Raw genomic sequence first — 45,342 nt, 5'->3', positions numbered from 1 at the left:
ATTAAGAAATGTCGCTTTCAGTGTCTTAATTTATGAGGCCATTATAAAGAAACGATATTTCAATTTGACAGTTGTATTGAATTTTATAAAAGGTATAAAAAAGAAATGCCAATAGCAACTGGTTTTATATTGTCAGTGAAGGAGAATTTGCAATCCAAAAATGAAAATGAAAAGTACGTAATTATTCAGGGATTAGTAGATGACCAAGATAAACCAATTAAGCAAGATGATGAAAATGCTATAGGCAGAAAGATATATGCAGCCAACATTGACGAAAAAACGGTTAAATATCTTGATGGAGATGATACAAAAATATTTATAGTAGACGAGAGAGGAAGGTGTTAATGATGGTGCATATAATAGCAGGAATAATAATAGCAATAATAGCAGGTGATATACTGGTAAAGCTGATTAAGGTTACCAAACCCTGGGTTATGGATCAGGTTAAAAAGAGAATGAGTAATTCAAATATATCGAAGGTTGCATTGCTTGACATTCAGTGTTTGATTGATAATTGTGACAATAAAATATCGTTAGATGAATTAGAAGGATATTCTCATGTTATGGTGAGTGTTGATAGTGAGAATAATACTATAACAGATACGGAACTTATTCAAGATCAGAATGTGGTTCCAGATTCTGAATTGAAGGAGCTTTTAGGAGAGAGAAAGATGATAATTGTGGAGAGATAATATGAAAGCTTATATATGTTTACCGGCAGATAAATATTATGCATGTGCGAATCAGTTTGATCACATTGCAAACGTCTTTTGTGTTGAATTAAAACGTTATTATGGAGCTATACAGGTAGAAATTATAGGTCAAGTGGAAAATGATAGTATAGATGTTTGCGTAATGGATTCAGCAAAATATGAGGGGTATGATGCAGAAATTAAACAGATAATTAAGGATTTAATTAAAAATGAGATAGGGGAAAAGAATGTCAACATTAAATTGAATTATGCAATCTTTAACCCCAACTATAATCCTAAAAATGAATGTCTGATGAAACAAAATGTTCAGACTGGTAGTGCATCAAAAAACCAGGAGAATAGTGAATATGATTATGAAAAATTGTCAATGAATTATTGCGCTGATGAACCGAAATATTCCTTTGAGCAGGTTGTATTACCAGAGTATACAAGGAAACAAATTGACGAGGCAATAGGAATAATTCAAGTTGAACATAAGGTGTTCGATGAATGGGGGCTACGTTCGATTATTCCTCAAGCATCGACAGCTTTAAGTTTTTATGGACCGCCAGGTACGGGAAAATCTATGTCTGCTGAGGCTGTAGCAAAAAAACTAAATAAGAAAATATTAAAAGCCACATATGCTGACATTGAAAGTAAATATCATGGTGAGGGACCTAAGATGGTCAAAGCTATTTTTAGAGCTGCAGAGAGGGAAAATGCAATATTATTTTTGGACGAGTCGGATTCCTTACTTTCAAAACGCTTGACTAATGTTTCTGATGGTTCGGCACAGGCTATAAATTCGATGAGAAGTCAATTATTGATATGTTTAGAGAATTTTACTGGAATAGTAATATTTGCAACGAATTTGGTAGTGAATTATGATAAAGCATTCTTGTCTCGCTTAATAAATGTCGAATTCACATATCCAACAGAAGAAGAGCGTGTTGCTATATGGAATATTCACTTAAAAGGGAAAAATATACATGTTCCATTATCTCAAAATGTAGATTTAGAAAAACTTGCGAAAGAATATGAGCTATGTGGTAGAGAAATCAAAAATATAGTCAAGAGCGCATGTGTTTCGGTTGCTTTGGAACAAAGAGAAGAAGTAGATTATAACGACTTAGATCAGGCCTGCATTAATGCTATAACTGAACGTAATAAGGTATATAATGCACAGGATCATACGATGTTGCAACGTCAATCGGGAAAGTCCATTGAGCAAAATAAAACTTTGATGGATGAGATTAAAAAAAATATTGATATATCTAAAAAAAAAGACACAAAATCAATATGAATTATAATGTAAGTTATTAAATGAACGGGAGTGTCCTAAAGTTTGTGCAAACCTTCAAACTGATGTAAGACAACATTACTCAGTTTGGAGGTTTTTTATTATGGCAAGAAGAAAAAGTGATTCACCACAAAAAGCAGCAATGCGTGAAATGATGCAGGGATATCTCAAGGAGAATGATATCAGTATCAAAAGCGGAAACGATGTTAATTTCATTATGCGGGACATGATGTGAATATTCTTGCTTCGGGAAACCTTAATTCCGGAAATGTGGAAACCGGTGTTCCGGAACACGGAAACCGTCTTGATTGGCTTAATGGATATTTATCGGGTACAACTCATTTGTCAAGCCCAGAGCCGCTTTGCGGTGCGAAGCAGGCTTTACGATTGAGTTGAAACTGATAAACTAGTATTGCTCCAATCACACACTTTTCTTGGTTCCCTTATGCCGGACAGCATGGACATGGTAGCCGGAATATTCATAATGTCTGTTTTATTGGAAGGGGCTCTTGACGAAGAGCTTAATGAGGAACTTGGGTATTCCAAATATGATTACCGCAACCAAGAGACCGATAACAGCCGGAATGGGCATTCCAAGAAAACATTGCAGCGGGTGCCAAAGGAATCCGCCTCGATGTGTATGTCGAGGCGGATGAAAAACACACAGTATTTAACCTGGAAATGCAGACAACCACTGCGAGAAATCTGCCCAAACGGATGCGATATTATCAGGGAATGATCGATCTGAATATTTTGGAAAAAGGTGATGATTATAATCACTTGAAGAAAAGCTATGTCATCTTCATCTGCACCTTTGATCCGTTTGGACTGGGACGGCATATTTATACCTTTGAAAACCGCTGCAGTGAAGATACAGCATTGACATTAAACGATGGCACCGTTAAGATAATCTTAAATACAAAAGGGACTTTGGATGATGTAAGTCCTGAAATGAAACGATTGTTGGATTATGTTGACGGAAAAGGCGTATCGGATACCTTCACAAGAGATTTGGAGGAGGCGGTACAGTCCGCCCGTCAAAATGAGAAATGGAGGTTGGATTATATGACATTACAGCAGGAATATAGAGAACGCTTCCAGGAGGGTAAGGTCGAAGGCATTAAAGAAGGTAAGATTGAAGGGAAAATTGAAACCTTATATGAGGAACTTCATATGACCGTGGTTGAGATCGCAGAGAAATTAGCGATTTCGGAAGAAGAGGTGCAAAGGATCTTAGATGCCTTGTAAGTCCTGCCTATATATAATGTACCCTATAAGGTGGACACAGTAAGAAAAAGGGATTGTCCAGAATGTTAATCATCGCTAGAGAAAATAATAAATAATTGCTAGGTCTGAAATTACTGAAAGGAGCCTTAATTGTGGATACTTTAACAAAGGGAGATATTCATAAAAATAGACATTATTTTTAAAAATTATAAGACCAGAGTGTGGACACGATGAAAAGGGGGATGCCCCTATTAAGTGGACATGTGAAAAAGGAATCAAATCCTATAAAGTAGACACTGGTTAAAGGCAATAAATTAATAAAAATGGATACATGAGTATTTCTAAGAACAAGGGCATCTGATACAATAAGATCAAGATTGGAGAGGATGCAATGAAAGAATATACTGCATAAGAAATGAAACTGTTAAAAGCAAATCCATATGCGTTCAAGGTAACTAAGAATAAATTGTATTTTACAATCGAATTTAAGGAAGCTTTTGGACTGCATATTATGATAAGAAAACGAAACAGCATGAATGTATGATAGAACCATATCATGCTAGAGTGTTCCGAAACGAGCAAAAGCATAAAACGGCACAAATGAATGATTATAAAACAAAACATATTGACAATTGACATATGAAATGATATATTTATACATATACAAATAATCTAACAAGTTCTTTTGCTCTTATGTTCTAAAACGAGAAGTGTGTATATGTTGGACAGATTTACTAGCATGGATTTGTACCCTTTATAGGTGCAGATTCCTGCCATAGGCGCGGCTTTGGTATAGTAAATCAAAGGTTGTATCCTTAAGAGAGGAAGAACTTGTTGCCAACAGGGAAAGGTAGGGAACATGGGAGAGAAAGACATTGCGGAGAAGGTACTGGAGGATTACAATGACGTTTTTGCGGATATAGTGAATGTGTTATTGTTTCAGGGAGAACAGATCGTAAGGCCGGAGCAATTGGAGGATAAAACATTACGGTCTTCTTATAAGGCAGATGGTAAATTACGTGAGATAGTGAGGGATGTCGGAAAGAATTGGAATCAGGACACCATACGTATCGCCTGTTTGGGGATTGAAAATCAGACAGATTCTGATGCGGATATGCCATTGAGAGTTATTTCGTATGATGGAGCAGAATATCGCGCTCAGTTAATTAGAGATATATCTTCACAGGATGGTGGAGATGGTGATATAATATCTACCAAGAAGAGGCGTGATATAAAGCGTTATCCGGTTGTGACATTGGTGCTGTATTTTGGCTATGAGAAACCTTGGAGTTCCTCGAAGAGTCTTTTGGATCGACTAACTGTTTCAGATGCATTGAAACCATATGTGCAGGACTATCGGATCAATGTATTTGAAATCGCATATCTTACGCCGGAACAGGTAAAACTATTTCAGAGTGATTTTCGCATTGTAGCGGATTATTTTGTGCAGAAACGGTTAAATCATGAATATAAACCATCGCCACAGAAAATGAAGCATGTGCATGCAGTTTTGCAAATGATGAGCATAATGACGGGCGATCATCGATTTGAGGATGCATATAATGATGCGATACGGAAGGAGGAGTTGAATATGTGTGAGGTATTGGATAGAGTAGAGAAAAAAGGATATGATGCTGGAAGAATTGCCGGCAAAATAGATGTGTTCTATCATGAACTAGGTATGTCCGTCTCTGAGATTGCAGAGAAACTGACTATGACAGAGAGCGAAGTGCAGAAAATTCTTGATGAATCGGAATAATTCAGAAGAAAACTTTGAAAGAACACTATACTAAAATCAAATGGGTGTATGATAGAATCATGCCCTGTAAGATAAACAGTCCTTTTATGATATTTCATAATAGGACTGTTTTTTTTCCCCAATTAAGCTTCTAATCGCATGTGACAATAAAATAAATTTTTTCAACCACCATGCAGTTATAATATTTATCGAAAAAAAGGATCATTGCATTTTATTTTGCAAATTCCTGAAAAATACAAGTTGTCAACAATGTAATCAGGTAGTGATTTGACACTACCTGGATTTGAAAGGAGAATACTATGGCGATGATTACATGCCCTAATTGTGGGGAACAGATTTCTGATAAGGCAAAGAGTTGTGTTCATTGTGGGGTATCTTTGCTACCAGAGGAGAAAGTGATTTGTGAAGAATGTGGAGCAGAATTAGAAGAAGGAATAGAAATATGTCCTTCCTGTGGATGCCCGGTTACATTAAGTGAAGACAGTAGCAAAGGTGGTTTGCAGCAGGTTGAAGTGGCCGGCGTACGAATGACAAATGTAACAAAGAAGAAGATGGCAATAGCTATAGGAATTATTTTATTGATGGCTGTTGTGATTTTGGTGGCTAGTCTGATTCAGAAAAAAATTGTAGCGGACAAGGCGCAGAAAACAGAAAAAGAATATGCGGTAAACTTGCAGACAATCACGAAAACTATGCTGGATAGTGCCGATGAAGCGGAATCATGTGGGAATTTGATCAAAAGCGTATGGTATAATGCAATCTATAATAAGAATGATGCTTCAACAGATAAATACACTATGAAAGATGAGCATTTTTTTGTATCTGATTTTAATGATGCATTACATAAGCTGTTCTCAGATTTGACATTTTCATCAAGAGTGGACAAGATTTCTGAACAACAAGACACTGTAAATGCTTTGATGAAAAAATTGAAAAATCCGCCAGAAAAATATAAAGAAGCCTATGAAAAAATGTCAAAACTCTATGATTCGTACATTAAACTTACAAATATGGTTACGGATCCAAATGGTAGTTTGCAGACATATTCAGATACATTTAACGAAACAGATACAGAAGTATTAAATAACTATAAAGCCCTAGGGGTATATCTGGAAGAATAGGAGAAGACGATATGGCGTTATTAATATGTCCGGAATGTGACAGTAAGGTAAGTGATAAAGCACAGTGTTGTCCTAACTGTGGCTTTCCGGTAAAAGATATCATAGAAATAGAGTGTAAAGCTTTACAAGAGAGCAAAAGAACAAAACAGAAAAAGATATTGGAAATAGTTCTGAGTGTTATAGTGTTATGTGTAGTTGTTGTCGGTGCAATGACAGCTATAAAGCGACCAGATACCAGTGGTCTATATAATAAGATTGCGTGGGGTAGCAGTGAGACTCAGATTAAAAAAGAATATCCCAAGGGAACGGAAGGGACAGATGATGATAAAGAAAATGAGACGTATTATTTATATAATATGAAGTCTTATATGGATGGTATTGATGCACTAACACATTTTTCTTTTAAGGATGGAAAATTGTATCAGATTACTTTTATGCTATCACCACAGGATAATAGCGATATTATTGATGAGGAAGTTCCTGGTAAGGTGGAAGAGTACCTTTGTGATTTGTATGGAAAATATAAAAAGGATAATGCCATCTACAAATGGGATACGAAAAAAAGTACCATTGAGATGTTTTCATATCGAAGCTTGGTAATAGTGACATATAACGAGAAAAAAAGATGAAAACTGGGGGGAATGAGGCAATAGTGTTTTGATAGTAGATGAAAAGAAGTAGTTTAAAATATTCCAAACGGAACATTTTAAACTGCTTCTTGATGTCTTGCGGCACTACATCAAAAGTGGTAATATTATTCAATATCATATGAACGAGATAAAGAATAGAAAAATTATGAAGATGTATAGAGCTGTGGGAGGTGAACCGATGAATCGCGGACAAATAACGGGAGCGTTGCCTAAGGGTACAATATTGAAAGGACAATACGAGATTAGGCAGGTGCTTGGACGTGGTGGCTTTGGGGTTATTTATCAGGCATTTGATAAAAATCTGCAGGTTATGGTAGCTGTCAAAGAAATTTATTCGAACAACACCGAAGAACGCAAACGGGCGATCCGCGAGGCGAGGATCACAGCATCTTTATACGAATTAGATGGAATTGTTACGGCACGTGATTTTTTTTGTGAGAATGAAACGACCTATATTGTGATGGAGTATGTGCAAGGTGTCAGCGTCAAGGGATATGTGATGACGCATGGTCATATGGATGGGCAGGAAGTGCTTCGCAAAATGAAACCACTGCTGTATTCCTTACAGCAAATTCATGATAAAGGAATTTTACATCGTGACATTAGTGTGGATAATATAATGTTGACGAAAAATGGCAGACTCAAATTGATTGATTTTGGAGCAGCAAGCAATTTAAATCCTGACAATGGCAACAATCACACGATTACGATCAAGCGTGGATTTACTGCGGTTGAGCAGCATCGTGCAAGTGAAAAGCTTGGCACGTGGACGGATGTTTATTCATTGTGTGCATCTATGTATTTTATGATTACGGGCATAGTGCCACAAGATGCGATGGAACGCTGGCTGAATGATCAACTGACGCCGCTGAATGAGATATATGGGACCGGACTTACACGGGCACAGTCGGAGGCGATTATGCAGGGAATGGCAGTTGATAAAGCAGACCGGCTGAAGTCTGTCAATGCACTGTCGAAGCTTCTTTATGACGAGGTGGAGTTGGAGAACAACCTGCTTCAACAGAAAACAGGAAGAGCATATGTCTGGACGCGGATCGGGCATACAAGAACAATGAGGCGCGAGATTGCGAATGTATTTAACACTAGCCGAAAGAATAGCCGACACAATATTAGACGTATGATTTGGATCATGCCATGTGCTATTGTCGTAGTAATCGGTGCTCTGGGATTATTTCATCGTGTATATCCGATGCAGACGGGGAGTGCTCCGGATGCTGCATTCAGGCAGGTAATTAGGACGGTATCAGATCAGGAAAGGGGTGCAACAGCAATACCATCGGCAATACCATCGGCAATACCATCGGCAATGCCATCGGCATTACCAAATAAGAAGTCGGTTCCTCCTACAGGTGTGAAAAATACATCGGAATCGACGATAGCCGTAGAAGCAGATAAGGACGCAAAAGCAAGTGAAGCACCGCAGAATGGCAAGGACGCAAAAGCAAGTAAACGATCTCAGGCTGATAAGAAGGGGACGACCCAAGCATCCGCTAAACCGAGTAAGAAGTCGTCGGCGCAAGTAAGTAGGAAAGCGGCTGCACCCGCGCGTGGAAAATCGAATGCAGTGACAAACAGAAAATCGTCTGACAAGGCGGTGTCATCGAAAAAGTCTGCAAAAGAGTCTGCAAAAGAGTCAAAGACTACTACGCAAAATAAAAAAGATTCCAGTGGTTCGACAACAAAGAAGAATCGATCCCCAAAAAAATATGAGGGAAATTTGGATGAACTGTTTGAGTAAACTATTTACAGCGCTTGATGTTGTGAAAAGTGACCACAGCTATGAGAGGAGAAGGTGAATGAAACGAAGAAAAACGGCACTTGTCTTGGTCATTATTATATCTTTGATAGTGGGAAATATGCCATCATTTTCTGTTAGAGGAGCGGAGACATCGGCTTCTATGTCTGCCGTAGATTATTTGGCATTTTGTAATAAAATAATGAGTGATTTTTCACGCTATAAGGAATTAAAAAAAGTAAAAGCTATTACAATTTCGAATAAAGAGGATTTCATCGCATTCCAAGAGTTTCTGAATTCTGGTTTGGCATGGTATATGGCAGAAACCAAGACTGCCTATATTCAGACAGCAGATATTACAGTAAGTAATTATACCTTTGGATATGATAAGAAAACAGCGTTTGCGCAGGTATATGAGAACGGAGAATTGAAGGCGCAGATCGCCCCGGATCAAAAAGTATATGCCCCGGATGACTTAACGGAGGAAATGACCTTTGAGAAGTGTGGTTTGTCAGAAAAATTTGCATTTTCGTCATCGAAAGATTCCGGAGCTAGATATTTATATTCGAAATATTGTGGTAATGATCATGTAATACGTGGTGCATTGTTTTATAATGGAGCTGGGGGTCTGTTTGATTGCGGAGGCGACATGACCGGACTGACGGTAGAGAACTGCATGGCATATGGAGTGAATACAGGGAGTTATCAGTTGGGGATCTTGTTTGGCGGTGGTGCGCCATCTGTTCAAAATTGTGAAGTGAAGAATTGCATTGTGGCAAATGGAGAACATATGGGGATTTTTATCGGTAATGCGGATACAATGAGCAACTTTCGAGTAGCACAGTGCACGGCATCAAATAACAAAGTGTTTTCAAACAAAACATATAATAACCATAATACAAGCAATGCAGGGGGATTGATTGGTTATTTAAAATATTATAGAAATGATATTACCATGATTGAAAACTGTGTGTTAGAGAATAATAAAATTGAGGGAACCAATGCAGGTGGTCTGATTGGTCAACTGTATGATTCAAGAGATTATTATAGAGGTAAGACGGATAATTGTAGATTAGAGATCGCACAGTGCAGGAGCGATGCAATTGTTCAGGGGACAAAGAGCGGTGGTATCATAGGATGTATTACAAATAACGATAATTATAATCCCTCTGATCAATCTCAACAATCACAATTTCATATAGAGCAGGTAAAATGCAGCGGACAGATTATGTCTAATGAATCGGACATCAGTGAGACGCAAGTACTAGGTGGAATAGTGGGGAATATTACAGATGGTGATGGTCAGATCAAATTACGTGATATGGTATTTACCGGAAGCTTTGTTTGCCCCAATAATATAAACGATACATATATTGGCGGTGTGTGTGGACAGAATAACAGATACAGGACGATCATTGAAAATGTGGGGTGTACAACATCAATTGATTACAATGGTAACACAGGACATATTGTAGCAGGCGGCATATTGGGAAGAGGGTATTGTACCCAGCAATCCTATATAGATAGTCCGTCAACGATTGCCAAAAAATATCCCTTTGTTAATTGTTTGAGTGTAATGAATGTGCCAAAGAAAAATGATATAGATGATGAATCAAAAATACAAATCGGAACATTAGCAGGTGCACAAAAGTTAAACGCATGGAAACATTGTTATGCATACACAGAGAATGGTGCGTTGCCGCTGATCGCTGAAGTGGGTGAAGGGGAGATGTCAGGCTGTTATTTGCTAACAAAGGAACAGCTGGAGGGGAAAGAAAGTCAAGATCCAATATCAAGTGAAGAGGGAACGTATGCCAATACAACAGCTGTATGTACTGCATTAAATAATTATATTGAGAAATGTGATACTTCTGATGAAATACATGCCAAATGGTATCAAGGAAAAGAGCAATATCCAACATTGCAGCTTATGGAGGACACAGAAGCTTTAGGTTATAAAAAAGGAAGAATAAAAGAAGTAACGGTTAAAGATTTTTTGGATAATACAGCATCGCCTACTCCGAAGGTGACGCCAAAAGTAACACAAAGACCCAAGGTTTCAACCAAGCCGAAGTCAAAATATTATCCGGCGCCGAAAGTAAAGGTTGTACCTAAGCGAACCAAGTCAGGGCAGCGTTATTTACGGGTGTCTTTACGGCGGCAGCAAAACTGTTATATCCAATTTTATGGAAAAACCAAAAAGGGATACGTGTTGTTAAAACTAAAAAATAATCACCTTACCAAAAGACACCGTAAGGTTGATATTAAATACAGCCGTAAGATAAAGAAAATAACATATAAAGTTCGCATCTACAAGAAAGTAAATGGACGGCGAAAATATAGTAAATTTACAAAGGCAAAAACATTACGCCTGAAATAGGATAGGAGAAAAATGGAAATAGAATATTACGAGCAGCTTTATCGACAGTTGATAGAGCATTTTTACCAACAATTTGATTATTTTATAACGAAAGAGTGGGGAGGGATTGCTGATCAAAATGAAATGAATGATGCAGTTCGACAAAAGGCATATGATACCTTTTACGCTAAGGTTAAGAAGGCCCGCATTGCCAATCGTCAAACGATCCGTAAATGGTTTGGGATGGGCGGACAGATTATGCCGAACAGGCAGCAGATTTTTAAGATAGCGTTGGCAGTAGGTTTATCAAGGGATGATACCAACCGATATTTGCAATATGGCATTTCGGAAACTGCTTTTCAGGAAAATGATTATCGAGAGTTTATTGTCATGTATTGTCTTGATCATGGAATCGGGCTGCAAAAGTGTGAAGAGATGATATCTTTTTATGAGAGTAAGTGTCATAACAGGGGGCAGTGGGAACAGAATACACACACAGATTGGCTGCGCAGACAATACGAGATTGTCAAACTGTATAAGGAACAGGATTTTCTCTTGTGGATGTACAAACATCAGAAGTATTTCAAAGGATATAGCTTGACGGTGTTGCATTGCTATCAGGAATTAATGACAAAATGTTTGCGGATTTTTCGTGAAAATATGCGACAATCACTTGTTGTATTATTAAAAGAAGTCGGATTTTTTAGCTGGGTTGCTAAGAAGCAGGGTGAACAAAAATACGACGAGAATGATATCGAGAGATTTGTGAAAAACCGACTTCGTTCGAGCAGTCATGCATTGGATTCGAATAAAGCAAAAGAAATTCGTAATTTGGTATCCATCGTCTATGCTTCCCATGATCGAATCTGTGATCTGATACAGGGAGTATATACGAAAATGCCTGCATGGCGGCAAGGTGGGACGCAGCGCCGGGTGTATCACACATTGCGAAATCATATGCAGCGAATTGATGAAAAATATCTATCAGAGCTTTTGAATATGGCACTGCATAAAGAGAGGCAAATGCGTTTGCAAATGCTTTTGGCGCAGGAAGACAATGAACAAAAGCGCAATGAACTGCAGAAACAATTGCGCAAAAATAAAGGAAGGCTGCATATGATCCAACGATCGGATCTGCTGATCCTGGCACAATATATCATATATGCTAAGTACGAGAATAATAGTTATGTAAGTTGTGATTATAGACCGGCTAGAGAGGAATTTCGGGTTTATGCAGATAGTATCATGGAGTTGTGTGGTATGCGCAAATTGGATGATAGCTATATGTTAGATTATGTGATGTTATCCTGCTTTTCAGAAGAGGAAATATATTTGTTTTCTGAAATCATCGAAGGGGTAGAGTAAAATTTCATATAGAGAAATAAGTACAATAAAGGATGCGCCAAAATAATAAAAAAATTCAGCCTCTGCGTTGTTATAATGCTTTTGTAATAGTAAAACAACGCAAAGGAGAGATGAAAATGGCTTTGATGAATTGTCCGGAATGTAACAGGGAAATATCAGACACAGTAGAACAATGTCCTCATTGTGGATATCAGTTGAAGAAAGGATATGCAGAAGAGGATTCTAAGACAACTGGGAGAAAATTTGAGGTGTTTAGACGTAATCGGAAGAAAATTATTATAGTAATTATTGCGCTCCTGTTTATTTGTGCAGGAAGTATAATATATTGTTATTATAATGCACCTGTACGTAAAATTACAGGTTATTTATCGGTTGGCAAGGTTACAGAAGCGCAAAGGATATATGATCAAAAAATTAAAACAGATAGTGATGCTGCATATCAATTGGAAGATAGTTTAGATGATCTTTTCAAGAAAATGGAAATGAATTATGGAGAGGGAAAACTTACTTACGATGAATACTGTGAGGTAAAAAAGTTTATTAGTAAGTATTATCAAAATTATGAAGTTGACAAGCTTGATTCCAGTATGAATCAATTAAAAAATTCTAAAGCAAGTTTTGAAAGGGCAAGACAGGAGGAAAAAAACAAAAAATATTCTAATGCTATTTTTTTGTATAATAAAATAGTGAAAAGCGATAAAGTTAATTATCGTGAGGCACAGAAACATTTAAAGGATTGCCAAGATAAGTACAAAACAGAGATAGACAAAAAAATTGAAAAACTAATGAAGGATTCCCAACCTTCGTATGATTCTATCGAAAAAGAATTTACCAAAAACAACTTTTTAAATGATGATAAAAAAATGACTGCGAAATACAGAAAATTAAAAATAAAAGTTCGAGATTATCAAATATCGCAGGCTAAAAATTATCAGAAACAAAATAAATATCAAGAGGCTATTGCCGCATTAGAAAAGATTCATAAGGATAACATTTATGATAGTGAGGTAAAAGAATGCAAAACATCGGTAGAAAAAGCAGCAGTAAATTGGGCGACTACTGAAGCTGCAAAGTATGCGAACAATAAGAAATACGGGAAAGCTATTGATGTATTAAAGTCATATCAAAAATATGATACGACAAATATGGTCGCTGACAAATTAAAACTCTATGAAGGAAGAGCCAAGAAAGCTGTTATTAAAGAATTTAAGCGGTTAAAATCAAAAATGACGATAAAATATGATTCAGTAGATCGCGAGTATACCGTAGTTGCTAAGGGGCGAGAAACGGGATACATAAATTTATCCAATAGTATTAACTTAGAAGCTCGGGCGCAAGTTAGTAAAAGAGATAAAGATACTACATTTCAATTAATAGCAGGCTTTCAACAGGAGGATTGGATTTTTACAGAGCAAGTGGCATTTGCAGTAGGAAATTATCGTGAAACATATATAATTGATTATAATGATAGATATACACAAATAATGAATGGCGGTATATGCGAGTGGATGTATTTGAATGATTTGGAATATGGAGATTTATTTGATCCAATAGACAAATTAGTTTCTAAAATTACGACATCTAAAAAAACAACAATCCGTTTCGGTGCAAAAGGAAACGGAACGAGAACGCACATATTGAGCACTTCCGAGAAAAGTAATGTGCGTAATATGTATAAGTTTTGTGTATTATTAAATCGTTATAAATATTTATATAAATACTTATGATTATGACATATTAAATTTATGTTATTGTGATCAATATCTAAATTAGCGAGAGATTGTTGCGTAGTATGTGGAGATATAAACAGTCCTTTTATGGTACTTCATAATAGGGCTGTTTGTTATTTGTTGCCTTATTATTCCGGATATTCCGGATAATGTAGCTATGAGGGTTGAGAAATGTTGAATATTTCTGTATAATGGATTTAAAATATGTACGTTATGTCGATCTCGTAAATTAGGAAACATGAATATCGTGCAATGCCTAGTGATTATTTCATTAACAAAGGAGAGGTGGGTAATATGAAGAAGAATACTAAGCAAACAAAAGATGACAAAATGAAAAAGCCAAAGCAGCATCCAAAGCAAAAGGGATTTCGAATGGGACTGCGAGCAAAGATATTGGGGATATCGTTGCCAATTACCATCATTATGGTTATTGCAATGATTGCCATTGCTTACAGTGTTTCGGAGAAAGACATCATGAAATCTTCACAGAGCTTGCTGCGAACATCAGCAAAAGATCAAGGAAATCAGATCGAGGCGTGGTTGAATCGTAAACTGGACGAAGTTAAAACAGTAAAGTACGACTTAGAACATTCCGGTGCAGTGAAGGATCAAAAGTTGTTACAGAAGAAATTAAACGATTATTATGCGTTGGATGATTCTTTTGTCGGTGGTTTTTATGTGACGGACACAGCAGGAACTGTCATGAAAGCTGATGACAATACGACACAGATCAATAATGCAAAAGATCAGATATGGTATCAAAAAGGGCTAACCAGAATGAATCCGGGTTATACGCCTGTTTTTGAAGATGCTGAGAATCATATGATGATCAGTGCATGTGGCATGTTGGACGATGCAACGAACATTCGTATATTGTCAACAAACTTGTCTCTTGATTCGGTGAATATTATTGTTAATTCCAGTGTATCTATGCAAGGGGCTGAGTCGTTGCTTGTAGACAAAAGTACAGGCGATATTCTTGCATCGCGTGAATCAGAATTGATCGCAACATCTATAAAAGATACATCCAATGGTTTTCTTAAAAATGTTGCAGATAAAATTAACAAAGACGACGAGTCGGTGACAACAATACGTGATAAAGTAGTTGTTACGCGCGAAATTGCAGGAACAGATTGGGTCCTTGTTTCCTATGTGCCAACCAGTTTAATTACTTCTGAAGTAGATAATTTGAGAACGATATTGATTGGAGTTGCAATTATTGGTCTGCTGGTATTTACGCTGCTTAATACAATAGGCGTGTCACTTACGGTGAAACCATTGCGAATACTTAGTCACAAGATCAAGGCGATGTCAAATGGTGATTTTACAATACAGATCGAAGTGAAAGGCACTGACGAGATTGCTCAGATTCAACAGAGTGTAAAGATATTTACAGAATATATGCGTGAAATGATCTGTAAAATTAATGCTGTATCAGATAGTATTAGAAACCAAGCTGATAGCAGCAGTGTTGTGTCAGTGAGTATGCAGGACGCTTCGAATGCGCAAGCAGCTTCTATGGCGGCTTTGAGTGAGACTGTTGAGCAGATTTCGGAGTCGATCAATGAAATCGCCGAGAGCGCAACAGATCTTAGCGGTGTTGTTTCTGATGTGTCTCGGGATAGCGAACAGGTGAAATCGCAGATCGATAGTACTGTCGGCATTGCACGTAAAGGTCGGAGTGATATGGAGTTGGTAGGTACTGCTATGGACGAGATACGTGATTCTATGTCGTTACTGGTAGATGCTATTCGTAAAGTGGGGGAAGCTTCCAAAGAGATTACAGGAATTACAAGCTTGATCGCAAATATTTCAGAAGAAACCTCGCTGTTGTCGTTAAATGCTTCTATTGAGGCTGCGAGAGCCGGAGAGGCTGGAAAGGGATTCTCTGTGGTAGCCACAGAGATCAGCAAACTTGCACAAAACACAGCCTCCTCCGTGGAAGAGATCTCACAGTTGATCAGTCAGGTGGATGGCCTTGTGGATGATGCTGTAAATCAAGCGAATGTCAGCGTACAAAATATTGGTGAGAGTGGTGGCCGTATACGTGTGGCACAAGAGACATTTGAGCAGATTTATACATGTATTGAGGATATGAAAAATGGTATCAATAATATGATCACACAGATTGCTGCTGTAAATAATGTTGCTATGGACGTATCAGCAATTTCAGAGGAGCAGGCTGCTTCGACTACCGTGATCAGTGAAACTTCGGATGCTATGGTTGATCAGGCTAACAATTTAGCAGGCCAGAGTGAACAGGTGGCAGACAGCTCGAAGGTTTTGACGAACACTTCAGAGCAGCTTGCAGAGCAGATGGGTAGATTTCAGATATAAGGAACGTTGTTTGGATACTATACTAGGTGATAAGTATAAACAAAAATGCAAATAAGTTTTTAGGGTAAGCATGACGGCACTGGTGTGGTGCTGTATGCGGAAATGGAGAGGATTATGACAAAAAAAATAGTATTATATTGTTTGGCTGTCATGTGCTGTGTATTGACAGTCGGCTGTTCGGGGAAAAAAGAAGATGGTCAGGGCTCCGGCAAAGACCTTAAGATCATGTTCACTGTATCTGATGGTTCTGACACATTTCGTGCCACACTCGCAGAGGCAGCCAAAAATGCAGCGGAAGAAGCCGGTTATACAATAGATATTCAGGATGCAGCGGGTTCTTCGGAGACACAGATGAACCAGATTAAGAATGCAAAGGACGCGGATGTGATCATATGTGCGTTGTGTGATGCCGGAACGGCACAGCAAATGGAGGCATTGGCGGGAGACAAACCGATTGTATTTATTAACAGTTGTCCGGAAGAAGAATACCTGCAAAAAAATAAATATGTCTATGTTGGATCTGACGAAGCGGTGGCCGGTAATCTTCAGGCAGAATATGTCCTTAATAAATATGCGTCCAAGGACTCCTTAAATATCGCACTTCTCAAGGGAGAGAGTACGCATTCAGCGACAAAGGGACGTACCAAAGCGAATAAAGCAACATTAGAGGCATCCGGTAAAACCATACATTATGTATATGAGGATTATGCGGATTGGAGTACTGAAACCGCAGCCAAAATGTTTCATCAGTTTTTACAGACCGGACAGCCGGTTGATGCCGTTATATGTAACAATGATTCGATGGCAGTAGGTGTTGCACAGGAAGTCCAGAAAGCTAAAATAGATACAAACACATTACCTATTCTTGGTGTCGATGCAACAACTGATGGATTAGACTTGATTTCGCAGGGTGCCATGGCATGTACAATTTTTCAGCCGGCGAAAGGGCAGGGAGAAGCAGCGGTCAAAGCAGCAGAAAAACTTGCTTCCGGACAATCTGTCGAGTCGCTTGATGGAGCGGAACATAATGGCCTGTTTGTGTGGGTGCCATTTGAACAGGTTACGGCAGAGAATTTATCGCAATATCAGTAACTCAAACGTTATGTCACGTTACTTATTCAAACGTTGCACGTTAAGATTATTGTGTCGTCACATACATTTTACATAAATTATACAGTTGTGTGCTCGTAGATTTTACGCACCTTGGTTACAATATTTGCAAACATATAAAGAAATGCAAATGATTGATAACAAGGGGATGAGATTATGAGTATGAGTACGGTATTATTGATATTTGGTGTTGTTATGGCAGCCATTGTGTCTATGCAGTGTGATCCGAATAATCCATTTACATTGCATAGACGCAGTACGAAAGATCTTGTGGAGGAGGTATTGGCAGATCCGATCCTGATCGTATTACATGCGTACCACACCTCAGATGAGCAGTTGAAGTTAGGATATGGACAGCTCTGCGAACAGCTTGGCAGTTTACGCGAATTAAATCGCCGCAAAGATGTTTGTCATTGTATTCATCTTGTGATGAGGGAACTGCGGGAGCGGTGTAAGGATGTGCAGACAAAGCAGGAAGTATTAGAAATGCAGTATCGCCAGACGATTGGCGAACTGCTATTGGAAGTCCTAGCTGATTGATCATGAGCAATATGAAATATATTTGAGTTACAATATAAACACATTCAGAAATATAAAAAAAAGCTCAGAAGAATTTCTTCTGAGCTTTTACAGTTAACAGGGGTGCCAGGAATCGAACCCGGCTCTGGAGTTTTGGAGACTCTTATTCTACCGATGAACTACACCCCTAAATGCAATGTGTCACTCGCAAGCGACTATAATAGTATACAAAATTCATCGGAGTTTGTCAATAGTTTTTTGAGAAAATCTACGCATATCTCAGCAAAAACTCAGCAAAGACAATATGCAAAATTTATGCAGAGTTTATGGTGAATAATTATTCATCCTCTTCCTCTGGTTGTTCTATGATCTGACGGAAATAAGCTAGTTTTTTGTCTGCCTCACGCTGCTTCATCCAAGCTTTTACATCTTTTGCAGGGAATAGCTTGCGCAGCAACTGATATGGATACCAAATGATTTTCATTCGTGTGACAGCATCGTAATGCATTTTGATATTTTCGCTGCGATCCTTTAACACAATGATACGCATTGCCTGGCGATGCATGCGGTTGCGTAGATTGCCGATCTTGCGGTGCAGGAAAAAAGTTTCGTTTGCCTTATTCTGTCGTTCGCGGTTCATCTGGTAAACCGTATAGTCCTTGGTGATACGCAGCAATGTATCAAAGTAAAAACTGTCAACTAACGTGTACTCAGTGCCGTTTTTGATTTCTTTGGAAAGCGGTTTGGTGTGACAATCGGAGTAAGCACTGCCGATCCCGTAATCGTGTGCGAGTACGCAGGTAGCGTAAACGCGGACGGTTTCGTTGTAGGCAGTGAGATATTTCTGCTTAAAGTTACATTCTAAGTCGTAAGAATAGGTGAGCTGATTTTTCTGCATCAGAATCTCACGCATTGCGATTGTCATGGCATCGTCTTGATCGATATGAGCCATAAAGACATCGAAGATCTCCTGCATAACAGGATGACCGGCAACAGCTGCGTATATGCGCTCTGTGATAGAAGTATCGTTTTGAAAACCAAACAGAGCTTGTGTGCGTAGTAATAACGGTGTGATATATTTGATGCCGCGTACCTGCTTGGAAAGAGCGATGCCGCCTTCTTCCATTAATTTTTTACATTTGAAATATTGTCCAACGACATGATAGCGTCCTTCGTTATACGCTTTTCGAATGGCAGGATGCTCATCGATATTACAGTTTTCTTCATCTAAACAAGTAATCTCTGCATCAAATTCGACCAAAGTGCCGACCAAAGTATCAAGGTTATTCTGCTCTTGTTCGGTCAATGTGGTTTTTCCAAAGTGATCGTAGTATATGTGTTTTGGAATTGCCTGAAAGGCATTGTAATAATAATCCAAGCGTACTTTTAGTCGTGGGTGCTCTTCAAAGTTTGTGTTGGAAAGGATAAAATCTTTGTTTTCCATCAGAAGATCTACATATCGGTCCGCAAAAGCCGGACGGCGTGTGCACATATACAAAGTAAGGCTTGCCGTGAATGGGGCAACCTCAGAGGCTGCTTCCGGATTGGCATTTTGTACGATAAAACGGATAGCATCCAGACTACCGAGAATCTGCTTGTTGGATGTGCTGGAGACGATAGAAGTATCATGACGCAAATAGTGGTAATAAGGCGTAGATACATAACTGATCTTCTTCGCATAAGACATAACGACCGGAAGCCACGCCACATCTTCAAACCAGTGTGCCGGGAAGGCAAATTGTTTGACAAATGCAGTACGGTATAATTTAGAACAAGTTGTTACGGTGTAATCAGATTGTCTTAGAAAATCTGTTCCGGTGTATACTTTATCCATATCGAAATCATAAGTTCCTTCAATCGTCACTTCCTGATACAGTCCATGACGAAAATACGGACAAAAGATAATGTCGCTTTCCAGTACAAAGGCAGACTCATATAGATCCGTCAACATTTCCGGATCTACAATATCATCCGAATCGACGAACATCAAATAGTCGCCCTTTGCTTTGGATATACCGAAGTTTCTGGCGAGCCCGGGACCGCCGTTTTCTTTGCGGTAATAACAGATCTGTTCAGAATGCGCATCGGCGTATTTTTGTGCAATGGCAGGACTGCCATCGGTCGAACCGTCATCAACTAAGATGACTTCAAAACTCTCAAATGTCTGCGCTAATATCGAATCCAGACAGTCAGCTAAATATGCTTCGACATTATACACCGGTATAATAATTGAAATGTTTGGTTTCATCTTCACTTCCCCCTCGTGATTACTGTCAAGTTGCTCCTCATGCCTCTAAACTTTTTGCAAATGCGTCCGTCAAAAACTTTGCGGATTTTTCGCGTTCTGCCTGTAGGTGTTTGTAAACATCATCGTAGTCGATTTCGGTTACGGCAGGCATTTCTTGATCGTTTTGCAAAAATCGGTCATCTAGGTGCAGCAAATGCAAAATACTGGTCACGCGGGAATCTTTCGTTCCACGTGCATAGGTATAAAAGCTTTTCTTATTGATAAGAGAAAAGCAGACCCCATGAAAAGCATTTGTTAATATAAAATCTGCATGCATGAAATATCCTAAAAATTCTTCAATACCAATGGATAATTTCACTTTGTTACGGAAAATATTTGTATAAAAAACGCTGATCTCAATGACTTCCAAACCGCGTTCTTTGGCAATTTTATGTGCATCCTCTAACATCTTTCGATTGTTTTTGAGGCAGTTATACACTAACAGATAATGTTTTTCTTTTGGTTTTACAGCGATCTTTGCATAGTCCTCAGCATCTAATAACAGGGTAGGATCTAACACATTTACGACCGGTTTATCCGTATATTCCTGCGTAAACTCGGTTCCCTGAATCTCACGTACCGAAATGGAATCAAAATTTTTAAGCAGTTCGCGGAAACGCGCCTGTCTCTTTTCTGAAAAGTTTGTATAACCGATGCAGGCGGCATAAGATATCTTATTTTTGCCTCGCATAGATGGGAGATTGCAGAAAAAGCCATTATCAAAGCCCTGTGTGCTGTGTGGACTCCAGATGACATCGCTTTCGCATACGATCGTATCAAAGTCGAACAATGCCTTGCTAAGCAGTGCCTCGTCATATTGACAATTGGTCATGCGGTACTGCGTATCAAAAAAGTTCATAAATTTTTTGTATCTGGTCAGATTCGGAAAGAAATATCCAAGCCAAAAAAAGAATCGTTTTACTTTCTCCTTAGGCTGTTCAGAAAGAAACGGATATTTCATATTGTAAGTTTTCATGAAACGGGGAAGGTAGTCGATGATGACGTTATCGATCCCCTGTTTATCCAAATACTGCTGAAATGCATAGGAATGCAATGCAGCACCGAAATTCAAGTGTTTTGAATATTTATTAATACTGATAATTCCAACTTTCATAGTTATCCTCATTTCTGGCATTCCTGCAGAATGCGTTTGGAAATTGTTTCGGTTGCGTTTCCGTTGTCAAAGCTGCCAAGATCGGTGTGATGTTTGTGAACATCTTTGAGATACTGTTCCTCGTCAAAGTGAGCAATATTGTCGACCAATGCGGCATTGTTTTTAGCAAGTGGGAATGGCCAGTCGCGCACATCCACGTAAAAGCCTTGTGTCTCTAAATATTCGTCCAAATCTGTGGTATACAGGAAACATGGACGTTTTAACAGGGAATAATCCCATACACTCGAAGAGTAGTCTGTGATCAAAATATCTGCGGCAAGAAGGAGATCCTGCATATCGCCATAATCTGTGACATCGATAATGTGCTGCCCCTTTGTGTCTGCCGGAAGACGTTTCTTAATAAAGTAATGCATGCGGTACAAGATAGTCCATTCTCCGCCAAAACGTTCTTTGGCAGCTTCTACGATACCGCGTACATCCAAATTGTAATCCGTTGCCTCGTTGCGTTTGCCCTTGCGGTAAGTAGGGGCATAGAGGATGATCTTATTATCAGCAGGAATATTGTAATATTTACGAATATATGCTGCCGTTTTGTTGTCGTGATTATTGACCAGTTCATCATTACGCGGCATTCCGCATTCCAAACATTCACCCTTGTGAGCAAATGCACCACGGACAACATATTTGGTATAGTATTTACAACTGGAAACTAAAATATCCGTATGGGAAGCACTGAGCTCTTGGATCTTCTGATCCGACGTGCGGATGCTTGGATTGTCCAATAACAGTTTTTTATATGCACCGCCACCGTGTCCGGTTCCAATTGTTGTCTGTTTCTTGCGGAACGGGATCATGGCTGGTATACGCATATTGTATACGAATACGCGGGAAGACAGTGCGTAACGGTAGAATGAAAAGGTACCGTATTCCACAGTCTTCGATACGCCCCAGTCGGCAAGCCAGCGGAAGTTGTCCGCCCCTTTAAATGCCCAGATGATCTCTACATCGTCCGGATAATTTTTTGCCAGATATTCGGAGATGCGGCGAGGATTGCAGGCGTATTTGCCGGCTTCAAAACTCATAAACATAACCCGGTTTTTCTTGATCGGGAAAATATAAAAGACGCGCAGAACGATCAGGTAAATGCGGTCCTTAATATATTCTTTGATACGTGCGATGGAGCGGAAGTCAGCGCCATAGCGTGAATATTTACGGTATTTTAATAATTTCTGATACTGTCTGTAATGACGGTACCGCTTTAATAATTGAATCAAGCGATGCATAATGTTCCTCATTTCTATTCATATGATCAATGCCGCTTTGGAATGGAAGTGCCGATCGTTCGGCATAAGAACACGCCAAAACAACGATAAAACCTTTGATATTCTATCATAATAGGGTGATTCTGTAAAGAATATGTAATAATTATGTCATATTTTGGGAGCTTTTCATGTTTTTGGAAAGATCATGGCAGATTCCCCTGCCTGGTCCCAGCGGTCTTTCTTCTCGTCGTATTGGGTGCAGAGCCAATCATAGACGTCATCCAGTCCTTCTTCGGTATACGGAAAATACGCATAGGTTTTATTTTCTTCCGGTGTCTTTTCAAAGCAAAACGGCTCAGGCCATATGGCAGCGCGAAAACATTCTTCCTCATTGTCTTTTTGCCATTTTTCTACCTGATAACGCATCCCCTGAAAACTTGCTTTCAGAATAGCTCCTTTGCGATAAAACTCTTGTTTGTCATATAGTGATTTTCTGCTATTCATGGTCAACCTCATTTCTATTGGTAAGATCGGACGATTCCGGTCAGTTTGTCTATGACAGTGTCCCGCATAAAGAAGTCCTGTTTTTTGACGCGTTCGATCAAAGGCTGGATCTGCTCAATGCGGTCAGTTTGAGCGTATATTTTGCCAAGGGTAATGTAGGTGCTTGATATATCGCTCCCGATATCCAGTGCATACGAAAAAATGCTCTCTGCGTTTGCCAGCTTCTCCGACTGATAGAGTGCCTCTCCCCATTGATTTAGTGCCCGGATCAGTCGGGTATAATTTTGATCGCAGGCAGAAAGGATCTCAAAATTGGCAATGCCGTAGTTGAGTTTAATATCAGCATTGCTCATTCCCTGCAGGTTCAAAATAGGACGTTTCAGTATCTCGCGCACATCATCCTGGGCGTCTTGTATAGCACCGTCTGCCTGATCGTCCCACGGCAGCAGATTTTGATCGACTTCGAGATAATCCAATTCGGAAATATCTTTTTTGCGGGCGAAGTTAGAAGCTTTTTCTTTGCTCCAAAAAGATTGATTCCACTGTGGTGTTTTTGCCCCTTGTTTCATCTTGACTTGCACATAAATTATGAATACAATGAAGAGGACAAAAAATATAGGTATAGTATTCATGATGATCACATATTCCTTTCTCAGCCTGCAAGCCGACAGCCGAACCGACAAGCTTGCATCGCGGATGGGGCTGTACCGGGGACAGACAGGAGGTAACAATGAACTTTTTTAATCGTAAAAACCAGAAAAGAATTGCATCAGTAATCTGTATTTTAGTTATTATTGCAATGGTTTTGCCTATGGTCTTAGAGTATTTAGTAAAATAGTTCATCGGCGGGGTTATAAAGGGCGCTTATTCTATAAGGATAGAATGGACGCCCTTTTGCTTTTTGCCTTTGTTGATTCGGAAATTGCTGCCGCGTAGTGCGATGCATCGCAAAACACTGACCTTGCATTTTCCCGGTTAAAATCGACTATACAAAATAACTGAAAAAATGTCAAATTATGAAGAAATCTTTGACTTGCGAAGGACTCTTATTTATGACAAAATATAATGTGAATTGGGAGGCTTATTGATTATGACAAACAAGAATAAATGTTTATCCGGTATTTTTATAGTTGGCTGTCTTTTGGCTGCCTGCGTGGCAGTGGCTGCAGAGCTTGCTTCTTCCGGAATCTTTGGATCAAAGCATACGATCTGTGAAGGGGTTAAGATCAGCAAGGTCGAAGTTGGCGGAATGACGAAAGCTGAGGCTGAGAATGCCGTAGATGATCATATTGCAGGGCTGCTTAGCCGAAAGGTTGTTATCCAGATCGGTGAGAATGAGTTGGAAACAGATTTTGAATCACTCGGAATGCACTTTTCGGAAGAAAAGTTGATCGATCAGGCATACGCAGTTGGTAAAAAGGGTAATTTGATAAAGCGTATGCGCGAAGTGGAGAATGCGCATCAATCCGGCAAAACATTTGCCTTAAAGTATTCGTTTGATGAGCAGAAACTCAAAGAATATGTTGAAAAAGAGTGCACACAGTTTGATGTGAAAGCCAAAAATTCCAAATTATCCTTAAAAAATGGACGATTTGTTGCATCTAAGGAACGTACCGGCAGAGAATTGCAGGTCGACCAAACGATCGATCGTATCCGCAAGACGCTGCAGGAATCAGACCAGTCGGATTCCTATACGGTACAGGCGATTGTGGAGACAACAGAGCCAAAGTACACGCAGGAAATGGTATCGAAATGCCAAGATCTGCTGGGACGTTATTCAACGTCTTATGCAACATCAACGGCGGCACGTGCGACGAATGTACAGACGGCGGCCGGAAGGATCAATGGAACAATTTTATATCCGGGAAAAACATTTTCCACGATCAAGGTGATCAAGGAGCGCACAGAGGCAAATGGTTACAAAAGTGCATCGGAATATTCCAGCGGTAAAGTGGTTGATGGCGTTGGTGGTGGCGTATGCCAGGTTTCCACGACATTATATAATGCGGTGATCAATGCAGAGCTAGAGGTAGTAGAGCGCTCGCCACATTCCATGGTGGTAAGTTATGTTGATGTATCGCGTGACGCGGCGATTGCCGGTGATTATAAGGATTTTAAATTTAAGAATAATACCAATGCTCCTGTTTACATTGCGGCATCAGCCGAGGGCGGTGTACTTTCTTTTCGCATTTACGGCGAGGAGACAAGAGAAAGCGGTCGGGAGATTTCTTTTGAATCGGAGATCCTAGAGACGATCCAACCGGGAGATGATGTAGAGACGGTGGATGAGACAAAGCCTGCATCGTATCGTGAGGTAACACAGTCTGCACATGTCGGATATAAGGCAAAGCTGTGGAAGATCATTAAAGTAAATGGCAAACAAACGGACAAGGTGCAGCTCAATAGCAGCTCTTATGCGGCAGAACCGCGTCATGTGACGGTGGGAGCAGGTGCCGCAGGCTCACCAAAGCCGAGTGTGTCAGCGGATCCAAAGGCAACGAAGGATCCAAAAGCAACAGGCAAGCCAAAGAGTTCGAAGGAGCCGAAGAAGACGGCAAAACCAAAGTCTACAAAGAAACCGGCCAAGAACGCTACGGCAAAGCCAAAAGCAACAGCCGCAGCCAAAAAGACTACAAAGCCGGTAACGGAAGAGTAAAATATATACTATTATGCCGTTAAAATGGAATACGTTAGCGGATAAGATTGAGCGGGATAACAAAGGAGCAAACGAATATGAAGATAGGAAAAGTACCGGAAAATGTACTGAAAAGAGCGGTATTTAAGCAGATTCACCATAGACGACAAGAGGTTTTGCTGCATCCGGGTGTTGGAGAAGACTGTGCAGCAGTCGCACCGGAGCAGGGAGAGGTATTTGTGCTTTCTACGGATCCGATCACTGGGGCAGACAAGCAGATGGGGGTCTTTGCCGTACATATTACGGCGAACGATCTGGCAACGGCAGGAGCGGAGCCGATAGGTATTTTAAGCAGCATTATTTTGCCGCCGGAGACGGAGGAACAGGACCTCAGACGAATTATGAGCGAATTGGAGCAGGCATGCGATGAGTTGCAGATCGAGATCTTAGGCGGACATACGGAGGTGTCTGACGCCGTGAATCGACCGGTCATCACAGTGACAGGGGTTGGAAAGGTTGCGCGTGGTGATCTCCTTTCGACGGGAGGAATGCAGCCCGGCGATGAGCTGGTCATGACGAAATGGGCAGGGTTAGAAGGTTCTGCGATCATTGCGGCTGAGAAACGAGATGTTTTGGAACAAACGCTGCCGGCTCATCTTATTGATACAGCAGAAAGTTTTCTGAAGCATATTTCAGTTGTGCCGGAAGCGAAGATTGCAATGCAGCATGGTGTACATGCTATGCATGACGTGACGGAAGGTGGTATTTTTGGCGCACTGTGGGAGATGGGCGCAGCATCAGGAGTCGGTATCGTTGCAGATCTTGATAAAATACCGATCCGTCAGGAGACAATAGAATTGTGTGAGGTTTTTGATATCAATCCGTATCTGCTCATATCGAGTGGTTGTATGTTGATCGGCTGCGAGAATGGTAATTTGTTAGTAGAGCGATTGCAGGACGCAGGAATACCGGCAGCGGTGATCGGACGCGCTACGGAAGGTAATGACCGTGTGATACGCAGTGGAGAGGAAACGAGATTTTTAGAGCCGGCAGGCAGTGATGAGTTATACAAGATATATGAGTAGGTAGCAATGGCTATAGATATTGGATCTATGCCAGAAAGGAATCAGTGATTGTTGTGTTAAATATTGTACTTTTGGAGCCGGAAATGCCGGCAAATACCGGTAATATCGGAAGGACGTGTTGTGCCACCGGCACGAGGCTGCATTTGATCGAGCCGATGGGTTTTCGGATCAATGATAAAATGCTGAAACGGGCAGGATTAGATTACTGGGAACATTTGGATGTCACTATTTATGACAGCTATGAGGATTTTTTGGAAAAAAATCCAAAAGCACGAGACAAGATGTATATGGCGACGACAAAGGCACGTCATCGATATACAGATGTCTCCTATGAGGAAGATGCGTATATTATGTTCGGTAAGGAGAGTGCAGGGATTCCGGAAGAAATTTTGGTGCAGACGCCGGACACTGCAATCCGTATTCCTATGAATCCACAGATACGTTCCTTGAACTTATCGAATTCTGTGGCGATCGTACTGTATGAGGCGTTACGCCAAAATGACTTTTTCTCGATGCAGACCGAAGGAAACCTACATAGACTTAGCTGGGAAAATCCGGATATTGTATAAAATTATGAGGTGATAATCTATTTTAATTAATAGGAAACTGCTGTTGTGTAGCGTGACATCACCAAGAATTGCATTAGCAATTCTTGCAGAGCAAAACGCTGGTTTTGCTCTTTTTTATGGAAAAGACCCCACTTTTTTACAAATAGATATTGAAAAAAGGGCGGGAACATAATAGAATAATACTGTTGTGCAAAATATAATCAGGCACAGACAGTCAAACAAATGACAGAAATGGAGGATATTATGGGTGAATGTAAAGGCAAGATTGCCGTATTGACCAGTGGTGGAGATGCGCCTGGAATGAACGCAGCAGTGCGTGCCGTAGTACGTACAGGTATTGCAAAGGGTTATGAGGTATATGGAATCCGTAGAGGATATAACGGATTATTAAATAAAGAAATCTCTAAGATGACATTCCACGATGTATCAGAGAAGTTACAGCATGGTGGTACATTTTTGTTTACAGCAAGAAGTGCAGAGTTTGGTGAGGACGCCGGTAAGCAGAAAGCAGCAGGAATCTGTAAAGAACTCGGTATTGAAACTCTGATCGTTATTGGTGGTGACGGCTCTTTCAAGGGGGCACGTGATCTGTCAAAATATGGTGTAAATATTGTTGGTATTCCGGGCACGATCGATCTGGATATCGCTTACACTGAGTATACGATTGGTTTTGACACTGCAGTAAATACTGCAATGGAAGCAATTGATCGCATCCGCGAGACTTCCAACTCTCATGAGCGTGTCAGCGTTGTCGAGGTTATGGGCCGCTCCGCAGGATATATTGCATTGTGGTGTAGTATTGCTAATGGTGCAGAGCAGATCTTGATCCCGGAGAAATTTGATAACGATTATGATCGTTTGATGGGAATCATCAAGAGCAACCGAGAAGCAGGCATGACACATCAGGTGATCGTGAATGCAGAAGGAATCGGTCATTCTTATGGGCTTGCTAAGCGCATTGAGGAGGAGACAGGCATTGAGACACGTGCAACGATCCTTGGTCATATGCAGCGTGGTGGCAGTCCGACAGCAAGAGATCGTGTGTATGCATCTGTAATGGGTGCTTATGCAATTGATGTCATTGAGCAGGGTAAGAAGAATCGTTTGATCGGTTATAAGAATGGTAGGGTTTATGACGTTGATGTAGATGAGGCGTTTGCAATGACCAAAGATATCAACGATTATGAATACGAAGTAGCTGGTATTCTTGGTACCAGATGCGAGTAAGCCGTGTAGATTTTGGCATGACTATATAGCAAATATTTATATCACGAAGAAAGGTTCGTCAATTTGAAATGACGAACCTTTCTTTGTTGCACTTCTTTGTAATTACGTCCCCAAATATGGAGCATCATTACAAAGGAACGCGTTGGTTTTGTATTATTCTTCATCTAGCGGAAGGGAAAAGATAAATTCTGTGCCAACACCTTCGGTACTGATCACATTAATATGTTCCCCGTGTGCTTCAATAATTTCTTTCGTGATCGATAACCCTAAGCCGGTTCCGGTCTTATCTTTGCCACGGGACCTGTCGCTCTTGTAAAATCGATCCCATATTTTAGAAGCTTCTTCTTTGGTAATACCAATGCCATGATCTTTGACGGAAACAAAAACTTTGTGATGCTTTTTGACTGTATGAATTTCAATAACGGAATTAGTATTGCTGAACTTAATGGCATTGTCGACTAAGTTCTGGATCACGCGTTGTATCTTGGATTGATCCGCCTTGACATATAATTCTTTGCCATCTAATAATAAATCAATGGACAGATGCTTCTTTTCGCATTGTGGTTCAAATGTTTCAATCGTCTCTTTGAGTGTGTCGTGCAGGTCAAATCGTTCGAGTTCTACGATCAAACCACTATGCTCAAACTGGTTAAGATCCAGCAGATTTGACGTTAGTTTTGTCAGCCTGCCTGTCTCAAACAGGATAATGTGCAGATATTTTTCCTGCATTTCCGGTGGGATCGTGCCATCTGCCAAAGCCTCAGTATAACCGCGGATCGAAGTCAGTGGTGAGCGGAAATCGTGAGATACATTTGCTAAAAACTGGCGTTGGTATTCGATCATGCTTTTGTTTTTTTGCGCAAGATATTTTACGGCAGAAGCGAGTTCGAGCTGTTCAACTCCGCCTAATTTTGCAGGCTTTTGGTCAAAGTGGCCATCTGCGTACTCTTTGGCGTTGTGTGCAAGCTGCTTGAGAGGATATACACTGCGCCAGTACAGCAGCAAAAATACGATGGCAGATACCAAAAGTAATAATAAATAACAAATCAGGATCGTGTCTAAGATCAGAGTTGCTTCTTCCTTGATGGCTTTTTGCGGTGTCAACAGGACCAAATATCCCTTGGTTTCTTTAGAACCGGTAAGAGGGCAGATGACAGCGAGGACATTGGATTTCATGATGCCCTTTGGTCTTGCTCCCTTAACGGATTGCCGATTTAGAAAATCACTGTCGGAATCGGTGATGTTTTTGCCAACATAGTTGTAATCGGAAGAATCTGAAAGGATCGTTCCGGTGGGGCTGACAAGCCAGACACGAGTATCAAAGAGAGAACTGAGCATGGTACTTTGTTTTTGCAGTGTAAATGCACCATCCTCAGGAGTGCCTTGTGTACTGGCGTAATGTGAAGTCAGATAATAGGCTTCACTGGAAATCTGCTGCTCTTTTTTTGTCTCTAAATAATTGTAAGTTAGGGAGTAGCCGTACGTATTGATCAGCGCAAAGATGCAGATTACCAACAATAAGTATGCAGTAATAAACTGCAGACGGAGTGTTACTTTCATGCGTTCCCTTTCTCGTGAAATTCGAATTTATAGCCGATTCCCCATACCGTAGCCAATTTCCACTGATCATGGTCTTTGAATTTCTCGCGCAAACGTTTGATGTGCACGTCGACGGTACGAGTATCACCAATATAGTCATAACTCCAAATATGATCTAAGAGCTGTTCTCTGGTAAACACCTGGTTTGGATGGGACGCCAGGAAATAGAACAATTCTAATTCCTTTGGCGGCATCTCGATCATTTGGTCTTTATAGTGGACCGAATAATCGGACAGGTTGATCTGAAGATCCGGAAAAGTAACGATCTCCAATTCCTGCTGTGGCACTTGCGGTGTCGGTGTCGGAGTACTTTCGCCGACTGTCGCTTTGGTGCTTCGCCGAAGCACGGCTTTGACGCGTGCAACCATTTCTTTGGAGTCAAACGGTTTCATAATGTAATCATCTGCCCCAAGTTCCAGTCCCAAAACGCGGTCAAATGTTTCTCCTTTGGCAGACAGCATAATGACAGGAAGGGAACCGCCGCGGCGAATCTCTCGAAGTACTTCGTAGCCGTCAATTCCCGGAAGCATAATGTCTAACAGGACAAGGTTAGGCGCAAAGTCTTTAACGGCTTTTAGTGCCTGCTCGCCGTCATAGACCAGTTTTGTTTCGAAACATTCTTTGTTGAGATATAATCCGATGAGTTCTGCAATATTTTCATCATCATCGACAACGAGTATTCTTTGTTTTTCTTTCATGATGTTGTGTTTCCTCCTTTATGAGATAGACAATGTCATAAGTTGATCATCAGGATTTGAAGGTGACGATCGTAACGCCCATGTCGCCCTCTCCAAATTCGCCTAAGCGATACGACTTGACATATTTTAATTTTTTAAGACGGTTGTGTACCGCTGTGCGGAGTGCTCCGGTACCGCGGCCATGGATCACGGTTACCTGTGTCATATGTGCAAGGTAGGCATCATCCAGATATTTTTCCATGACAGGCATTGCCTGATCGACCGTCATACCGATCAAATTGACTTCCTGATGCATGGTAGCGGCTTTGCTCATACCGATACGGCCGCTTCCGGTGTTCTTCGGCTTATTTTTTTCCGGCTTTGGTTGTTTGATCAACTCCAGATCCCGAATATTTACTTTTGTGCGCAGCAATCCGGCTTGTACAAAAAGATCGCCTTTATCGTTAGGCAATGTGCTGACCGTTCCCGCAGAATTTAAAGATAAAATGCGGACGTCAGCACCAATGAACAGATCTTTTGCTTTGAGACCGGATGCTTTCTTTGGTTTTGCAGGCTTTAAGGAATGGGATTGCTTGCTATTGATCTGTTCCCGCAATTTGGTGCGCTCTGCCTCCATTTCGCGGATATGTGCATCGCTTTCTGCCCATTTTGTGTATTTGCGGATCGTTTCATCCGCATAGTCTTTGGCTTTTGCCAAGATCCGGCCTGCTTCTTCGTTTGCATTTTGCAGGATGCGTTCTTTGGAGTTGTCTATTTTGTCATTTTTTTCGCGTAATTCTTTGCGCAGTCTGGAAATCTCTTTGCGGCTTTCCGAAGCATCGGCAAGCTCTTTTTCAAGACGGATACGTGTCTGCTCCAGATCTGCAAGTACATCTTCAAACTGTGTAGCATCGCTTGCTACGTGGTGTTTGGCATCTTCGATAATATCGTCGGACAGTCCCAGCTTGTGAGAAATGGCAAACGCATTACTTTTACCGGGAACACCGATCAACAGGCGGTAAGTCGGGCGTAGAGTGGAAACGTCAAATTCACAACATGCGTTTTCAACGTCCGGCGTCTGTAATGCATAGAGCTTGAGCTCGCTATAGTGTGTTGTTGCCATGGTAAGTGTATGGCGCTTATGCAGATTCGCAAGAATTGCGGTAGCGAGTGCCGCACCCTCTGTCGGATCAGTACCGGCACCGAGCTCATCAAAGAGTGCCAGACTGTTTTCGTCTGCCTGCTCTAAGATGGATACGGTATTTACCATATGAGAGGAAAATGTACTTAAGCTTTGTTCAATGCTTTGCTCATCACCAATATCGGCGTATACTTCGTGAAAGATGCGTAAGCTTGATCCGTCAAAAGCAGGAATGTGTAAACCAGCCTGTCCCATTAAACAAAACAGTCCAACGGTTTTTAAGGAAACAGTCTTACCACCGGTATTTGGACCGGTGACGATCAATAAAGAAAAATCGCGACCTAAATGCACGTCGATCGGAACAACTTTATCGGCTGCGATCAGAGGATGACGTCCTTGTTTGATCTCGATAAAGCGCTCCTCCGGAAAACGAGGTTTGGTTGCTTTCATTTGTTTGGCGAGCATTGCCTTGGCAAAGATAAAGTCCAACTCTGTCAGGATTCGGTGATCCTGTTCGACCAAGAAGCTTTGCTCAGCAGTTTGATTGCTTAAATCCGCCAACACCTTATCTATTTCATCTTGCTCCAGTCGTTCTAATTCACGGATCTCGTTATTTAATTTAACGACAGAATTTGGTTCAATAAAGAGCGTGGCTCCCGTCGCAGATTGATCATGCAGCATTCCGTGAAAAGAGGAGCGGTATTCTGCCTTGACCGGCAGACAATAGCGCCCGTTTCGCATAGTAATGATGGCATCCTGCAGCATAGAACGATGACTGTTGAGGAGAACGCCAAGCTGTTCGTGGATACGGTCACCGGTACTTTTTAATTTGCGGCGTACCTGATTCAAACCGGCACTGGCATCATCCGCCATTTCGTCTTCCGCGATAATGCATCGACGAATCTCCTGCATCAGAGGTGCAAGTGGTTCGAGAAGTTGATAACGTTCATTCAGGCAGTCGCCTGTCTCTTCGTTTTCATTTAAGCTCTTGCGAAAGTAGTGCTTGGTCTGCCCTGCGCAGGCTAACAGAGAGGAAATGTCTAACAATTCCCGCATGCTAAGAGGTGCACCGAGTTCTAAGCGTTTTAGACTTTCTTTAATGGGGGTCACGCCCTGGAAGGAGATTGGCCCCTGTGTCATAATATGCGTCAAAGCATCGGAAGTCTCGCGCTGTGCTTCTAAGATCTCATCGCGGTCTGTCATCGGTGTCAGAGAGCGGCACAGTTTCTTGCCGCCATCAGAACCCGCCAGCTTAGCAAGCTGCTCGACGATCTTGTCATATTCCAATGTATTTAAAACTTTTTTATTCATAGCTGTTTGGTATTCCTTTCCGGATCCGTATATTTCGAGTGTCAGGTATCTTATGTCCTGCTAATTGATCCAAAGATCAAGGTTATTCAAAACGTACCCCAACATTATAATACACTACAAATAGGTTATACTGCAAGTGCTGCACCTTAAATCCGGTCATTCCTGAAGTACGTTGACAGCCCGAAACTTTACAAAAAATAGGGTTTGGTTCATGCATTGTTCATAACTTATTCATAAGTATATGTTAAAATAAAGTTTGGTTTAGACAGTTTTGCATACAAATGCAGCTTTAAGAGATAGAAGGAAAGCATAGGAATACAGATGGCATGGAGGATGTGGAATGAAGGAAAATCACACGGAGGATTCCGATCAGAATGTAAAATCACATGAGGAACGGAAATATCAGTTTATCAAGGAGCAGATCCGCCCACAGGGGAGAGAAAAGATGCGTAAGATAGTAAGACGAATCGCCTTGTTTTGCGGAATCTTGATACTATTTGCTGTTATTTCAATGAGTTCTTTTTATGTTATGCGTAAATATATGCCGGTGGAGGCGTTGGACACGGAGATTATCTATGTAACGCCGGCACCGTCAGATCAAGAGCCTGACGGTACGGAAGCAGCCGCACGGGAAACTGATCCGGCGCAGAAAAGTGATCTGTCACAATTATCCTCCCTAGAACAATATGATCATCTCACACAGCAATTGATCGATAATGGGAATGCAGCAAAATCTTCGCTTGTTCAGCTTCGCAAAGATTCGGAGCAGATGCTTTCTACAGACAGCAAGCATATTTGTGGTGTTTTGTTTCAAAAATCTAAGAGGTATCTGTATATATTGACTTCATATAATACGTCACAGGAACATCTGAAGATGGTAGCAACATTTGCAGATGGCAGTGAGGCCGTGGTAGAGTTGGCAGGTTGTGATACCGGGATCAATATGGCAGTATACCGAGTGAAACAATCAGATATTTCGCAGGATACACGGAATAAATTAAAGATCATCACACGCAAAGTTGTGCGTGAAAATGCATTGGGGTCGAGAATATTAGCGGTCGGACAGCCAAATGGTGTTATGTATTCCGTTAATTCCGGCATTATCACGAATAATCAGCTTTCGGTGTCTGTGCCGGATTCTTCTCTTGCTCTGTGTACGATGAATATACCATATTGTAAGGATGGAGCGGGTTTTGTGCTTAATACCAAAGGAGAAATGATTGGCGTTTTAACCAAAAATTATACGGATATCACCGGAACTTCAGAGTCTGCTTTTATTGCGATTGAGAGTTTACAAGGTTATATCAAGACGATGATACAGGGACATACCGATGCTTATTTGGGAGTAATGGGAAGTGCGGTGGACACAGCAGAGGCGAAAAAGTTGAATTTGGCGCAGGGAGTTTACGTCGATGATGTAAATGCGGTTTCTCCTGCCTTTAAGGGGGGGATGCGGACAGCCGATGTTATCCTGCGTATCGGCGATAATGATGTTTCTACACCTGCAGCAATAAAAGAGACCCTTAGAAACTATCAGTCTGGTGATAAGGTTAAGGTTGTCGTATCAAGGAAAGCCTCTAGGGGTCGTAATAAGATATCTCTTAAGGTCACGCTTGGGTGATCGTTTCTATCATAGAAATACTGAATTGCTTTAGCAATTCTTGCAAAGCAAAGCGCTGGCTTTGCTTTTTTACTTTATGGGAAATTGCTCGTAGTGTGGTGTTATGCCACCAAGAATTGCTTTAGCAATTCTTGCAAAGCAAAGCGCTGGCTTTGCTTTTTTATTGCAGTTTGTGGAGCAATACATCAAGCAGCTTGTCGTTGTCTTCCGGCATCATAAAACAGAATCGAATGAACTTCTGATCTAGAAATGGGAAGGTGGAACAGTCGCGGATCATAAGACCCTGTCGAATGGCAGTGTCAAACAGATCCTCGGAAGTGACGCCTTCTTTTTGTATTTTAAGAAGGACAAAGTTTGCACTTGGCGGGTAATAGGTGAGAGTATCTTGGGTGTCAAGGATCCGGCAGATACGCTCCCGTTCGCTTGCGATCAATTGATACGTATCGTGAATATATGCTTTGTCACGGAACATGATCTCGCCGGCGATAGCTGCGAGAGAATTGATCGTCCACGGATTCTTTTTGCTGTCGATCTCATGCAGCAGTTTACGGTTGCCGCATACAGCGTATCCCAGTCGCAGTCCGGGAGCTGCAAAAAACTTGGAAATACCGCGTAAAATGATCAGATTATTGTAATATTCTGCCAGCGGGATCGAGGTGATTTCTTCCGGGTGAGGTGCAAATTCCACATAAGTCTCATCAACCATAACGAAAATACCGTGTTCCTTGCAGTTATCCAAAATAATGCGCATTGTCTGACGGTCAATCTGAGAAGAGGTTGGGTTGTTGGGATTGCACAACACGAGCAGATCGACGTCTTTGGTCAATGCTTTGCTGAGTGCCTTGATATCGAGGAGAAAACGGTCACTCTCCTGCAGGCGGAAGTAATGAGAACGTCCGCCGACTAAAGAAATTTCGTGTTCATATTCCGAGTAGGTTGGTCCTACGATCAATGCATTTTTGGGCTGCATGATCTGAGCTACCAAAGAAATCAGTTCGGTGGAACCGTTGCCGACCAAAATGTTTTCATAGTCGGTATGCACGTATTCACCAATACACTTTCGAAGGGAGGTATACTCCCGATCAGGATAACGCGTAATTGCATCTAAGTGTTTTGGAAGTTCTTTGCGCAGATCATAGGAGATCCCCAGCGGATTCACATTGGCGGAGAAGCTGATGATATTCTCCTTGGGAATACCGTAGATCTCTTCGATCTTTTCGAGATCGCTGCCATGAAAATGTTCTTTTGGTTCTAGTTTATTCATAATAACTGTCATTCCTTTCTTTGAGGGTAGTATACACCCGTGTCGGGTGTTGTGCAAGACCAAGAGAAATGGTATACTATACTATAAATTGCACAAACTTCGCACATTCAGAAGGTGTTGGTCAACCATATATTACTTATTATGTGGTTTGGGGAGATGATCGGAATGTGTGGTGTTTGAGGGAATTAGTACAGGCATGGAGGACGGTATGCGAGAGAAGATTAACCGGTTGGCGGAAGGAAATTATGAATATGAACAGTCACGGGTGATTGTGACGCCGGAGGTACTCGACTGGAACCATGTTACAAAGCAGGTGTATCAGACAAGCCTTGTAATATCGAACGAGAAGAGACACCTGATGAAAGGTATAGTGACAACGCATGCTCCGGAGATCACGATCGATCCGGTCAATTTTCGTGGCGTGGACAGTACGATCGTTGTATCGGTCGACATGGAGCGGGTGAAACCCGGAGAGAATTTTGAAAGTGTATTGCAGATCATTTCAGACTGCGGTAATGAGAAAGTTCCACTTTGCATTCCAAAGGAGTCTGTGAAGGCAGAGGCATCTGGACATCAGATTGAAGATTTAAGCCAGTTTGTCTCACTGGTACAAAAAGATATAGAAGCCGGGGTGAAGTTGTTTGACACGCCGGCCTTTCGCGATGGATTGTTGGCGAAGGACGCACAGAAACAGGCAATTTATGATGGACTGCGTGCGTCTGCAGGGCGTAAGAACGCATTGGACAATTTTTTGGTGTCGATCGGCAAAAAGAAGCCGGTTACGATTGCTGTAGAACAGGTGTATAGGCAGTATGATGCTTGTAGAGAAGCGTTTCAGGACGAGATTAGCATCACGAAAAACACTTGGGGATACGAGGAGTTTCAGATATGTTCTGATGCGTCCTTTCTTCGTATAGAGAATGCACATATTACAACAGAAGAGTTTGTAGGGGATCGTTTTGTCTGCAAGTATGAGATTGATCCGGAACAGATGGTTATGGGGAAGAATTATGCCCGCATTGAGATAAAAAATACGAGACAGACCATTAAGATTTCTGTCGTGGCAGTCAAACCGGGAGTACAGCATGAAAAGGCGCAGAAAAATCGCAGAGAGCAGCGTACTTTGTGCCAAATGTTGAAACGTCATTTGGCATTTTGTATGAACAGACTTCCACTGCAGGACTATCTGCAGGAGATGGATCAGCTTTTGCAGGGGAGTGGATTAGAAAAAAACAGCACCAGACTACAGTTGTATCGCATCCATCTTGCCATTATGGAACACCAGGCAGAGGTTGTGACAAAAGGGTTGAATAGTCTGGAGGAGCAGGCGGAAGAGCTAAGGAAAGAACATCCGGAGCGCTATGCGGGGTTTTGCTATCTGAAGGGGATCTGGACGGATGACGAGTCAGTAAAGGAAGGGTGCATCCGTCAGATACGTGATTGCTATGAGGAGACAGGACAGGATGCACAGGTGCTCTGGTGCCTTTTGTATCTGGATCCGGAGTTGCAGTCTGAAAAAAAGAAGTTTACGACAATATTAGAACAGCTTACTGATGGATGCTACAGTCCAATCTTTTATTTGGAGATCTGTCAGATATTAAATGATACACCGAAGTATTTAACGGAACTTTCTGAAGTGATCGTTCAGGCACTTCACTGGGGCTGCAAGAACCACTTTATTGAAAAAGAGACGGCATTGCGCTATGTGTATCTGGCAGGAAGATTGCGTCAGTATTCGGCAGGAGTGTTGGAGGATATGACATTACTGTACGAGCGTTATCCGGAGGATGAGATATTAACAGTGATCTGCAAGATGCTGATGAGGGGACAGATCACAACGAAAGATGCCTTTGTTTGGTATGAGCGTGGTGTGAATCATAATCTTAAAATTACGGAACTATACGAATATTATATGTATTCGATCGATGAGAAGGAAACAATGGCATTTACGCATTCTGTGCTTTTGTATTTCCTATATGATAACCATCTGACTGTCGATAAAAAGGCGATGTTATATGCTTACGTTGTGCGGCAAAAGGACAAAGATCCGGAGACATATGAATCTTATCGCACACTGATGCAGAACTTTACGTGGAAGCAACTGCGTGAGGGCAGGATCAGTACGAATCTTGGTGTGTTATACAATGAGTTTGTTACGGAAGAAGTGCTTGACAAAGAGATGGCAGTTCAATTGGCTGGGTTTCTTCTTCAGTATGAGATTACCTGCGATAATCCGAATATGGTGGGGGTCTATGTGAGCCATCCGGAACTATCTGAGGAGCATTTTGCACCGTTTGTAAAGGGGAAAGCGGTTATAACTTGTGCTACAAGTCGGGCAAAGCTCTTTTTGATCGATCGGGAATATCACCGCTACGCAGATGATTCCTGGTATCGGTTGAAACCATTATTGGAAATGGATGGGATGAAAGAGGTATGTTACCGCTTTGATAAACAGAACCGGGCATTATTGCTGGCGTTGGGAGAACAGGCTTCAAAGCAGGTGGTGGACACTGCAGAAACGGTAGAACTCCGTGCACAGCTTTTGGAGTGTGAGGGGCTTCGTGAGAACTACCGTCATGCGCTAGAGTTAAAGCAGATGCAGTATTTTTATCAGCGAGGAGAACGAGGTCGTTTGGAGGAAGCATTGGAACAGCTCGACTGGACGACAGTAGAAGCCGGCGGGAGGGGACGCATGATTGAATATTGTGCCTGGTGTGAATGTTTTGCGAAAGCGATGGAAGGAATTTTACAGTTTGGTTTTGAAGGGATTCCGATAAAGAGATTGCAGACAATTTCTGAACAGGCATTTCAGGATGCTTCTGCAGTGCCGGATGAGAGAATGTTATGCCTGGCTTGGAAATTATTTACAGAAAATGCGTATAGCGAGCCGGTCCTTAAATATTTGATGCGTTTTTTCAGTGGTACCGTTGCAGAGTTAGTTTGTCTGTGGCAGGCAGCAGGGGATCTTTCGAGAGAGTCTTTGGAAGAGCGGTTATTAGCACAGAGTATTTTCTCGGGAGAAGTGGTGCCGGAGGTTTTTACGGTATTTGCACAATATAAAGAGCATGCGGGCAATAAGCAGATTATACGTGCGTTTAAGAAGTGGATGGCTTATGAATATTTGCTGCGTGGACGTGAATTACCGGAAGAACTGTTCGCAGATTATTTTGTGGATGTGCAGAAGAAAGAGGATATGCCGTGTTTGCTGGCGGTATTAAAGCACATGAGCGGTAAAGCAGAGCTTTCTGAAGAGGAAGCAAAATTTGCAGATTACCATGTAGGAAAGTTATATGATCAAAAGATGATATTTGCCTTTTACCGGAATTTTTATGGCAAGATCAGTCTGCCGGAGCATGTGCTGGATCAGGTTTATGTGGAATATATCGCAAATCCGGATCATGATGTGGCATTGCATTACCGGATTTATGTGGGAGCTGACAAAGGAAAATATGCAGAAGTGAAGATGCACAATGTTTTTGCGGGGATCCATGTCAGGGAATTTGTACTGTTCGAGGATGAAAGGTTAGAGTATTATATTACAGAACATTATAATGGTAAGGATCATCGTAGTGAAGTGCAGGAAATTACGACAGGCAAAGACGATATTCATCCGGATACCGGCAGCAGATATGCGAAGTTAAATGAGATGATGGCGGCTAAAAATTCCGGAGAAGATGAAAAATTGATCGACTTAATGGAATCATTCACAATGGAGCGAGAGATAGCAGCGTCGATCTTTGAACCGTTGTAGGAGGTGTGTGATGGACGAAAAAAATCAATTATTATTGGGCATAGATCTCGGCAAACAGGCTTCACAGATCACCTGCTTTGATCGCACCGAATATGAGGCAGTTCCACTAGGCAGAGAAATTAATGGTGAGATGGTATATGAGTTTCCGATGGCGTTAAAGTGGTTAAAAGCTTCGGGAACGTGGCGCTTTCCGGATCAGGAGGGAGACGGTGGTGAGGAGATCATATTGGATCACCTGTTGGAACATTTTCAGAAAACATCGTTTGAAGCAGGGGGACACACTTTTCAAACGGAAATGGTGTTAGAACGGTATCTGCTCAAGCTGCTTAGTGCAGTGACACAGCAGTTTCCGGAGCAAAGGATCAAACATCTGGTCATTACAGTGCATGACAAGACGCCGGCACTTACCAAATTGCTGCATCAGGTTGGCAAAAAGCTTAATTTGTATCCGGAGCGCATGTCTATACAAAATTATCGTCTAAGTTATATGTATTATGCGGTGAGTCAGCCGAAAGAATTATGGCTGAACAATGTAGGATTGTTTTTATTCAATAAGGAGGAGTTGCTCTATTCACAGATTACAGTGGACAGGCGAACTATTCCTTGGATCGTCGGTGTTACAACGCAGAATCTGACAAATGTATTTGACTACTCTATGTTAGAGGAAGAGTCGGTAGATGCACAGTATGCATTCGTGAATATTGCAGAGACAGCAATGCATAAGCAGGCCGTGACAACGTTGTATGCGCAGGGGGATGCATTTGATGGCGAGTGGGCCAAAGAGGCATTGCAAAAGTTATGTAATGGCCGTCGAGTGTTCCGGGGAAATAATATTTTTACGAAAGGTGCCTGTTATGCGGCTAGAGAATTTAGTGGAGAGGGTAAGCTGGATCAATGTATTTTGTTAGATGAGGATATGATCACGGCCAATGTATCTCTGCGGGTTTATCATGAGGCGCAGATGCAGGATGTGGTTTTGGCAAAAGCAGGAAGTCTTTGGGAAGAGGTTGATGCTAGTGTTGATGTGATCCCGGATAAGGAATATGAGATTCAGATCGCGGTCCAGGATGTGATCAAACATCAGACCAAAATACATATGTTGTCATTGAGTGGTTTTCAAGGAAGAGAAAATAAAACGACACGATTTACGGTGCGGGTACGTTTTTCGAATCGGGAGACGGCAGTGATCACGCTGAAAGATAATGGATTCGGAGAAATATCACCGACGAGCAACCGGATATGGGAACGATGTATCCGTCTATAAATGAGAGGTGTTCGTTGTGTTTTTAGTCTGTAACTGAAGACACAGAAAGGTAAGGTTTTTATGGGACGATTGATACAGTGCTGCGGCAGGCTTGCAAAACGGCCGTATCACTTCCAATTAGGGGATACGCGGGTATATTCCATTGAAGAAGTATGTTATTTTATTGCGCACAATATTTATCTGCTGCAGAGGGATATTTTTGGCAAAGGCTTCGTAAGCTGGGTCAGGGAGGAACTGGCATTAACAGAACTTGCTGATAAATTAGAGGCAATGTCAACACGAGAGGATGCGTTAAAAGATGTTGTTGTGACAATCTGCTGCAGCTGCGATTATTTTGATGAACCTCAGATCAATGAAATGGTACATATTATGGAAGAAACAGAGCATCTTCCGGAGAGAGAATGCCGTAAGATCAAGGCTGATACGCAGTTACAGAGCGGCTGCTATGAAAGTGCGGTCGAGGGATATCAGGCAATCTTACGTAGTGAGGATATGATGCAGGCAAGTCCGGCAGAATATGCACCGCTTTATCATAATATCGGCGTGGCACTTGGTCTGCTGGGTGAGTATTTGCAGGCATCGGATTATTTTTTGCGGGCATATGAGACAAATAAAAAAGAGAAAAGTCTACAGTGTTATTTGGCGGCACTACACCTGTCCGGAAATGAACAAGCCTGGCAGGAGGCGGTAAGTACGTTGCGGTTATTACCGGATCGGCTGGTCTCTATCGAAGATCAGTACAAAGAATGTAAAAAACGCTGTTCGATCGCTGTAAAAGTGCGACAGATCAAAAAGATGCGTTTTCCGGCGAGTAATGGAAAGCTGCCGGAATATTATGATCGTATCGATGAGATGATCCGAGAATGGAAAGAGGAGTATCGTCAGCAGATCAGTATATAATATACAGAAAGGCGGAAGGTATGGCATTTTGGAATCGTAGACGTAGGGAAAAGAAAGAGCAGGAAGCAGCAGAATTGGCAGAGCAGATGCGTTTGGCACAGGAAGAATTTGACCGCAGGCGTGCACAGACACAGAAAACAGTATCGAATGAGGGAACAACTTTGCCGGAAGCGTTTGATGATAATGAATTAATACCGGGAGATGTTGCAGAAAGCAAGCGACTTGTCACAGAGTGCTGTGAGGCAATCCGTGAAATAGAACATCAGCGTGAGTTGGCGACGGTCGAGTATGACAAGGTGAGTGAGCGATTGACGGATATTCAGCGGATCGATGAAATATCCGGCGAAGCAAAAGATACGCTGCATGACTTAAGCAAACGTATCATGAACCTGACTCGTGAACGCAATCAGTACAAAAATCGCAGCCTCACGATCACGGATGCACAGATCCGATTATTAGATCCGTATGAGGAAGTTCTTGGCAGAGAAGTAAAGAAAATGTATGATGCCGAAATGTATCAGACATCGATCAATGGAGATATTGAAAAGCTGGATGAGACGAAAAAAGATCTTCACCGGCAGCAGCGTCAGGTGATCGCCAATCAGAGAATGCTGAAAAAGATGGCAAAGTTTGTCATTCTTCTTATTATATCGTTGTTTGTATTGTTTGCTGTGTTGTACTATGCGATGGAAGTAGATATGACATATCCATATTTGGGAACGATATTGCTGGCGGCAATTTCTGCCACGGTAATATTTGCGGAATCATTGCGTAATCGGACAGAAGCGGCGTTGTTAGGCAAAAAGATCAACAAGGCGACGACGTTGTTAAACCGTGTCAAGATCAAATACATTAATAACCGCAGTCTGTTGGATTATGATCGGGCTAAGTTTCAGGTGAAAGATGCTGCGGAGTTTGAAAAGATATGGCAGGAATATGTGCGTGCCAAGGAGTATGAACGCAAATTCCAGGAAAATACAAAACAACTGCAGCTTGTGCAGGATCAATTGCTGGAATTGCTGCGTGATAATCATGTTGCGACACCGGATATCTGGCTAAGTCAGACATTAGCAATCATAGATCCCAAAGAAATGGTGGAGGTGCGTCATGCCTTAAATATACGCCGCCAAAAACTACGGGAACGCATGGCAGAAAATGATGAGGCAAAGGCATCCATGTTAGCTGGGATCGACCGGATCATTGCCCAGACCCCAAGTGCAGAGCGGGATATCATCGCGATCGTACAAAGCTATTACAAAGAGTCGTAAAAATGTGATGACTCCCCGAAAAGAGTGTAGCCTAAAAAAAGAGTGCTGCCCCCAAAAAAAGATATTGACACCCAAAAAAAGATGTGTTAGTATATGACTGTTGTGTGATCATACACAACCAAAGAAGAGTATCCACTCTCACCTTAGCACGAGCAAGTGACTTGGGTTACTAAAAAGTGTATAAAATATATATAATCATTGTATTATGGTATATTATTTCCTTTTGCAAGAACGTGGATTTCTCTTTGAAACCCGCGTTTTTTTCTTTGGGTAAAATGAAAAAGAGTATGAAGAAAGTTGGAGGTGTACGACCATTAGCGATTTAATGATTAACGAGAGGATCCGAGACAAAGAGGTTCGTCTGATTGGACAGGACGGAGAGCAGCTTGGCATTATGTCAGCTAGAGATGCGATGAAACTTGCACGAGAGGCAGATCTGGATTTAGTAAAGATTGCTCCGGGTGCAAAGCCACCGGTATGTAAGATTATTGATTACGGCAAATATCGTTATGAAATGGCACGTAAGGAAAAAGAGGCCAAGAAGAAGCAGAAAACGATGGAAGTTAAGGAAGTTCGCCTCTCTCCAAATATTGATGTCAATGATTTGAACACCAAAGCAAATCATGCAAGAAAGTTCTTAGGAAAAGGAGATAAAGTAAAAGTTACACTTCGTTTCCGCGGAAGAGAGATGACACATATCAATTACAGTAAGCAGATCCTGGACAGTTTCTTTGAAAAGGTAGAGGATATTGCGGTTGTGGATAAGCCGCCGAAGATGGAAGGCAGATCCATGGTAATGTTTTTGTCAAAGAAGCGCTAATAAAGTGTGTTATTTGCAGAAGTTTCTGTGAAACATTCTTTAATAAATAAACAAATGTTAAGGAGGATTTTATCATGCCAAAAATGAAAACAAAGCGTGCAGCAGCAAAGCGTTTTAAAACAACTGGAACAGGTAAATTGATGAAGATGAAAGCAAACAAGAGCCACATCTTGAACAAGAAGTCTACTAAGAGAAAGAGAACTCTTCGTAAGGCTGTTGAGGTTGATGCAACAAACGCAAAGATGATGAAGCGCATGCTTCCATATTCAAAATAATAGAAGGAGGAACGTAATAATGGCACGTATTAAAGGCGGATTAAACGCAAAGAAGAAACATAATAGAGTATTAAAGCTGGCAAAGGGATACAGAGGAGCAAGATCTAAACAGTACCGTGTTGCAAAGCAGTCTGTCATGAGAGCACTTACCTCTTCCTTCGCAGGCAGAAAGCAGAGAAAGAGACAGTTCAGAAGACTTTGGATCGCTCGTATCAATGCAGCAGCTAGAATGAATGGTTTATCTTACAGCCGTTTTATGTATGGTTTGAAATTGGCTGAGATCGATATCAACCGTAAGATGTTGTCTGAGATGGCAATCAGTGATCCGGAAGGATTTGCTAGCTTAGTAGAGACAGCAAAGGCTAAGTTGGGATAATTTTTAGAATATAATATCCCAAACTATATCTTATACGAAATAGAAACGGACATTCCGAACAGGAATGTCCGTTTTGTGCGTGCACCTTGCGGCGCACGTCGCTAATGGGTAATGTGATGCATTGCAAAACGCGGGTTATATTCGTTATATGATATGAAATTGTAAAAATTGCATAATAAATTTCTTATTACAAAATGAAAATTGTGCATTTTCACTTGATTCTGTGGACGAGTTGGGGTATAATATAACCATTAAACAGCAAAGGAGTGGTAACTATGCAGTATATTATCAGCGGAAAGAATATCGATGTTACAGAAGGACTCAAGGAAGCCATCTATGAGAAGATTGGCAAATTAGAGCGTTATTTTACTCCGGAAACCGAAGTTCACGTGACGTTAAGTGTCGAGAAGGAGAGACAAAAGATCGAGATTACGATTCCAATGAAAGGAAATATTGTACGTGCTGAG

Annotated in this window: 37 protein-coding genes, 1 tRNA gene and 1 pseudogene (1 of these 39 cut by a window edge); 29 read left to right on the top strand and 10 right to left on the bottom strand. The window is 41.3% G+C overall.

The window, feature by feature from the left end:
• The first annotated feature begins 105 nt into the window (after positions 1–105).
• The 16 genes and pseudogenes from DXB73_RS09745 to DXB73_RS09670 all read left to right on the top strand — a co-directional run bounded on the left by DXB73_RS09745 (position 106) and on the right by DXB73_RS09670 (position 17,946).
• Positions 106–345, top strand: a complete 240-nt coding sequence (locus tag DXB73_RS09745) for a hypothetical protein (RefSeq protein WP_118690981.1) — start codon at positions 106–108, stop codon at positions 343–345.
• Complete coding sequence (locus tag DXB73_RS09740) at positions 345–692, top strand: hypothetical protein (protein ID WP_118690980.1); 348 nt, start codon at positions 345–347, stop codon at positions 690–692. The genes DXB73_RS09745 and DXB73_RS09740 overlap by 1 nt, the downstream gene beginning before the upstream one ends.
• 1 nt (position 693) lies before the next feature.
• Positions 694–1,995 (top strand): ATP-binding protein, encoded by a 1,302-nt coding sequence (locus DXB73_RS09735; protein ID WP_118690979.1) that lies wholly within the window; start codon positions 694–696, stop codon positions 1,993–1,995.
• Positions 1,996–2,095: 100 nt separating this feature from the next.
• Positions 2,096–2,227 (top strand): hypothetical protein, encoded by a 132-nt coding sequence (locus DXB73_RS15085; RefSeq protein WP_279221305.1) that lies wholly within the window; start codon positions 2,096–2,098, stop codon positions 2,225–2,227.
• Positions 2,228–2,404: 177 nt separating this feature from the next.
• Positions 2,405–2,602, top strand: a pseudogene (locus DXB73_RS14890) (transposase); the annotation flags it as partial.
• Positions 2,596–3,240: an Rpn family recombination-promoting nuclease/putative transposase gene (locus DXB73_RS09720; protein ID WP_118690978.1), complete on the top strand. Its 645-nt coding sequence runs from the start codon at positions 2,596–2,598 to the stop codon at positions 3,238–3,240. The pseudogene DXB73_RS14890 and the gene DXB73_RS09720, both read left to right, overlap by 7 nt.
• 838 nt (positions 3,241–4,078) lie before the next feature.
• Entirely contained in the window at positions 4,079–4,978 is a 900-nt protein-coding gene (locus DXB73_RS09715; RefSeq protein ID WP_118690977.1) for an Rpn family recombination-promoting nuclease/putative transposase, read from the top strand.
• A 299-nt stretch (positions 4,979–5,277) separates the two neighbouring features.
• Positions 5,278–6,099, top strand: coding sequence for a zinc-ribbon domain-containing protein (locus DXB73_RS09710; RefSeq protein ID WP_118690976.1), 822 nt, complete (start codon positions 5,278–5,280; stop codon positions 6,097–6,099).
• An 11-nt stretch (positions 6,100–6,110) separates the two neighbouring features.
• The gene (locus tag DXB73_RS14885) at positions 6,111–6,728 is read left to right on the top strand and encodes a zinc ribbon domain-containing protein (RefSeq protein WP_243104018.1); all 618 of its coding nucleotides are present in this window, start codon (positions 6,111–6,113) and stop codon (positions 6,726–6,728) included.
• A 199-nt stretch (positions 6,729–6,927) separates the two neighbouring features.
• On the top strand, positions 6,928–8,508 hold the full coding sequence (locus DXB73_RS09700; RefSeq protein WP_182448295.1) for a protein kinase: 1,581 nt from the start codon (positions 6,928–6,930) through the stop codon (positions 8,506–8,508).
• Between the two features lie 58 nt (positions 8,509–8,566).
• Positions 8,567–10,885: a hypothetical protein gene (locus DXB73_RS09695; protein ID WP_118690974.1), complete on the top strand. Its 2,319-nt coding sequence runs from the start codon at positions 8,567–8,569 to the stop codon at positions 10,883–10,885.
• 12 nt (positions 10,886–10,897) lie between these two features.
• Positions 10,898–12,229: a hypothetical protein gene (locus tag DXB73_RS09690; RefSeq protein WP_118690973.1), complete on the top strand. Its 1,332-nt coding sequence runs from the start codon at positions 10,898–10,900 to the stop codon at positions 12,227–12,229.
• 116 nt (positions 12,230–12,345) lie between these two features.
• Positions 12,346–13,956, top strand: a complete 1,611-nt coding sequence (locus DXB73_RS09685; protein ID WP_118690972.1) for a zinc-ribbon domain-containing protein — start codon at positions 12,346–12,348, stop codon at positions 13,954–13,956.
• 297 nt (positions 13,957–14,253) lie between these two features.
• A complete protein-coding gene (locus DXB73_RS09680) occupies positions 14,254–16,296 on the top strand; it encodes a methyl-accepting chemotaxis protein (RefSeq protein ID WP_182448294.1) in 2,043 nt (680 codons plus the stop codon).
• 114 nt (positions 16,297–16,410) lie between these two features.
• Positions 16,411–17,388 (top strand): substrate-binding domain-containing protein, encoded by a 978-nt coding sequence (locus DXB73_RS09675; RefSeq protein WP_118690970.1) that lies wholly within the window; start codon positions 16,411–16,413, stop codon positions 17,386–17,388.
• A 180-nt stretch (positions 17,389–17,568) separates the two neighbouring features.
• Positions 17,569–17,946 carry a hypothetical protein gene (locus tag DXB73_RS09670; RefSeq protein WP_182448509.1) on the top strand — a complete coding sequence of 126 codons (378 nt, stop codon included), beginning with the start codon at positions 17,569–17,571 and terminating at the stop codon, positions 17,944–17,946.
• 97 nt (positions 17,947–18,043) lie between these two features.
• On the opposite strand, the gene DXB73_RS09665 is transcribed toward DXB73_RS09670, so the two are convergent.
• The 6 genes from DXB73_RS09665 to DXB73_RS09640 all read right to left on the bottom strand — a co-directional run bounded on the left by DXB73_RS09665 (position 18,044) and on the right by DXB73_RS09640 (position 23,661).
• Positions 18,044–18,114, bottom strand: a tRNA-Trp gene (locus DXB73_RS09665).
• A 148-nt stretch (positions 18,115–18,262) separates the two neighbouring features.
• Complete coding sequence (locus tag DXB73_RS09660) at positions 18,263–20,173, bottom strand: glycosyltransferase (RefSeq protein ID WP_118690968.1); 1,911 nt, start codon at positions 20,171–20,173, stop codon at positions 18,263–18,265.
• 37 nt (positions 20,174–20,210) lie between these two features.
• Positions 20,211–21,326: a polysaccharide pyruvyl transferase family protein gene (locus tag DXB73_RS09655; protein ID WP_182448293.1), complete on the bottom strand. Its 1,116-nt coding sequence runs from the start codon at positions 21,324–21,326 to the stop codon at positions 20,211–20,213.
• A gap of 8 nt (positions 21,327–21,334) precedes the next feature.
• Positions 21,335–22,609: a CDP-glycerol glycerophosphotransferase family protein gene (locus DXB73_RS09650; RefSeq protein WP_182448292.1), complete on the bottom strand. Its 1,275-nt coding sequence runs from the start codon at positions 22,607–22,609 to the stop codon at positions 21,335–21,337.
• 165 nt (positions 22,610–22,774) lie between these two features.
• Complete coding sequence (locus DXB73_RS09645; protein ID WP_022026088.1) at positions 22,775–23,092, bottom strand: hypothetical protein; 318 nt, start codon at positions 23,090–23,092, stop codon at positions 22,775–22,777.
• A 14-nt stretch (positions 23,093–23,106) separates the two neighbouring features.
• A complete protein-coding gene (locus DXB73_RS09640; protein WP_147354472.1) occupies positions 23,107–23,661 on the bottom strand; it encodes a hypothetical protein in 555 nt (184 codons plus the stop codon).
• 521 nt (positions 23,662–24,182) lie between these two features.
• Between DXB73_RS09640 and DXB73_RS09635 the strand changes: the two genes are divergently transcribed.
• From DXB73_RS09635 to pfkA, 4 genes are all read left to right on the top strand, one after another.
• Complete coding sequence (locus tag DXB73_RS09635; RefSeq protein ID WP_118690964.1) at positions 24,183–25,748, top strand: VanW family protein; 1,566 nt, start codon at positions 24,183–24,185, stop codon at positions 25,746–25,748.
• Positions 25,749–25,825: 77 nt separating this feature from the next.
• Positions 25,826–26,812, top strand: a complete 987-nt coding sequence (locus DXB73_RS09630; RefSeq protein WP_118690963.1) for an AIR synthase family protein — start codon at positions 25,826–25,828, stop codon at positions 26,810–26,812.
• Between the two features lie 53 nt (positions 26,813–26,865).
• A complete protein-coding gene (gene trmL, locus DXB73_RS09625; RefSeq protein WP_022026083.1) occupies positions 26,866–27,381 on the top strand; it encodes a tRNA (uridine(34)/cytosine(34)/5-carboxymethylaminomethyluridine(34)-2'-O)-methyltransferase TrmL in 516 nt (171 codons plus the stop codon).
• A 243-nt stretch (positions 27,382–27,624) separates the two neighbouring features.
• Positions 27,625–28,608, top strand: coding sequence for a 6-phosphofructokinase (pfkA, locus tag DXB73_RS09620; protein WP_022026082.1), 984 nt, complete (start codon positions 27,625–27,627; stop codon positions 28,606–28,608).
• Between the two features lie 153 nt (positions 28,609–28,761).
• Here pfkA and DXB73_RS09615 read toward each other — a convergent pair whose 3' ends face one another.
• From DXB73_RS09615 to DXB73_RS09605, 3 genes are read right to left on the bottom strand one after another with little or no spacing between them, the layout of a single operon-like run.
• Positions 28,762–30,168 carry a HAMP domain-containing sensor histidine kinase gene (locus DXB73_RS09615; protein WP_118690962.1) on the bottom strand — a complete coding sequence of 469 codons (1,407 nt, stop codon included), beginning with the start codon at positions 30,166–30,168 and terminating at the stop codon, positions 28,762–28,764.
• Positions 30,165–30,905 (bottom strand): response regulator transcription factor, encoded by a 741-nt coding sequence (locus DXB73_RS09610; RefSeq protein WP_022026080.1) that lies wholly within the window; start codon positions 30,903–30,905, stop codon positions 30,165–30,167. Before DXB73_RS09610 ends, DXB73_RS09615 begins: the two co-directional genes overlap by 4 nt.
• A gap of 49 nt (positions 30,906–30,954) precedes the next feature.
• Positions 30,955–33,336, bottom strand: coding sequence for an endonuclease MutS2 (locus DXB73_RS09605; protein ID WP_118690961.1), 2,382 nt, complete (start codon positions 33,334–33,336; stop codon positions 30,955–30,957).
• A 340-nt stretch (positions 33,337–33,676) separates the two neighbouring features.
• On the opposite strand from DXB73_RS09605, the gene DXB73_RS09600 reads away from it, so the two are divergent.
• Positions 33,677–34,957 (top strand): PDZ domain-containing protein, encoded by a 1,281-nt coding sequence (locus DXB73_RS09600; RefSeq protein WP_118690960.1) that lies wholly within the window; start codon positions 33,677–33,679, stop codon positions 34,955–34,957.
• A 160-nt stretch (positions 34,958–35,117) separates the two neighbouring features.
• On the opposite strand, the gene cobD is transcribed toward DXB73_RS09600, so the two are convergent.
• Complete coding sequence (gene cobD / locus DXB73_RS09595; protein ID WP_118690959.1) at positions 35,118–36,221, bottom strand: threonine-phosphate decarboxylase CobD; 1,104 nt, start codon at positions 36,219–36,221, stop codon at positions 35,118–35,120.
• A 208-nt stretch (positions 36,222–36,429) separates the two neighbouring features.
• Here cobD and DXB73_RS09590 point away from each other — a divergent pair, with 208 nt between their 5' ends.
• From DXB73_RS09590 to raiA, 8 genes are all read left to right on the top strand, one after another.
• A complete protein-coding gene (locus DXB73_RS09590; protein WP_118690958.1) occupies positions 36,430–39,972 on the top strand; it encodes a DUF5717 family protein in 3,543 nt (1,180 codons plus the stop codon).
• 10 nt (positions 39,973–39,982) lie between these two features.
• Positions 39,983–41,236 carry a DUF5716 family protein gene (locus DXB73_RS09585; protein ID WP_118690957.1) on the top strand — a complete coding sequence of 418 codons (1,254 nt, stop codon included), beginning with the start codon at positions 39,983–39,985 and terminating at the stop codon, positions 41,234–41,236.
• A 60-nt stretch (positions 41,237–41,296) separates the two neighbouring features.
• Positions 41,297–42,136 carry a hypothetical protein gene (locus DXB73_RS09580; RefSeq protein WP_118690956.1) on the top strand — a complete coding sequence of 280 codons (840 nt, stop codon included), beginning with the start codon at positions 41,297–41,299 and terminating at the stop codon, positions 42,134–42,136.
• A gap of 20 nt (positions 42,137–42,156) precedes the next feature.
• Positions 42,157–43,404, top strand: coding sequence for a hypothetical protein (locus tag DXB73_RS09575; protein WP_147354471.1), 1,248 nt, complete (start codon positions 42,157–42,159; stop codon positions 43,402–43,404).
• A 325-nt stretch (positions 43,405–43,729) separates the two neighbouring features.
• A complete protein-coding gene (gene infC, locus DXB73_RS09570; RefSeq protein ID WP_022025856.1) occupies positions 43,730–44,224 on the top strand; it encodes a translation initiation factor IF-3 in 495 nt (164 codons plus the stop codon).
• A 74-nt stretch (positions 44,225–44,298) separates the two neighbouring features.
• Positions 44,299–44,499, top strand: coding sequence for a 50S ribosomal protein L35 (gene rpmI / locus DXB73_RS09565; protein WP_022025855.1), 201 nt, complete (start codon positions 44,299–44,301; stop codon positions 44,497–44,499).
• A gap of 19 nt (positions 44,500–44,518) precedes the next feature.
• On the top strand, positions 44,519–44,875 hold the full coding sequence (gene rplT / locus DXB73_RS09560) for a 50S ribosomal protein L20 (protein WP_022025854.1): 357 nt from the start codon (positions 44,519–44,521) through the stop codon (positions 44,873–44,875).
• Positions 44,876–45,150: 275 nt separating this feature from the next.
• Positions 45,151–45,342: the start of a ribosome-associated translation inhibitor RaiA gene (gene raiA / locus DXB73_RS09555; protein WP_022025222.1), read on the top strand. It continues 336 nt past the right edge of the window; only the first 192 of its 528 coding nucleotides appear in the window; it begins with the start codon at positions 45,151–45,153; its stop codon lies off the right edge, out of view.

The organism is Clostridium sp. OM05-6BH (assembly GCF_003481635.1).
In the GTDB taxonomy this organism is placed as follows: Bacteria; Bacillota; Clostridia; order Lachnospirales; family Lachnospiraceae; genus Butyribacter.
This window is presented reverse-complemented; position numbering and strand designations above follow the sequence as displayed.

Excerpts from the sequence above, each read along its gene's own strand:
- DXB73_RS09745 (WP_118690981.1), top strand. The coding sequence starts at position 106 with ATGCCAATAGCAACTGGTTTTATATTGTCAGTGAAGGAGAATTTGCAA.
- DXB73_RS09740 (WP_118690980.1), top strand. The coding sequence starts at position 345 with ATGATGGTGCATATAATAGCAGGAATAATAATAGCAATAATAGCAGGT.
- DXB73_RS09735 (WP_118690979.1), top strand. The coding sequence starts at position 694 with ATGAAAGCTTATATATGTTTACCGGCAGATAAATATTATGCATGTGCG.
- DXB73_RS15085 (WP_279221305.1), top strand. The coding sequence starts at position 2,096 with ATGGCAAGAAGAAAAAGTGATTCACCACAAAAAGCAGCAATGCGTGAA.
- DXB73_RS09715 (WP_118690977.1), top strand. The coding sequence starts at position 4,079 with ATGGGAGAGAAAGACATTGCGGAGAAGGTACTGGAGGATTACAATGAC.
- DXB73_RS09710 (WP_118690976.1), top strand. The coding sequence starts at position 5,278 with ATGGCGATGATTACATGCCCTAATTGTGGGGAACAGATTTCTGATAAG.
- DXB73_RS14885 (WP_243104018.1), top strand. The coding sequence starts at position 6,111 with ATGGCGTTATTAATATGTCCGGAATGTGACAGTAAGGTAAGTGATAAA.
- DXB73_RS09700 (WP_182448295.1), top strand. The coding sequence starts at position 6,928 with ATGAATCGCGGACAAATAACGGGAGCGTTGCCTAAGGGTACAATATTG.
- DXB73_RS09695 (WP_118690974.1), top strand. The coding sequence starts at position 8,567 with ATGAAACGAAGAAAAACGGCACTTGTCTTGGTCATTATTATATCTTTG.
- DXB73_RS09690 (WP_118690973.1), top strand. The coding sequence starts at position 10,898 with ATGGAAATAGAATATTACGAGCAGCTTTATCGACAGTTGATAGAGCAT.
- DXB73_RS09685 (WP_118690972.1), top strand. The coding sequence starts at position 12,346 with ATGGCTTTGATGAATTGTCCGGAATGTAACAGGGAAATATCAGACACA.
- DXB73_RS09680 (WP_182448294.1), top strand. The coding sequence starts at position 14,254 with ATGAAGAAGAATACTAAGCAAACAAAAGATGACAAAATGAAAAAGCCA.
- DXB73_RS09675 (WP_118690970.1), top strand. The coding sequence starts at position 16,411 with ATGACAAAAAAAATAGTATTATATTGTTTGGCTGTCATGTGCTGTGTA.
- DXB73_RS09670 (WP_182448509.1), top strand. The coding sequence starts at position 17,569 with ATGAGTACGGTATTATTGATATTTGGTGTTGTTATGGCAGCCATTGTG.
- DXB73_RS09660 (WP_118690968.1), bottom strand. The coding sequence starts at position 20,173 with ATGAAACCAAACATTTCAATTATTATACCGGTGTATAATGTCGAAGCA.
- DXB73_RS09655 (WP_182448293.1), bottom strand. The coding sequence starts at position 21,326 with ATGAAAGTTGGAATTATCAGTATTAATAAATATTCAAAACACTTGAAT.
- DXB73_RS09650 (WP_182448292.1), bottom strand. The coding sequence starts at position 22,609 with ATGCATCGCTTGATTCAATTATTAAAGCGGTACCGTCATTACAGACAG.
- DXB73_RS09645 (WP_022026088.1), bottom strand. The coding sequence starts at position 23,092 with ATGAATAGCAGAAAATCACTATATGACAAACAAGAGTTTTATCGCAAA.
- DXB73_RS09640 (WP_147354472.1), bottom strand. The coding sequence starts at position 23,661 with ATGAAACAAGGGGCAAAAACACCACAGTGGAATCAATCTTTTTGGAGC.
- DXB73_RS09635 (WP_118690964.1), top strand. The coding sequence starts at position 24,183 with ATGACAAACAAGAATAAATGTTTATCCGGTATTTTTATAGTTGGCTGT.
- DXB73_RS09630 (WP_118690963.1), top strand. The coding sequence starts at position 25,826 with ATGAAGATAGGAAAAGTACCGGAAAATGTACTGAAAAGAGCGGTATTT.
- pfkA (WP_022026082.1), top strand. The coding sequence starts at position 27,625 with ATGGGTGAATGTAAAGGCAAGATTGCCGTATTGACCAGTGGTGGAGAT.
- DXB73_RS09615 (WP_118690962.1), bottom strand. The coding sequence starts at position 30,168 with ATGAAAGTAACACTCCGTCTGCAGTTTATTACTGCATACTTATTGTTG.
- DXB73_RS09610 (WP_022026080.1), bottom strand. The coding sequence starts at position 30,905 with ATGAAAGAAAAACAAAGAATACTCGTTGTCGATGATGATGAAAATATT.
- DXB73_RS09605 (WP_118690961.1), bottom strand. The coding sequence starts at position 33,336 with ATGAATAAAAAAGTTTTAAATACATTGGAATATGACAAGATCGTCGAG.
- DXB73_RS09600 (WP_118690960.1), top strand. The coding sequence starts at position 33,677 with ATGAAGGAAAATCACACGGAGGATTCCGATCAGAATGTAAAATCACAT.
- cobD (WP_118690959.1), bottom strand. The coding sequence starts at position 36,221 with ATGAATAAACTAGAACCAAAAGAACATTTTCATGGCAGCGATCTCGAA.
- DXB73_RS09590 (WP_118690958.1), top strand. The coding sequence starts at position 36,430 with ATGCGAGAGAAGATTAACCGGTTGGCGGAAGGAAATTATGAATATGAA.
- DXB73_RS09585 (WP_118690957.1), top strand. The coding sequence starts at position 39,983 with ATGGACGAAAAAAATCAATTATTATTGGGCATAGATCTCGGCAAACAG.
- DXB73_RS09580 (WP_118690956.1), top strand. The coding sequence starts at position 41,297 with ATGGGACGATTGATACAGTGCTGCGGCAGGCTTGCAAAACGGCCGTAT.
- DXB73_RS09575 (WP_147354471.1), top strand. The coding sequence starts at position 42,157 with ATGGCATTTTGGAATCGTAGACGTAGGGAAAAGAAAGAGCAGGAAGCA.
- infC (WP_022025856.1), top strand. The coding sequence starts at position 43,730 with ATGATTAACGAGAGGATCCGAGACAAAGAGGTTCGTCTGATTGGACAG.
- rpmI (WP_022025855.1), top strand. The coding sequence starts at position 44,299 with ATGCCAAAAATGAAAACAAAGCGTGCAGCAGCAAAGCGTTTTAAAACA.
- rplT (WP_022025854.1), top strand. The coding sequence starts at position 44,519 with ATGGCACGTATTAAAGGCGGATTAAACGCAAAGAAGAAACATAATAGA.